We start from the raw sequence: 56,605 nt of genomic DNA on the forward strand, positions 1-56,605 counted from the left end.
TACCCATCCCGAACACGGACGTGAAGACCTCCAGCGCCGAGAATACTTGTCTCGAGAGGGACTGGGAAGGTAGGTCGTTGCCAGGCAAGAGAGAACAGAGTCAGGCGAAGATGCCTGGCTCTGTTTTGCTATATAGTTAATCCCTAGCTAACACCCACTCGTCCGGTACATATGCCGGTATGACTACGTGGGAGAGGCCAGGGCGAGTGTAGACCTAAGTCGAAGGGAGAAGTCCATAGTTTGAATCCACTTTTGGTGTTCGACTTTTCAATCGACGGTAATCCGCCACGACGCCTTGTATTTAGCAATCCCAGAAGCATTCATGCGGCAACCTGCGAGGGAGATGTACCTAGAATTTTGGGCGAAGTAGAAGCCGCAGCCAAGGAAGGGTACTACGCAGCAGGCTTTGTAACTTACGAGGCGGCTCCAGCGTTCGATCCCGCCTACCGAGTCCGCCCCCCTGCGAAGCCGGGGCTTCCGCTCGCATGGTTCGCTGTTTTCGATCACGCCGCAGATTCCACGGCCTTAGCGGAGCAGATGGGAGCAGGCGCTTATCAAGTCGGAACGTGGAGTTTGCAAACATCGCCCGAGAGATATGGTGAGGCCGTGTGCCGAATCCGCCAGGCCATCGCTGCCGGTGATACCTACCAGGTGAACTATACGGTTCGCCTCAGGGCTTCGTTTGCCGGTGATGACTTCGCATTCTATGAAACACTGCGATTGGCCCAACGGGCGCCATACTCGGCTTACATACGCAGTGATGATTGGTCCATCTTGTCCATCTCACCGGAACTCTTTTTTGCTCGTGACGGCTGTCGTATTACAACGCGGCCCATGAAGGGAACCATGAAGCGCGGACTTACGCTTAACGACGACGCCGAGCTTGCCAAGCGGCTGCGCAACTCGGAGAAAAACTGCGCCGAGAATGTGATGATCGTCGATTTGCTCCGGAATGACATCGGCCGCATTGCTTTGCCAGGTAGTGTCCGTGTACCAGCACTTTTTGAGGTCGAGACATATCCATCCGTGTTACAAATGACCTCGACCGTCGTCTCCGAGTTACGTGATGATGTCGATCTCGTGGGTATCTTTGAGGCTTTGTTTCCATGTGGCTCCATCACAGGTGCGCCTAAAATCAGCACCATGTCTCAGATTGCAGAGCTAGAGGCCGAGCCGCGCGGCGTGTACTGCGGAAGTATTGGCCTATTGCTGCCACAAGATCGCGCTGTGTTCAATGTAGCCATTCGGACTGTGGAACTCGATCGCGCGAGGGGCATAGCCACCTACGGGACAGGGGGTGGCATCACATGGGATTCACAAGCAAGGGATGAGTACGACGAACTCCACGCCAAGGCACAGGTGTTAAAGGATGCTGAGCAGGAGTTCGCTTTACTTGAAACCTTGCGCCTTGAGTCCGGAGAATATGCGCTATACACGTACCATCTTCAGCGCTTATCCGCGTCTGCAGAATACTTTCAAATCCCGTTCGATCGCGCCAAGGTGGAGCAGGCTCTTTCCGATTGCGCGCTGCGACACCCGACAGGGGCATGGCGAGTACGCATGATGTTGGAAAGGTCTGGAGAGGTAGAGGTTGAGATGGGCAGGGAGCCATTGGAGCCATGCGTCTGGAATCCGGCCGACGCGTTATCCAACGTCGTGAAGCCTGTCGTGTTGGCCCACATGCCCGTCTCATCAGACGAATGTTGGTTATATCACAAGACCACCCGCCGCGAGTGGTATGACGCCATTCGAGCGCATTTGGGCGACCGATTCGACGCCATCATGTTCAATGAGGCTGGGGAGGTTACAGAGTTCACGTTTGCAAACCTGGTCTACGAGTGGCAAGGAGGCCTTTATACGCCCCCAGTTTCATGCGGACTATTGCCAGGTACCTTGCGTGCATATTTGTTACAGCAAGGACGTGTTGTGGAACGCGTTCTGCATATCTCCGAAATCGCCATGGTCGACCGTCTTTGGTGGATCAACAGCGTACGGGGATGGGTGCCAGTCGAACTTATTGGGTCAAGTACGATTCCACAAATAGAGGCCATAGCTTCACGTGCTGATGGGTGATGCTTTCGCGATGAAGCAAACGATTGTACACGGTAAAGTCTCGATATTCGATCCGCCCGACTCGCATGAGCTCTCGGATGAGCGCAACATCTTCATATAGACGTCCGTCGGCAAACGAAAGGATTGGGAACCCGCCTACAACTTGTAATATCGAGGTGCGATACACCCGCGGTCCCAGAGGAAATCGATACGTTGCGAGTTGTTGCGTTGTGCGTACGGGTTCACCTTTTTGTACGTACGTCAACCGATAGCCTCCGCGCGCATCGATTCGCCAATTACGCATATTTCCGTATAGCAAATTGATGTCATCGTCCAACGTCAATAGCTGATGGCGAATCATCCGCACGGCGTGCGGATCGAGCCAGTCGTCCGCGTCCATTTCGAGAAGAAAGTCCGCCTTGATCTGTTCCATGGCGACATTCGCGGCGCGAGCTTTGCCGACGTTGTGCGGCAGTGTGACCAACGATACCCTAGGTACGCGTTTCGCAAAGTCATGCAGGAGATCTTGGGAGCCGTCGGTTGATCCGTCATCAATCAGCCAAATCTCGTGTAGGTCGTCGATTTGCGCCTCGATCGAGGCCAAACCCAAGGCGAGGTGTCGGTGCATGTTGTAGTTGACAAGCGCGATCGCGACAGTTGGACGGCTTGTATCATGTTCGTTCGGACGCTCTAGCAGTTGAGCACGATATGTCTGAAGAAGTTGATTGGAACGTGGAGATCGAACAATGTTTCGGTCAAGCGTGTACGGTTCCTCCTCGGGAGCTAGCTCAGACCATGCATGAAGCGCGGATACAGGATCGACGCGTAACAGGTGAGCCGCCCGTTTCCAGTGGTTTGCAAGGATGCACCCTCGCATCGCGAGTACGCGTCTATCTAGACCATGGCCGCTAGCAATCGTCAAGACAGCGTACTCCTTATATGCAAACTCTTGCACGTTTGCCGCTTCTATAAGTTGCTCACCGGCACATAGGAACATATACATGGCGTTGTCATGGTGGATGGCTTTGTACAAATCTTCGAGTGACCAGGTGCTCATACCCAGGCTCTGAGCCACTGGTCCTGCATCTCCCATTTCATCTGTCCTCACGAGTGAGATGTCTTCGCACCGCCAACCATGGCGCAACAAGGAGTGCATCGTAGAGCGCCACGCCGGGCAGGATGCGGACGTGAAAATGATGACTCGCCACATAAGCTCACCCCTATTGCCTATAGCGCCGGGGGCGGTGGCCACCCGGCGGCTATCTGTTACAAGATGCGGATGAAGTCAACGGCAGACAGTGCAACGTAGGTCGTCAGATTGTTGGTGCCATATCCATATCCACCAGTCCCCAGCTCGACCACAGCGAGAATTTCATTTCCAGCAAAGCTGACCACTGCTTCAATCAGGTTGTTGCCTATGGCAATTTCAATGGTTTGCCCGAACAGTTGATTCAGTGTATTTGCCAGTGTCGGTTGCAAGTTCATACAAATCCCCTCCTCACGTAACAAACTCCATTCAGGCTTGCTGTACCGATTGGATCCGGTCGAGTGGAATCAGTACCAGACTGCCGGACGGCTCGACCAACGTGGCATAATCTGACTGGATCGAGGACAGTGTGCCGGTCAATGTGTCGAATGGTGTCGTGATCGTCACTCGCTGGTCCAGCAGCTTTTGCAAGACGCCAGTTACGGTCGTCGGTCGCGACGAGGTGTTTGACAACGAGCTTGTCAGGCTGGCAAGCAAATTTTCAAGAGAGGTCAGTATGCTGTTGAGTGTGTTGGTCAGCGTCGACGTAGCAGTCGTTAAACCGTTTTGATTCAACGTTTGTGTAACGTTGGTCAACGCTTCCTCGACCGCCTGAATCAGAACCTGGGCGCGGTCAGCGGCCGTTTGGCCAGGCAACCGAAGTTGTGCCATGTCCATCATCCTTTCTGCGGGTTTGTACCAGTTGTATGGATGTGTACATGCATATTCCACGTATAAATAACTATTTGTATAAAAATTGGATAATGTGGATGGTCAGGTTCAAGTTCCAAGCCTGTGTTTCCTCGAACCAGATGTCTGCCTCGCACAAAATCTACGACCCACCATACAAATAATGGTACAAAGGGATTTCAGACGTCGATTTTTACCCACAGGGAGGGGGCATTACGCATGCGCGTCCTCATGGTTCTGGATGAGTGGAACCTTGGCGGTACGGAAACACATGTGTTATCCATAGCAAAGATGCTTTTGCGCAAACATGTAAATGTCTTGGTTGCTGCCGCAGATGGTCCGTTGCTGCCGCGTGTTCGGGCTCTTCAGATCCCGAACGTGTGTTTACCCAAGCCTGCATGGTCCACATTGACTGCACTAGCGGATAGCTATCGGCAAGAGACATTGGCCATCTTACGCGACGTGATGACCACGCAACAAATCGATCTCGTCCACGCACACCAACTGCCAACGGGCCTTGTGGCATTGGCCGCTGCACAAGAACATGGGGTGCCGTTTTTGTATACCGTGCACGGTACCTACGAAGATCCAGAGAAACTGCAAATTGTTCTGCGAGGCGCCTCTGGCGTGGTCGCGGTGAGCCCACCACTCGAAACACAGCTCCGAAATTGGGGATATAAATCTGTGGTAATCCCCAACGGGGTGGATCTGAGTGAATTTCATCCCGCTGACGACGTCTCCCTGCGGAACAGACTGGGCCTTTCTAACGAGGCGTTTGTCTGGTTGTATACAGGGCGCATGGCTTGGGAGAAGGCGAAAATCGCGAAGACATTCGTCCTTTCCGCTACAGGGGTGCACAAGGCATATCGGGACGTACATGCCCTGGTCGTGGGTAACGGCGCCCGACGAGCGGAATTAGAGCACTTTGTGGCCAAGTGGAACGGTCGGAGACGTATGCCATGGGTTCACGTGCTCGGCGGATCGGATAACATGAATTGTGTCTACAATGTTGCAAATGCTGTGGTAGGGACAGGTCGCGTCGCACTTGAAGCGATGGCTGCAGGTAAGCCGGTCGTTGCGGTGGGATCGCACGGCTTTGTTGGCCTCGTCGAGCCGAAGACGTTTGATCTGGCTTGGCATATGTATTTTGGCGATCACGATGCCGTTCTGCCTGTTACACGCTCCGTCCTTACCCGGACCATGAGCCAAGTGACTGCGATGCGAGAAGTCTTACCTGCCCTCGGTGATACTTGCCGACGATGGGTTGCAGAGCGGTTTGCCATTGAGAAGGTATGTGAACCGCTGCTCGCGTTGTATGAGCGGGTGGGAGGAGGACCCACCCGTTAAGCATTTACCAATGAGCGAGATCGTCAATCATCTCGGCATAGGAAGGCACATCGGGATGAAAATCAGCGCGTGTATTTCGTAGTGTTCGATTGATTCTGGGCTCTTCCACAGCTACGATCTCGCGGCCGGATTGATACCACGTCTTCTGAAACATACATAACAAGTCATATTTTGAAATTGGGTGCGGCCCCGTCAAATGGACAAGCCCTGAAATTGGGCGTGTCAAGGCCCAGTTGATGGTTTTCGCGAGTTGCAGTGTGGTCACGCCGTTCCAAAATGCGTTGCGAAAGCCAGATACCGTTCCTTGTTGTCGTAAGAACCAGGCGAGTAAGCCGGTTCCCTCGTTCTTTTGCTCGGGCCCAACGATGGAGGTACGGATGGTAAGGTGCGGCCCGTCCATAATCTCCCCTAACGCTTTGGTCCGTCCGTAAACGGTGTATGCGTTTGGCAAATCGCGTTCCGCATACATGCCCGTTGTGCCGTCAAACACGCAGTCGGTACTGATATGAATGAGCCGACAATCGTATTCGTTGCAAATCTCGACGAGTTCGTGTGGGAACAGCGCATTGATGCGAATGGCCGTCGCGACCTCACGGTTCGCGACAGCCGGCAGTATCCCGACCGCATTGATGACGACATCTGGGCGGATGACGGCAATGAGTGTTTGTACGCGTAGGGTATCTCGTACATCCAAGCGTATGATGTGGTTTGTCACAGGGCTTGCAAACTGCGGATAGGTATGCAAGACGGTTCCAAAGGTGTCGTGTACAGAGTACCTCTGGAAGTATTCATAGATCATATGCCCAGCCATGCCACCGGCGCCTAAAACAAGAATCTTCATGCTAAGAATCCCCCTCGTTGTAAAAGTGCGCGAATGTCATTTTGGGGTAGTAGTTGCATATTGGACTCATAGCTCGCAAGCGCAAGCGGATCGAGGCGGCCATATCTATCGACGAGATCGGGATTTGGATCCATCGGCAGCACGACGAAGTAGCGATCGTCCAATCTGTACGTGCGAGGCGCTTCTTGACGAGAGACAAGCACCTCGTGCAATTTCTCGCCAGGCCGAATGCCAATTTCCTTAATGGCAGGATGGTTTTGACCGTAATAGTCTGCGATCACGCTGGCGAGATCGATCATGCGACAGGATGGCATGCGCATGACAAATGTTTCTCCTCCCAATGACATCGTCGCGGCGTGGATGAGGAGGTCAATGGCGTCTTCGATGGTGAGAAAGAAACGAGTCATCTCGCGCGACGTTAGGGTGATGGGATGGCCATTTTGTAGCTGACGGATGAACAATGGCACCACGCTACCGTTGCTACCGAGGACGTTGCCACCGCGGATGCAGACAAACCGCGTGTGTTGGCTTTCCGCGTTGGCTTGCAGGATCAGTTTCTCGCCGAGCGCCTTCGTCATGCCATACAAGTTAATAGGCTCGACAGCTTTGTCCGTTGAGACGTCAATGACCTTCTTGACGCCGCATTCGATGCTAGCCTGAATGATGTTTTGCGTGCCGAGAATGTTGGTCTTCATCGCCTCGCGCGGGTGCCGTTCGCAGACAGGGACGTGTTTGAGTGCCGCTAAGTGAAACACGTAATCCGCACCCGAACAAACTTTGCGGACTGCATCGAGATCGCGAACGTCGCCAATGAAAAACTGGAGGCGGCCCGTGTCTGCAAATGCACGTTCCATCTCCACTTGCGAAAACTCGTTGCGAGAAAGGATACGGATTGTTTGCGGGCGATAGTGTAATAGGGTACGGGACAGTTGTTTTCCCCACGAACCGGTACCTCCAGTGATGACAACGGTTTGTCCTTCAAACATCGCTCAGTCCTCCAGTCAACCACTGAACCACTTTTCGAGAGACCCTGGAATCGCAATATCCTTCGGGGCAAGCCCAATCCCTGGACGAACTTGCCATTTGCTCCACACAGCTAGCGATGTGCTCCGGATCGTGGCCGGCGACGACGTTGCTGCCGCAAAGGACAGTTTCCGGGCGTTCCGTACTGCGGCGAATGGTCACGGCTGGTACGTGCAGGATGCAACATTCTTCTTGAACCGTGCCGCTGTCCGTTATCACGCACCACGCTTGTTTTTGTAACTGCACAAAGTCAAACAGCCCGAGCGGGTCGAGCACGATAAAGCGCGGATCTGCAAGCGGAATGTGAAAGTGCTGCAGACGGTCGCGAGTACGAGGGTGAAGGCTGATCACAAGCGGCAGATCGAAACGTTTCGCGACACGTTGTAACGCATTGACGATAGCCTGCAACCGGTCAACGCGATCGACATTCTCCGCCCTGTGCACGGTGACGACGATATAACGGCGCGGATGTAGCCGATATCGGTCCAGGACGTCGCTTTTGTCGATCTGTGAGGCATACGCCTGTAGCACTTCATAAATCGGATTGCCAGAGATCCAAATCCGTTGCGGCGCGATACCTTCGCGCAACAGGTTGTCACGGCTCATAGCTGTGTAAGGCAAGTTGAATGACGCGACCGCGTCGATGGCACGCCGGTTGATTTCCTCCGGAACGCTTCGGTCGTAGCAGCGGTTTCCGGCTTCCATGTGATAAACGGGGATGCCAACACGTTCAGCGACGATGGCGCACAATGCGGTGTTTGTATCCCCAAGGACGAGAACGGCGTCTGGTCGATGCGTCTGAAGGACCGCTTCAAACGCACTGAACATGCGTCCCAGCTGACTGCCGACCGTTCCCGTATGAGCACCGAGCCAGACGTCGGGACGTCGAAGGCCAAGCTGCTCAAAGAAAATGCCGGACAGTAACCGGTGATGATTTTGCCCGCTATACACGAGCACATGGTCGTGAAGCGTTTCATCAAGCCTCCGTATGATCAGGCTCAGTCGAATAATTTCCGGTCTTGTGCCACACAAGGTGAGAATTTTCATGGGCTTCCCCCTTCATAAAGAAACATATTCCCCACAAGGGATATGCTGGATTTTCGGGGATGCCAGGGCTTTCCACACCGTAAAACGTTTGTTGGACTCATCGTCTACGGACAGTGCGGACAACCGCCTTTGCGGTGCGTAACTGACTGGCGTACTTTGGAAGATGAAAAGTGGGGGGTGTATCTATGCATCATCGAATACCTGGTTTAGTCAGCGTTGTGATTCCTGTATATAACGCCTTGCCCTACCTTGAAGCGAGTTTGAACAGCATCCTTGGGCAAACCTACCGCCACATCGAAATCATTGTGGTAGATGATTGCTCGACAGACGATTGCCCGAGGTGGGTGGCAAAGTGGAAGGCTATGCACCGGCAGCACTTGTCCCCTGACGCATTTGTGTATTTACGGTTGCCACGCAACGTTACACAAGCGGGAAGTGCAACGTGTGGATTGTTTTTAGCACGTGGAGAATTTATCGCATGTCAGGCCGCTGACGACATTTCAGCTACCACCCGAATTGAACGGCAGGTCGCGTACATGCGAGCAAATCCAGACGTCGATATGGTGGGTACGAACTATGCGACATTCGCTGGGGAAAGTCTTGCCACGTCAACGCTAGCCTATTCAGGGTGGCTGCGCTTTGGACACGAGGAAATTCGCGACGCCTATGCACGGGGGTTGCACTGTGTTTGCGATGGAACGATTCTATTGCGGGGAACAACCTTTGACGCCATCGGAGGGTGGACAAGGGCGCTTGGTGCAGCGTCGGATTTTGATTTCATCGCGAGGTATGTCACGCGTGGCGCGATCGTAGACAACATGCCAGACGTGCTCTATTACTATCGATTGCATGACGGGCAGACGACACGACGCCTGGCCCGCGGAGAGGTCTGGTAAGCGAATCATGACAGCAGAGCAGGATTCGCCTAATCAGCCGCCGTGTGCTAGGATACTAGTTTATTGAATAGTCGGGGGGGACAATGGTGGTCGAAATGCAAATCGGACCAGTGGATGACGGGAAACCCGTTCATAAATGGTTGCGTTTGTTACTTCCTGGTATGCCGCTTTCAGGAATATATAAATGTATTCGCACAGGCCGCGTCAAGGTCAATGGCAAGCGCGCCAAACAGGAGACCGTCCTGGTGGAGGGCGATGTCGTTCATTTGTATATGGCAGAGGATGACTTTGCGAACTTAACTCGACCGAAGAGGCCCAAGTATGCCGGAGTGAGTCGAGATATCGAAGTCGTGCACGAGGATGCCGACATCCTTGTGGTGAATAAGCCTGTGGGCGTGCTCGTTCACCCCGCGGAGGGAGAATACGCCTCGACCTTGCAGGCCCGCGTCGAGGCGTATGTCTACGCCAACAGGCCTGTACGGGCAGGAGAGGCATTTCATCCTGCACCAGTACATAGGCTCGATCGCAATACGAGTGGTCTCATTGTGTTTGCCAAAACTTCGCGTGCAGCCAAGCGATGGTCGCAGGCATTTCAAAGTGGGGACGTCATCAAGGAGTACTGGGCTCTTGTCGAAGGTGAAGTGTCCCAACCAGGATACGTCGACGCCGCTTTGACGCGCGACGGCCAGGTCACCCGGATCGCGAACGACGGCGGAAAACGCAGTGCGACACATTACGAACCTCTTGGCGTCAGCCGAGGCACGTCATGGCTGCAAGTGCGACTCGAAACCGGCCGCACACACCAAATTCGGGCGCACTTGGCGCACATTGGGCATCCGCTCGTTGGCGATCTTAAGTACGGCGCGCGCCCGACTCGTGGCGAACCGTTCTTTTTGCACGCCGTGCATTTGCGATTGGCCAACCAGCTCGACCTGACTGCCCCCATTCCACAGCGTTTTAAGCGCAAGCTCGAAAGCTTGGGCTACGACCTGACGCGTTTGCACACACCTTGAGGCTACGATTAACCGCGGTGTTTGGAGATAGCATCGGGCACCGGAACGGGACGACGAGTAGTTGGATCGACGGTCACGATGACAAATTGCGCTTCACTGACCAAATACCCATTTGCGCCGGTGATGCGTTGTCGCATGCGGAAACTGGTGCGTCCAACGTCGCTTAGCCAAGTGGTGACCAGGAGTTGCTCATTTTGGTGCGCGGGCTGTCGATAATCGATCTCGGCTCGCGCTACCACAGTGATGAAACCCATGTTGGAGAGCGTTTCGTACGGCAACTGATGCTGCTCGTACCAATCTTCTCGTCCCCACTCGTAGTACTCCACATACTTAGCGTTATTGACATGTCCATTCACGTCGATCTCGGTGCATCGAACTGTGATTGTGATTTGTGTGATTCCCATCTGCATTGAACCCCATTTAGCCAGATTGTCAGCATACATTGTAACGGGCTGGGAGAGTGTAAGCATATCAGACGCCGACAAGGAGTGGTCAGATTGCTTCAACTCCATTCTATCATGCGTGCCCGCGCGGGAATATGGCGATCGCTCGTGGTGGGCATGGTGCTGGCAAGTGGTTGTTGGCCGGCTACGGCATGGGCGGCTGAGCGCAGCCATCCACAGTCATCGTTGTATCCTTTGTACAAGTTGTATGGGGCCGAGTACGACGTGGATTGGGCCGTACTTGCGGCTATCGATCGGTATGCTGAGCTAACCAAGACGAAAACTGCCAAACAGGAAGCGCCATACTATGGCTTTTCATTTTATCCAGCGGCTTGGGCCGGCATTGCCAATCCGAATGCAGACGATATGTTTGCACCCGAGATCCAACTGTTTGGCGGCTTGGGTCAGGATGCGAATGGCGACATGCTGGCGTTGCCGTTCGATCCAGCGGATCGGATTAAAGCTTTAGCCCATTGGTTGGATATGGAGTCGGGCGAAGACGAAGAGATTGCGATCTGGAACTTATTTCAGGATCCTGTGGCCATGGATCGGATCGATGGTTTTGCCCGGCTTTTTCGCACGTTCGGCCTGAGCCCGACAGGCTCCTGCTTTCCGATAGATAAGCGGTACAATTACACCGTCAAACACACATTCGGAGCAGGACGTAGCTATGGTGGCCGGCGCATTCACGAGGGTGTCGATATCTTTGCCAGCTATGGCACGCCTGTGCTCGCTTGCAGCTATGGTTACGTCGAGTTGATGGGATGGAATCGCTTCGGGGGGTGGCGAATCGGAATTCGCGATGCGAACAACATGTACTACTACTATGCGCATCTATCTTCCTTCCAGAAAGGTCTGCATCAAGGCGATCTGGTGCGACCAGGACAGGTGATTGGCTATGTCGGTAGCAGTGGTTATGGACCGCCTGGGACTTCAGGAAAATTCCCACCTCATCTACACTTCGGTATTTATAAGGACACTGGTCTGCACGAGTGGGCTTTTAGTCCCTCGGGGTACTTAAGCCAATGGGAACGGCAGAAACAGCACGTGACGCGCGAAACAGTCATAGAACGCAAAAGTTGAATCATTGCGTCGTTTCCGTTCGACAGCAGTCCCGAATTTTCGTTGAATGTGGTATTGTATTCGATGGACAGTCGAATGGAGAGCACGACTTGACAAATGGAACGGGTACAGCGTGAGCTCGCGCCAAATCGAGTCGCCCCTGTACCCGTTTTCTTTACGTCAATAAGCTCCTACCTTGGGGTGATAAAAACAGAGCCCAAGACTGCACGATTGTCGATGACCGTTAGGCCCGATCTCGCCCCCTGCGTCCGCGGCGAAAGTCGTACCTCCCAACGGTTCGTGGTATCTTTCCATACCATTGAAAGAGAACTTATGAGCCTGTCAGGCCGTCTTTTGAAACGTGTCTTGGGAGCAGCTACGTAAATATTTGCCTGTGTGACGCAAAAAAGGATTTTGTTAGGGTTCGTCAGGAATCCTAGGTTCGCCACGCTTGCGGACCAGGTATCAAACGATGCTCGAACGGGCGAAGTAGGCTCCGGTTCCAGTGGTGCTGGACGACAGTGGACAACCTATGTTGAGGTGGGAGTTGAAGTTCATGTTAGACCAGGTCTACCTGGCTGCGGAAGATGGTCAGTCTTCCCAACCGTTTGGTGCACGCATTGCCAAATGGTGTACATACCTGCTCGTTGCGTTTCCAATTGTCGATTACACGTTGCGGCTTTCATTCATTCATCCAATTGGGTCAATTTGGGACAAGGTGGTACTTCTGCTACTCGCTATCGTGGCATTCAATCGTGTATTGCGTGGGCATCGTCCACCGGCATTCGGTTGGTCCAAATATGCAGGATGGTATATCCTGTATTTAGTTGCCTTGTTTTTTGCGGGGCTTGGCAGTCCTGGTGTCGCCTTCGATGGTTTTCGGGCCGATGTCTACTATATGTTGTTTGGCTTGCTTATGCCGTTTGTGATCGACCCGCAAGACGCGAAGAAGTATTTATACGCAGCTGCAACCGTAGCAATATTGATTGGCATTCATGGCGTAGTCCAGTATGTGCTGGCTCCACCCATTCCTCCCGGCTGGGTGGATGTGGGGGAACATGTTCGCACGCGCGTTTTTTCCGTTCTCAAATCGCCGAACGAGCTCGGTGCGTACATGGAAATGATGACACCCATTATCTTCGGGCTTTGTCTAGGAGATCGGAGTCGGGCACGGCGCATTGTGTATGCGATAGGCGGAGTCTGCTGCTTGCTCACATTGTTGCTGACCTACACGCGTGGCGCTTGGATGGGACTTGGTATTGCGTTGGTGTTGGTGGCCGTCGCCTACGAGCGCCGATTGCTCATCGTGATCGTCGTACTGGGCGTGATTGGTTTCTTTTTGCCTCCCATTCATCATCGCATCATGGACTTGTTTTCGCCTGTCTATTACATCAAGTCTTCACAGGGCGGTCGCTTAATTCGCTGGCAAACGGCGTTTGATCAAATGTCAGGAAATCCTTTGTTCGGCGTCGGTCTCGGCCGCTATGGTGGTGCAGTTGCTTCCGATCACGGCTTTTCGATCTACTCGGATAACTACTACGCAAAGATTCTCGGTGAATCGGGGCTCGTGGGATTGGTGCTGTTCTTGGCGATGCACGTCCGTATCGTCGTCGAGGTGATCAACAAGACAGTGCGCAAGGCCACAGGGCGGGATCGGTATCTCGCGCTTGGCGGACTGATCGGTGTAACGGCGCTGTTAGTCCACGACGTCGTAGAAAACGTGTTTGAGTATGCGCCGAACTTCTTGAATTACTTCCTCATGCTGAGTTTGCTCCTCTTATGGGGCCGTACCCTAGAACGACAGGAGGAGAAGCATGAATAAGTCGAAATCGATTCCTGCGACGATCGGTCGTTGGATCTGGTTTGTCTTTTGGGCACTGTTTGTCAATGCCGTTTATGTATGGGTATTGCGTCCACTCGTGGATGACCTTGCAATGTACGGTGTACTCTTGGTCGCGGCTATCGGTGTCGTCTGGCTCTCCACAATCGACAGGTCGCTGCGTCGATCGTGGGTATCATACACGATGTTTGTTCTGATCCTAGCACAAGGGTTTGCGACGCTTTCGTTTGGAAGCACAGCGAAGTTGATCGCAGTCACCGTTGTCATGATCGTCGGTTTGTGGATCATTGCCGTTTGGTTCGGCAAGACACGCCCGTGGGCGTCGCTACTCGGCGGCATCGCGGTCGTTCTGTCGCAAATCGTGTTGCCGCTCAACGATTGGGCGTTTTTGCCGCACTTCCGGGTGCTTGATGATTCGCATGTGAATTTGCAGGCTCAAAATTCACCGGAAGCTCCCATGGCTATCGTTCCGACGAACGGTGGTGACGCAATTATCACCATCGACGGTTATGTCCCGTCTTCGACCGAATTGGAACAGATGGCTCTTGCGGCCACCGATTCGCCAGATGCGTTGTTCAACGTTTTGCAGACGGCGGATGGTGAGTACCAAATCATTGAGCTTAAGGACGTGAACGGGAAGCTGCAAAAGGTCAATCCGACGCCTGCTGAATTGGCGGAAGTGAATCCAATGGATCTTGTTCGGGCCTTTTTCCCATACGAAAAGGCCAATTGGTACGTGAGTCATGGTCGGATCTATGAATATTTGACCCCTTATCTAACGGATTCTGAAGCGGTGCAGGCTGCACTTGACCCGGCCGCGTATCCAGCGTCGTTCCAAGCCATCGCAAATCAAGCGGCAGCCGCGGAGACGGCGAATTGGAATGATTGCCTCGCGCAGTTGGGTGTTACACCGCATCGCACAGGCGTGTATGTGCAGAATGATCAATTGTTAGGCACGGATGCCGGACGTCCCATTTCGATCCCGGTCAAGGCAAGCAGTGTCGTGGGGATTGGACACTTTACAAGCAACCATTCGGACCAGGTGCTGCTTGTTGGTAACAATGCATTGCATATAGTCGATTTGCAAACTGGAAAGGTCGTCGCGACGTATCGTGGGACGATTGACAGCCCAGTGCCAAACGACATTAAAATTGGGCCGATCACGAGTGGTGGTCGGGATGCGATTTTTGTGAATGCTTCGCCGGCGTACATCTTGACGGTGCGGGCAAACGGGCAGTGGCAACGCGTGTACACCGCGACGAGCCCGACGTTCCGGTTCGAAACGGTGCTTTCAAATGGAAAAGGAGCACCCGAGATTGTCACGAACGATCCATCGATGATAAGGAATTCTCCCATTCGCTATTTCTCTGCGTATCGTTTTGTTCCGGATGGGAATGGGCACGGGCAACTTGTGCGCGACTGGCGAGTGTTCCGTACGAATGTTGTAAACGTGACGCCGCTTCGTTTGTCGTCGTCAGCTCCCGATGCGCTCGCACTGGATATTTACGGAACGGGTGACTACTTGGTCGTTGCGCGTACAAATTGGCCACTATTACCACTTTCGTGTGTTGTGCTGGCACTCATATTCATAGGCGGATGGTTGTACAGACCTTCGCGGCGCAAGGAGGGGGAACGCCGATGAGAGGCAAGTTGGCAACGCTGACAGGTACGGTTGTTTTCTGTGCTGCGCTTCTGGTCGGTTGTGCACCCGGGGTTCAAAAGGCATCCATCGCTTCCGGAACGGCGACAACCATCGTCAAACCTGACGTCTCTTTTGCACCACTTGTGGCGGCGCTGCACAAGAGTGAGCAAGCGCAAGAGTACAAGTTGCTGACGACGGTGACGATACAGAACGCGAACTTGAAGACCAGTTTTACGGAGTACGGAACTCTTCAAATGCCCAATATGGCCAATATTCAGGTGCATGAAAACAACTTTAATATTGGGTTGTATCAACAGGGGCAGGTCGCCTATCAACAAGATGGCACTGTTTGGTCGAAAACGGAACCTGTTGCAAATCTTGATGCTTATCAGGGATACGCTGATATTATCGATAAGGCCATGCAAGATCATCTTCAATTGGCGCAAATGGATAGGACGTACGTGGTGGATGAGTATTGTGATGTCTACCGCGTGATCGTGCCTAATGGCGTTGCCGGTCTACCAACGTTTCTGCAACAGACGGCAGGCACTTCGATCCCGTCCATTGCTAGTCATAGCAGCCCGGTTGAGTACATTTTCTATGTGGGTGAATCGAGTGGGTACATCAGGCAGGTCCAAACCCAGTCGGTCAACGTCGTGGACGCTGTTGGCTCCTTGTCGATTCAGACGTCCACCATTTTTTCGGATATTGACAATGCGCAATTAGCGCAAGTTCAAATACCTTCATCACTGGTTGGTCAATTGGAACATGGTGTTGAATAGTTGCCAAATTCGGTGATGTGGCGTACAATGCTTGCATGACCTATCGCTGAGTTCCGTTTTTGGGAAGCGGAGGACCCATGGTACGTGGGGTGAATCGAGATTCTTGGATCTCGTAGGGTTTCCTACACCCGAACCCGTCAGCTAACTCCGTAAGCGTTGTAGGAAGATCAAGCGTGCTCCAAAAGGAACTTGGCTGAGGATCAAATTCAGTCAAGGAGCTGGTCGAGATGGTCGTGAAGCCAGAATTGCCGCAGTATGTCCGCGATATGGAGATTCAACTTGCGCTAAAACATCTGGGGCGCAAGGAGGGTAGAGTCCATAACGTGCGCAGCGGCGATACGGAAAAGCAAACCCTACGTTGATGTTGGATGATGTCTGTAGCGCTGCGGGGCGACCCGTAGCGCTTTTTGTTGTGATGGGGGTTTGTTACGGTTTGAATTCTCGATGCCAGAGGCATATCTGGACGCGGATCATTCCTTGTATGCAGACTTTGCACAAAAATTTTCGGCGATAGGTTGGCTTTATTGCAAATGGTACGGTATAATAGCGCGGGTAATTACGGTGGTCCTCTGTCGAGTATGTGGACATGAACACTTGTGGGAAGGAGGTCTGGCCATGAACTTGCTACGTTCAGTGGTGGAAGACCAGATTCGCTCTGATATTCCGGAATTTCGCCCTGGTGACACTGTTCGCGTACACGTGAAGGTCCGAGAAGGTCAACGTGAACGCATTCAGGTGTTCGAAGGCGTCGTCATTCGTCGACGCGGCAGTGGGATCAGCGCCACGTATACTGTGCGTAAAATTTCGTACGGTGTTGGCGTGGAGCGTACATTCCCATTGCATTCGCCGAAGATCGAGAAGATTGAAGTGGTTCGCCAAGGCAAAGTGCGGCGCGCAAAGCTGCATTATTTGCGCGGATTGTCCGGGAAGGCGGCGCGCATCAAAGAAGTTCGGCGGTAAGCAACTGGGCGCGGAGGGATTGCCTCTGCGCCCTTTTTGTATCGGTTTGGGTTGGACATGCTAAAGGTGAAGCCTAACATATTACATATATAGGGAGGAAGATCCGTGCCTGTACAATGGTACCCCGGTCATATGGCGAAGGCTAGGCGAATCATGGAGGATCGAGTTCGCCAGGTGGATGTTGTCATAGAACTGGTGGATGCTCGTCTCCCGCTTTCCAGTCGCAATCCCGTATTGCAAGATCTGTCGGCCAAGAAGCCACGACTTGTGGTAATGACACGAGAGGATCTGGCTGATCCGCGGGCTACACACGCCTGGCTGGCTGCGTTCGTATCTGACGATATCCTGGCCGTTCCCGTCAATACGACCAACGGTAACGGTTTCTCGCAAGTTCGTGACGGTTTGCGTAAGCTCGCCGCAGCGAAGATTCAACGCGCTATGGAGAAGGGTCTGCAACGCGCCGTCGTCCGTGCTATGGTTGTTGGGATCCCGAACGTCGGGAAATCTTCGTTTATCAATCAATTTGCGAAGCGTTCCGTCGCAAAGACGGGAAATAAACCTGGCGTGACGCGCACGGAACAATGGGTTCGGATGGGCGATATTGAGTTGCTCGATACACCCGGTGTATTATGGCCGAAAATTGAAACGCCTGAACAAGGATTGCGTTTGGCGATCAGCGGGGCGGTTAAGGACCAAATCTACGATATGGAAGAGGGTCTTGCTTTCTTCCTGTGCTTCGCGAGTCGACATTACCCGGACCTTTTAATACAGCGATACGGCTTGTCGCATATTCCTGTTGTCGAGTGGACAGATTTGCCGACCGTGTGGCCGCAGATTGCGGATGTGGTAGAGGAGATTGGGCGCAAGCGCGGCATGTTAGGCCGTGGTGGGGTCGTTGACGAAGAACGGGTGGCAAAGATGGTTATCAAGGAAGTACAAGATGGTGTGCTTGGGCATATGACATTTGAGTGGCCTCAATCAATTGAAGATGATCGAACCACATTGCGATAGAGAAAATAATATCTCCTAAGTTTGTCTGGCGTTTGCATGTGACTGGCCGTAGACTGGGTATTGAGGAGGCGGTTGCATGCTGGGATCTCGGCACGGTTGGCACAGTCGTGCGCGTTTTGATTCGGCGATGGCCGGTTCGTTGACAATCGCCGGCGTAGACGAGGTTGGAAGAGGGTGTCTCGCGGGTCCAGTCGTGGCTGCGGCGGTCGTTCTTCCGCTCGAAGAAGTTGCGTCTTTAGATTTGATGGGTGTGACGGATTCCAAGAAACTCACGCCAAAACGGCGACAGGGGTTGGCGAAGCTCATTCGTCAACGTGCAGTGTCAATCGGGATCGGTGAAGTCAGTTCACGAGAAATCGATGAACTCAATATCCTGCGCGCAACTCAACTTGCTATGGGACGAGCCCTCGAAAAATTGGATGTTCCTGTCGAGCTGGCTCTTATTGACGGCCATGTGCCGGCATCCACACGTCTGGCGTGTCTACCCGTGATTGGAGGCGACATGCGTTCTCTATCTATTGCGGCAGCTTCTATTGTGGCAAAAGTGTATCGCGATGAATGGATGGCACGTTTACATCGCGAGTATCCTCAATACGGATTTGACAGCCATGTTGGTTACGCGACGAAATTGCACCTGAACGCGCTTCGTGAACATGGCATTACGCCGTATCATCGCTTGACGTTTGCACCCGTTCGAGCTTGCCTAGACGATAGGAGGATGGCGGAAAGTGGATAATCCCCCAATCTCGTCGGGAAGGCTGGATCGTGCGCCGGCACCGACGCAGGAAGTCCGTCCCGCGCCTAGGTTGCCTTTGGATCGTACAGATCAAAGAACCACCGAAGGGTCTGCACGCGCCTTACCGGAAGCCGCACTGGTTGCACTTGACGAGGGACTGTTCTCACTAGAGCAGCACATTCCTTATCGGTTGCTGCAAAACCCGATATGGTTGAAGGCAGAATGGGCGTGGAAGGCATTGCTTGTGCAGCAATTATTCACGTCTCATAGCGCCGTTTCGAATACACATCCTGAACAGCAACGGACGCTACCAAATGTCGGTGAGGAGAACGTCTTGGTAAAGGATGGCCCAATCATGTCTGGTGAGGCAGTTGCGGCCTCGCAAGGTGAGCAAGTGAATCATTTTGAGCGAGCGGTTCAGGCATTATGGGACATACTCTCTGACGCATCTGAGTCTAGTTCCACAACGAAAGTGGTTTCCTTGCAAATTCAAACTGATCCCCCTTTGTTGCCTTTCGCTTCTGTTGGGAATGAAGTTTTTGCACAGGCTCATAGTGCCGCTGATCGTCGTCGCATTGAACATTGGACATTGCAGGATAGACTTACAGCCGCTGTGATGGATAACGCATATGAACGTCGGGGGGCAGGATTGTTTTTTTTGCCCGACCAAGACAAACCTCCCTATCGAGCTGTCAAGTGGGAGGCTGAGCGGCGCACGCGAATCGGTCATGCAGGTAAGTTAGTTCATCGCATTCAAATTGGTCTCGAAGTTAACGGCTCGCCGGTTACCTGTCTTATTACGGCGCAACGGCCACAAATGTTTGTGCACTTTACAAGTGATAATCCTTCGATTCATCAATATCTCGCAGATGGGCGCCAAGCCCTTCAAAAGCCCTTGGCACAGCATGGCTGGGAACTTGCAGGATGGTCTGTCAGTACACATGAGGAGGTCTTCTGACGTGGTGCAAAAGCGTGCCGTGGCGCTGCGTTATGATCGGCAACGCGAAGGAGCGCCGAGAGTGGTTGCGAAGGGTGCCGGCGAAGTGGCTGAGGCCATCATCCACACGGCAACAGCCAATACGGTCCCGATTGTAGAAAATGAGGAACTTGTCGACACCCTTATCCGCCTTGAGGTTGATCACGTTATTCCTCCCGAGTTGTATCGGGCAGTTGCCGAGGTTCTGGCATATGTTTACCGATCTAAAAAACAGTAGTAACTCGCTCGCCATCGGCAAGTTTGGCGAAAAATTTGTGGAAAATTATCTGATCCGGTGTCTCGGCTGGGAAATAATGGACCGGAATGTCCGTTCACCATATGGCGAAATTGATATTGTGGCAAAAACCGGCACAACATTCGTGTTTGTCGAAGTCAAGACGCGTCGGTCAGATAGTTTTGGCGCGCCGCTCGAGGCCCTCTGCAACGCACAGTTGATCCGCCTTGTTCACCAGGCTGAAGGATATGCGGCGCGCCTTTCTCGCGATATTGCGCAACATGTCTGCCTAGACGCAGTAGGTCTCCGTATACATCGGAACGTCGTGGTCGATATCCAGCATGTGCGAATCTACCCGGATTAAGTCGATTTACACGGGGAGTGTGCGGAATATGTACCCTTTCGCTTTATAGTCCTTAATAATGGTCGGGATGGCTTCCACCGTGTACCGACTGGTACTGATGCCATCGTGAAATAAGATGATGGAACCTGGGTGAGCTTCCTGCTCAACGCGTTCGACGATACTGCGGGAGGATTCGGCTTTCCAATCTTCCGAATCGACTGTCCACAGCGCGATCGGATGGCCAAGGCGGTGGACATACGCGATTTCATCTGGCTTGATGGAACCGTAAGGTGGTCTGTAATACACTGGTTTTTTGCCACAGGCGCGAATGATGGCCGAGTCTGCCATTTCGATATCGCGTGTCATTGTCGTAATAGCTTGTTTTGCGGGATCTGCATGCGTAAAACCGTGGTTTCCCAATTCATGCCCTTCGCGTTGCATGCGACGGACAATGCCAGGGAACTGTTCACACCGGTGACCCAGGACAAAGAATGTAGCCGGTGTCTTTGATTCGCGAAGGACATCAAGTAACTTGGGCGTGTACCGCTCGCTTGGGCCATCGTCAAACGTCAGATACAGTACTTTTTCGTTTGTTGGTGGTGGCGTTTGCGCATCTGTTGTCGCCGGGATGCAAAACCAGCTCCCGATCGAGGTCAACGTGAAGCATGTCAAAAGCCATTTGTTTCGTTTAAACCGCAAACGTGTCTCCCTCCCGCGAAGTCACTCACCTTAATATTCCATACCCTTAGTCCTTCTATCCGTAATCCACAATATCTAACGTCTTGCTGAAGAACGAAGCGCAAATGCTTCCTCGACGTCTTCCACCCGAATCTCATCTCGTCGAGCCAGCGCGGCGATGGTCCTCGCTAACTTTGCGGTTTGTACGACAACGCGCTCTGTGACACTGAGTTTGTCGCACAGGTGTGTCAACATGGAGACAGCTCGGGTCTGAAATTGCCTTATGGGGTCTAACTCGTCGACAGGTTCAAGTATTGCACGTGCTTGGCTTACCGCTTGTCGCAATTCAAATGCTACAGGATCGCGGCTGCCTAATGGATGATTCGTACCGTCTGGAACACGGTTCATATAGTGAATCAAGTCGATGCGATCCAAAAGAGGCCCCGGACAGCGACTCCAATATCGACGGACATCATGTTCGAGGCATCGACATTCTCCGTAGCCTCGCCATCCACAGGGACATGGATTGGCGGTTCCGACAAGTAAGAAGCGTGCTGGCAGACTGGCTGTGCGTCCGTTTCGTGAAATATGGATCACCCCACTCGTGAGCGGTTCACGAAGAGCATTTAAAGTGGCTTTTGAGAATTCGAAACACTCGTCAAGGAGGAGCACGCCGTTATCGGCAAGTGTGACTTCTCCTGGACGAGGGGGCGATCCACTTCCAGTCAGTCCGGCTGGCGTTAGCGTATGATGTGGTTCCCGCAGGGGTGGTCGCAAACTGAATTGGGCATTCGGATTCACCAACTCATGGTACGCGTATGAGCGCAACGCATCCGCTTCAGACAGATTTGGTAAGAGATCGATGAGACGATGGCTCAGCGTCGTTTTACCGACGCCAGGCGGTCCGATGAACAAAAGTGGATGTCTGCCTGCAGCGCTAATGGCAAGTAGCCGTTTTTCAAATGCTCGATTGGGCAGCGAATCGAGCATATCGAAGGGAAGTGTCGCATCTTGTGTAGAGGTTTTGTCGTCCATTGAACTTCTCGATGGTATAGCACACGCTGGACGATGGTTTGCAAGCTGAGCGACAACTTGTGTCAGGGTAGAGGAGGCTACGATGTTCATGAGACTGGCAAGCGGTCCCGGGATGGGTGGGCCTGGTGCTATGTACAACTCTTGTATGCCTGCTTCGGCCAGGCGCAAAGCGAGTCCAACGGTCGCCTCGGCCGGGACGAGCGAGCCATCAAGTCCTAGTTCGGCAAGAAAAGCCGTTTGTTTTCTTTCTACCAGCATACCTTCAGCGCGAAGGATGGCGATTGCGATGGCGAGATCGAGCCCCGAGCCCTGTTTGCGGAGCGAGGCTGGTTGTAAGTTCACCGTGATACGGCCTTTGGGAAATGGTAAAGAGCAGTTGTGAAAGGCCGCGCGAATTCGCAAGCGGGCCTCGTTTACGGCAGAATCGGGTAGCCCTACGATGGAGAAGCGAGGAAACCCTGGGCCAACATCGGCCTCGACATGCACGAGTTCAGATTGAATGCCATTGTGAACGGCGCTGACGGCACGTCCTAGCATCGCCATCACCTCTAAATGATTGTGTGCGATCACGCAAGTCTGAGTATGGACTAGATATAGCAATTTGCGGGGATGTCAGCCATAATGTAGGGAAGAATCTCGTTCGCATCGTCTCACTAGGAGACGAGTTTCAGGAGGGAGCCGACATGGAAAGCCCACGAAAACGAATGGACAAATCCAACTCCCATGGCAAGCGGGGGCAGGTGATTGACTTACGAGCCTATCAGCGTCGCCGAGATAGAAAGTACCGTGGTGCACCGTACGAAGGGCTGACTGGGCTGTGGCTTTTGCGTTACACCTGTTACGCGTTGGCCGTCGTGGCTGTGGCTTTTGCGATCGTGGGACTGTGTCCTGTCGGATGGAGGGCCGGGGCTCTCGTCGTCAGCCTGTTCACGAATACGATTGGTCTTGCCTTGGGACTGACGCTCTATGTATTGAAGGAGCGGGCGGCGATGAAAGTGCTTGGTGTACTCGTCGGAACATTTGCGTTCGCTTATCTATGCTGTCTCCTACACCCGTGGCTATAAAATGAAGTATCGTTTTGTCAAGGTTCGATTGTATGCGTTTACATGACCTAAACCGGACGAGACGTTGTCAAACGCTCCTAGAAGTTCTATTCTGATAGAGAAAACAAGACGAACGCTCAGACGACGTTCGTCCGGTTTTTATGGTACCGTTTCGGTACGGGTGGACAAAGGAGGACTGGCATCGTGAACATCCACGAGTATCAGGCGAAGGCCGTGCTGGCCGAGTTTGGCGTGAAGGTTCCGCAAGGCAAGGTTGCCTTTACCGTTGAGGAAGCGGTTGCTGCGGCGAAGGAGCTCGGCGGCAAGGCTGTTGTAAAGGCCCAGATTCACGCGGGCGGCCGCGGTAAAGCGGGCGGCGTCAAAGTGTCGAAGTCGCTCGAAGAAGTTGAGGCCAACGCACGGGAGTTGCTTGGGAAAACTTTGGTTACTCACCAAACTGGCCCGGAGGGCAAAGTTGTCAAGCGCCTTTTAATTGAACAGCTGACGGACATCCGAAAGGAGTACTACATAGGGCTAGTTCTGGATCGCGCGCAAGGGCGGATCGTGATGATGGCGTCCCAAGAAGGCGGGGTCGAGATCGAAGAGGTTGCAGCACAGCACCCTGAGAAGATTTTCCGCGAAACGATTGATCCGGCGACGGGATTAAATCCATTCCAAGCCAACAATCTGGCGTATAAGCTCGAGTTGCCGCCAACGGCTGTCCGCAAGGCGGTTCAATTTATGATGGGCCTTTATAACGCTTTTGTTGCCAAGGATTGTTCCGTGGCGGAGATCAATCCGCTCGTCTTGACCGGCGAAGGTGACATTCTTGCGCTGGACGCCAAATTGAACTTTGATGATAACGCGTTGTATCGCCATCCTGATATCGTGGCTCTGCGCGATGAGGACGAGGAAGATCCAAAGGAAATTGAAGCTTCCAAGTACGGCCTCAGCTACATCGCGCTCGATGGAAACATCGGTTGCATGGTCAATGGAGCCGGCCTTGCGATGGCGACGATGGACACTATCAAATACTATGGCGGGGCTCCGGCTAACTTCCTGGACGTCGGTGGTGGCGCGAGCGAAGAAAAGGTGACGGCCGCATTTAAGATCATCCTTTCCGATCCGAAAGTACAAGGAATTCTCGTCAACATTTTCGGTGGCATCATGAAGTGCGACGTCATTGCGAATGGTGTGGTTGCGGCAGCCAAGCAGGTCGGATTGGACAAACCGTTGGTCGTGCGATTGGAAGGTACGAACGTTGAACAGGGCAAGGCGATTCTCAACGAATCAGGTCTTTCCATCGTGGCGGCCGATTCGCTGGCCGATGCGGCGCAGAAGATCGTCGCGCTTGTGTAAGGAGGGAATTCCATCATGAGCATCTTGGTAAATAAAGATACGCGTGTTATTACTCAGGGCATTACCGGCTCGGCAGGCTTGTTTCACACGCAACAGGCTTTGGCCTACGGCACGAATGTCGTCGGCGGTACGACACCTGGTAAGGGCGGTACCACGGTAGAGGGGCTGCCGGTCTTTAATACAGTCGAGGAAGCAGTTCGTGAAACTGGTGCAAACGCGTCCGTCATCTATGTACCACCCGCGTTTGCGGCCGATGCAATCATGGAAGCGGTCGCCGCTGAACTTGACCTCGTCATCTGCATCACCGAAGGTATCCCAGTGTTGGATATGGTGAAGGTCAAGCGGTTCATGGAAGGAAAGCACACGCGGCTCATCGGGCCAAACTGTCCTGGTGTGATTACACCTGGTGAATGCAAAATCGGTATTATGCCAGGGTACATTCATACGCCAGGGAAGGTTGGCGTGGTCTCGCGTTCTGGTACCTTGACCTACGAAGCTGTATACCAATTGACGGTTCGCGGTATTGGCCAGTCTACTGCTGTTGGTATCGGTGGCGATCCGGTGAATGGGACCAATTTCGTCGACGTGTTAAAAATGTTTAATGATGATCCGAACACTGAAGCGGTCATCATGATTGGCGAGATTGGTGGTACAGCAGAAGAAGAGGCGGCGGAATGGATCCGGCAGAACATGAAAAAGCCCGTAGTTGGCTTTATCGCAGGTGCGACGGCGCCTCCTGGCCGGCGCATGGGGCATGCTGGTGCCATTGTCTCGGGCGGATCGGGTACGGCTGAATCCAAGATCGAGAAAATGAAAGAGTGCGGTATTCGCGTTGCACCGACGCCGTCGGAAATGGGCTCCACACTCTATACGTTGTTAGAGGAACGCGGGTTGTTGGAAGTCTGCAAAACCCATTAACGAAGTGCGACAAAAAGCCATCCGAGCGATATGCCTCGGGTGGCTTTTTTACGATCTGCAATCGACGCTTTCCATGTCGAATTCGACAATAAAGCTACGTCGATGACGGGAAGGTGTGGGTACTTGTGACGGAACGGGAACTGCGACTCTTCTGGGCGCTCTGCCCAGGATTGGCACCAGCCACATGGCGACGAATGCTACACGTGTTTGGCTCGGCTATATCATTTTCAAACGCGGATGAATCGGACTGGACCGAGTCTGTACGGTTGCATGCGCAAACCGTGCACCGCATGGTAGCATGGCGGGAATCGTCCCCCAACATCAGTATGTTGGAGAGTCGTCTCAGTGAACAGAACATTTCGTGTATCGTGCGCGGCGATGCAATTTATCCACAAAACCTTGAAGCTTTGTTTGATCCGCCCGAGGTGTTGTTTGCGCGGGGCAATGTTGATTTGCTCAGTTCTCTTGTGTCCGTCGCTGTGGTTGGGACGCGGCGCGCCACAGCTTATGGAGTGACCGCCACCAAGTGGATCGCAACGACGGTGGCGGAAGCCCGAGGCATAGTCGTTTCCGGTATGGCGTTGGGGATCGATGCCATTGGACATGAAGCAGCCCTTGCGGCAGGTGGAGCGACTGTCGCCGTTCTCGGTTCCGGCGTGGACGTGTGCTATCCACCATCTCATGCGAGACTTTATGCCGAGATTGGTGAGCGGGGACTACTTCTGAGCGAATATGCTCCAGGCTCCTTGGTACGTAAGCACCATTTTCCGGAGCGCAACCGCATCATTGCGGGTATATCCAATAGCACTGTCGTAGTACAAGCCGGCGAGCGTAGCGGCGCACTTGGCACGGCGGCCGTCGCACTTGATATTGGCCGCGATGTCTACGTCGTGCCGGGGCCCATCACCTCCCGCGCCAGTCGCGGATCGAACCAATTGTTATTCGACGGAGCCATCCCGCTGGTCGATCCGGCAATATTGCTTCAGGACCAATTTGGCATTGGAGACGCTACGACAACCGTGCGCAAACAAGTGCCAAAACATATAGCCCAAGTGTACGATAGGCTGGCTGAGGACGGTCCGCTTCGGGCGGGAGAATTGGCACTCTTATTGTCAATGCCCCCTGGGCACATCTATGCCACATTATTGGAACTTGAGGTGGAGCACCTGGTTGAAAAGCTGCCCGACGGTAGGTACCAGGTGATATTGTAAAATAGGATTCATTATGTATCCGTGTAAAAGAATCCCTTGTCTAAGCTGAAGACTTGCATATCACCCTAGCTTCATGGGGGTGATCGCAGTGTTCGGTCTCGATACGGCGCGTACTTGGATTCAGAGAAGCATACGATTGTGCAGCGTGTGTTTGACTTGTATGAGCGTTGCAATTGTACCTGCGCATTGCGTATACGGTGCGGAATTCGGCGACCGAGATCGAGTTTCGGTCACTCCACATGTGCTTACGATTGGCGACACTGATCCGCGTGTGTATTGGTTACATGAGCGGTTGGCCGAACTAGGGTATTTGCCCTTTACCTTTCATGATTTGGTCCCGACGGACAGATTGTATCGTGCAGGCTGGGGCTCGCCAAATATCGGGAGATTTACGTGGAAGTACGCAAACGTACCGGATACCTTACGGGAGCTATGGGACCCGTGTCGCTATAACGAGTTGACCCGAGGTGCAGTCATGACTTTTGAAATGGACCATGGCCTGCGGCCGGATGGATTTGCGGGCCCAGCCGTGTTTCGGGCTATTGCGCTCTCTTCGACGTGTGTCATCGGCACGTTCCGCCCGTATCGGTATGTATATGTCAAGCAGTCGATCCCGCAGACAGTTCGCGTATGGGAAAACGGATCCTGGATCTTCTCGGCCCCGTGTAGTACCGGCGTCGATGCAGCACCTACGCACGCAGGCACGCATGTGATTTACCTACGCAATCGGGAGCAAAGCATGGACGGTGTTGGACCAAGCGGGAAACCGTATCATGTCGACCATGTACCGTATGTAAGCTTTTTCTATCAGGGTGAAGCGCTGCATGGCCTTCCCAGATCTCGGTACGGTATCCCGCAAAGTGCGGGATGTGTGGAATTGGCCATTCACGACGCGAAACGGTTATGGGAGTTAACGGATTATGGCACGTTGGTAACGGTTGGTGATCCGCAAGAACAACACTAACATCCATCAAGTCACCATATATATCATGTGATGTAATACTTTTTATCTTACATACGCTATGTCCTTGCTGTTATACTCTTCGTCGTCAAATACTAAGCCGAGTCTCCAGATTGATTATCTGGGGTACGGGGGACTTCTTGGTTGTATGACCTTGGGGTGAATCGCCATCTGCGACGGGTGTCTCGTCACCCGAACCCGACAACTAACCCCGGAGGCAGAACGAGAGGATTTGGGCAGATTGCGTAAAAAACATTGGTTACTCGCAGCAGCGACGATGTGTCTGACCAGTGGATTCGGTGTTTCGACCGCGATGGCCGCGACCGTCAAGGTCGCACCAGGGCAATCGCTGTGGTCAATTGCTCATCGTGCTGGTATTTCTGTGCAAAGTATTGAAGCAGCGAATCCTGGTATGGATCCGATGAATCTACAGGTGGGTGCTACCGTGCAAGTTCCGAGCCCCACAGCGTACGTGGTCAAGCCAGGGGATACTTTGTTTACGGTTGGTCGACGTTATGGAGTCACTCTTAGTGCCATGCTGGCTGCGAATCCACAAGTCAATCCGCAAAATTTGCAAATCGGTTCGACGATCCGCGTTCCGATCACATCCGCTCAGACTACTCCTACGACAAATGGCACCAGACAAGCAAATCAGGCAGTCAATGCCCATGTTGCCGCACCCACATCCGATACTACAAGCAACTTATATTGGCTTGAACACGTGATTAACGCTGAAGCAGGCGGGGAATCTCTGCAAGCGCAAATTGCGGTAGGCGATGTCATTATGCATCGTATCGCAGCGGGTGGGTACGGGAACACGGTTCAGCAGGTCGTGTTCCAAGTGAGCAACGGCCACTACCAGTTTACGAGCGTTGCAAACGGATATATTTACACAGCACCAAACAGCTCCAGCATTACAGCAGCAGAGGACGTTCTACAAAAAGGACAAGACCTGGTTCCCGGTGCGCTGGTCTTTTACAATCCGGCCGAAACGCCAGCGGGCAGTTGGGTACGTCAGCAACCGGTGATTCGTCAGATTGGGAATTTGGTTTTTGCAAAGTGATACGTACATTTATTAGGGTGGAACACACTGATGTTTCCACCCTATTGAAGTTTTTGACCTGCTTTTGAAAGATCGACGTCGTTTGGCGACGCGATTGCTTGTCGAGCCATCTGTAGTATGCCCGCTAAACTGTGGGCACCTGCGATGAATCGTGCTGGATGACAAAACGTAGCGTCTGTGGTCCCACATGCCTCGGCGAGCTCCGCTCCTTCTTTTCCTGCCCAAGAGGCAGGAAGGGGCTTTCTCGCCTCGAAGCTGCGAGGGCTTTTCGGTACGACCTGTAGGCGATACTGTCCGGTTTTGTCTGGAAACACAACGTACAATACATTTGCCTGTGTGTCCAATTCCATTAAAGTCTCTGTCCATGGGCAGAACCTCGGAAGGACCATAAGAGCTGGCTCCGTTCGAGCTTGAAATGCTGTTTTGACAATCTCTACCGCATCGATTCGGCTAATTTCGTGACGTATGTAATTGTCGAGAATGACAGTCGCAAAGCGGACAGCACGTTCGAATGCCTCGTTTTCATCATCGGCCGCATTCCATGGCGGGTTGAAGGATCCTACTAATTCTGAAATGCCCTTAATACGGGTGTCTCTGTCGAGGTCTATGCCGTTGTCAATGGCGTCAATCGCTTGAATAAGTTTTTCATCAATATGTGTGTGCACGATGTTGCGGTTTCCCTCATCTTCGACACCGAAGCGCGAAATCAACGCAGCACCAAAGTCCCTCCAGATTAGCCCAGCGGATGCAAAGGGTAAACCATTTGCACGGTATACTTTGTCAACTGTGTGATGGTCATACGGTGAGCCGTTTACGTCGACAACAATATCACAGGTAGCGAGCGCTTGAGGTGAACGCGAGCGTACGACCTCCGCATCCGGATACAGTTGACGCAGAATTGCGACGGCGAACACTTCGTCCGCGTGAAATTTCCCGTGATGGGTGCCAATTTTCATTGCTGTTGACCACCTTTCGCTCATGCATCCAACACGGATGACACCGCGCATATGACTTCACGTTAACATCAATCGCTCGGCTGTACAACTGTTGTCCTGGTGTGTTCCGGACTCACCGCTCGCATTATAAATAATAGAAGAAATTCGACACGATTCACGATGGAAAACCGGTTGCAAATCGCGCAATATAAAAGTGGCCTTGTTTGCAAAGATTTTTGTTCCGGTGATAATATGGGTTGAACTAAGGAACGGCACTGCCAAGGCGTACGACGAACAGGAGGATATGCTGTGGCGGATTATTTGGTTATCGTCGAGTCGCCGGCCAAGGCAAAGACGATTGGTAAATATTTAGGAAGTCGATATACGGTTAAAGCCTCCATGGGACACGTACGGGATTTGCCTAAGTCGCAGTTGGGCGTCGATGTGGATCATGGATTTGAACCCAAATATATTACAATTCGCGGTAAAGGTGATGTGATCAAGACACTCCGCAACGCGAGTAAGAAGGTCAAAAAGGTGTTTCTCGCAGCCGACCCTGACCGTGAAGGGGAAGCCATCGCGTGGCATCTACAACACATCCTCGACTTGAATCCTGACGAAGACTGCCGCGTCGTGTTTCATGAAATCACAAAGGACGCCGTGCAGCAGGCTTTTAAACATCCTCGCAAAATTAACATGGACCTGGTAAACGCCCAGCAGACGCGACGGATCTTGGATCGCCTTGTCGGTTATCAGTTAAGTCCTTTACTGTGGCGTAAAGTCAAAAAAGGTTTGTCTGCAGGCCGTGTACAGTCGGTTGCCGTGCGCTTGATTGTCGATCGTGAAAATGAAATTCGGAAGTTTCAGCCGGAGGAATATTGGACCGTTGATGCCATCGCGAATGTGGGATCCAAAAAATTGATTTCGCGGTTCTATGGCTATGATCAAGAAAAGACGAGCCTACCCAATGAAGATGCTGTAAAAGAACTGTTGCGGCGCATGGACAATCAGGCATTGACTGTTCGTCGCGTCAAAAAGTCCGAACGTCGTCGCAATCCGGCCGCGCCGTTTACCACGAGCAGTTTGCAGCAGGAGGCCGCGCGGAAGTTGGGGTTTCGAGCGTATAAGACCATGTCGGTCGCACAACAGTTGTACGAGGGTCTTGATATCCCCGGTGAGGGAACCGTGGGTCTTATCACGTATATGCGTACTGACTCGACGCGTATTGCAGCGTCCGCACAAGAAGAGGCGAGAGCGTTTATTCAGGCGGAATATGGAGTGGATTATGTACCAGATAAACCGCGCCAATATGCCAAAAATGAAGATGCTCAAGATGCGCATGAGGGTATCCGTCCGACGTCTGTACATCGCCATCCGGACAAATTAAAGGATCACCTTTCGCGAGACCAGTATCGGCTTTATAAGTTAATTTGGGAACGTTTTATTGCGAGCCAGATGGCGTCTGCCATTTTGGATACGACAACCGTGGACTCTGAAATCAACGGTGCGTGGTTTCGCGCTACCGGATCGGTCGTCCGTTTCCCTGGTTTCATGGCCGTCTATATTGAAGGCAATGATGATGCAGACAGCGATGAAAATGGCAAACTGTTGCCTCCTGTCGAGGAAGGTGATGTGCTGACTGTCGCAGAGGTGCGCCCGGAGCAGCATTTCACCCAGCCACCGCCGCGGTACTCGGAGTCAAGCCTTGTCAAGGCGATGGAGGAACTTGGGATTGGTAGACCGAGCACATATGCTCCGACAATTGATACGATCCTGAAGCGCGGTTACGTCGTATTGGAGCAAAAGCGTTTCCTCCCAACCGAGTTAGGCGAGATTGTCGTGAATTTGCTGAAGGAAAACTTCAACCAATTAATTGACGTCGATTTTACAGCTAACATGGAACAAGAGCTTGACGCGGTCGAAGATGGTGAAGCGAACTGGGTTGCGTTGATTGATCACTTTTATCACGACTTCCAAAAGAATCTGGAGGAGGCGGAATCCTCGCTCGAACATGTCGAGATCAAGGATGAAGTTTCTGATGTGCCTTGCGATAAATGCGGGCGGATGATGGTATACAAAACCGGGCGGTATGGCAAGTTTCTTGCTTGCCCAGGCTTTCCCGAGTGCCGTAACACAAAACCAATTGTCAAGGAAGCAGGTGTCAATTGTCCTAAGTGTGGGAAGCCCTTACTCGAACGACGTGGTAAGACGAGAAAGGTATTTTACGGATGTAGTGGATATCCTGATTGTGACTACGTGTTGTGGCAGCGTCCAACTGGCCAATCCTGCCCGACATGTGGTCATCCGATGGTAGAAAGGCAGTCTAAGGGCAAGATCACGGTCGTTTGCAGTAACGAAAAAGCGCATCCGCACGCCCCAGCTTTTGCTGAAAGTGGTTCGCGGAAATCTTCTTAAAGACTCAGTTCGTAAGGAAGTGCTCACAATGAAGAAGGTTACTGTGATTGGTGCTGGTCTGGCTGGAACTGAAGCTGCTTGGCAGGCTGCGCAACGCGGTGTGCAGGTCGTTTTGTACGAAATGCGTCCGGTGCGTCAGACGCCGGCGCATCACACAGAACAGTTTGCGGAGTTGGTGTGTACCAACTCATTTCGTGCGGCTAGCATCACAAACGCTGTCGGCTTATTAAAGGAAGAGATGCGTCGTTTAGATTCGGTCATTATGAAGGCTGCCGATGAACATCAAGTTCCGGCAGGCGGTGCGCTGGCCGTGGATCGCGAGCGTTTTTCCGCACGCGTTACGGAACTTGTAGAAGGGCATCCAAATATTGAAGTGCGTCGTGAGGAAGTTCTGGAAATTCCTTCGGAGGGAATCTGCGTTGTCGCCACTGGCCCTCTCACGTCACCCGCATTGTCAGAGAGCATTCGGCGGTTCATTGGTCACGATTACCTTTACTTCTTTGACGCAGCGGCCCCCATCGTGACGAAGGAGTCTGTCGACATGGACAAGGTATTTCTACAATCCCGCTATGATAAAGGGGAAGCCGCCTATTTAAATTGTCCCATGGACGAAGACCAATTCAATCGCTTTTACGAAGAGTTGATTCATGCGGAACGCGCTGAATTGAAAGATTTCGAAGAGGAAAAGTACTTTGAGGGCTGCATGCCGATTGAGGCGATGGCCGCCCGCGGCCGCCAGACGCTGTTGTTCGGTCCGATGAAGCCGGTTGGTCTTCGTGATCCGCGAACAGGAAAACGACCTTACGCCGTTGTCCAATTGCGCCAAGACAATGGAGCCGCGACTCTATTTAATATTGTCGGGTTCCAGACGCACTTGAAGTGGGGCGAGCAGAAACGAGTGTTTGCGCTCATTCCGGGTCTCGAAAATGCAGAGATCGTGCGTTATGGTGTTATGCATAGGAATACGTACATCAATAGTCCGCGGACGTTACTACCTACATATCAAACGAAGGCTCGACAGGAGCTATTGTTTGCCGGACAAATCACGGGCGTTGAGGGTTATGTCGAATCGGCAGCGTCGGGTTTGGTTGCTGGGATCAATGCGGCGCGTATAGCAGCGAACCTAGAGCCTGTGACGATGCCCCATACAACGTCCATTGGCAGTCTCGCTCACTACATCACACATACGTCCGGAGACAACTTCCAACCTATGAATGCCACGTTCGGACTGTTTCCGCCGTTATCAGAACCAATTAAGGATAAACGGCAACGTAATGAAGCGTATGCGCATCGCGCGCTGGCGGATTTGTCTGAGTGTATTGCAAGTACACGGGTGGGTTGAATGATGGCGTTGGAAGACTGGATTGTGCGTTTTATAGACGAATCCAGGGCAAGATGGAGCCCGAACACCTTGCAGGCATACGAGCGAGACCTCAAGCAATTGGGCGAGTGGCTCGCAAGGCGGGGCATAACGGACGTGGCGGTTCTTTCCACCCGAGAGATTCGTACGTTCATTGCCGATGAACTGGCGGGAGGCAAATCGAAGGCAAGCGTCTCTCGCCAATTGTCCTGCTATCGCTCTTTTTTTGCGTTTCTTGAGCGAGAAGGCGCAATCGAGCGCGATATTCTTCAGTTGCTGACGTTGCCCAAGCGTGACAAGCCTGTACCTAAGTACTTATATCAAGAAGAAGTTTCACAACTTCTTGATCATATTGACGGATGTGATTTCGCTTCCTTGCGCGATCGCGCTCTTCTCGAGTGTATCTACGCATCCGGGGTTCGCGTGAGTGAATGTGTAAGCATTGATATCGGGGATTTTTCACTGAGCGACGGCTATGCGTATATCATGGGTAAGGGTGGAAAGGAACGCTATGTGTTGCTAGGTAGCAAGGCCATCGCGGCTCTCCAACGATATTTGGATGCGCGAGGTGCGATCGCCACATGTTCGGCGTTATTTGTGAACCAACGTGGTACGCGTCTATCAGATCGCAGTGTCCGGCGTATATTGGATCAAAGGCTTCGCGAAGTGCCTGGGTTGCGACATATCCATGTGCACGGTTTACGTCACTCATTTGCTACGCATTTGCTCGATGGTGGTGCCGACTTGCGGAGCGTTCAGGAACTGCTTGGGCACGCCAGCTTGTCTAGCACACAGATTTACACTCACACGAGCCGCGAACGTTTGACAAAAGTGTATCTCGAGACGCATCCGCGAGCCGAATTAAAATAGAACGATAGGAGCGAACGGGATGGACATGTCGATGCATGCGACGACCATTTTCGCCATACTTAAAGATGGTAAAGGTGCAATGGCTGGCGATGGCCAGGTGACATTAGGTAACAGCATGATCATGAAGCAAGGGGCGCGCAAGGTGCGACGCCTTTACAAGGACCAAGTGGTGGCTGGATTCGCCGGTTCGGTCGCCGATGCGTTTACTCTGTTTGAGAAATTCGAAAAGCGCCTGGAGGAGTTTCAAGGAAATCTACAACGATCGGCTGTTGAATTGGCGAAGGAATGGCGCTCAGATAAAATTTTGCAAAAGCTTGAGGCGATGCTTATCGTGATGAATCGGACGGATCTCTTGATTGTTTCCGGTGGAGGTGAGGTCATCCAACCGGACGATGGCATTTGTGCGATTGGCTCAGGTGGAGCATTTGCGCTTTCGGCGGGACGGGCACTTGCTCGTAATACCGATTTGCCACCTGCGGATATTGCCCGCAAGTCTTTGGAGATCGCATCTGAAATCTGCGTTTTTACGAACGATCACATCGTGTTGGAAGTCGTCGAGTGACGAGGAGGTATTCGAATGGTGATGGAGCGTGAATTGACGCCACGCCAGATTGTGGAGCATCTTGACCGATACATCGTCGGCCAACGTGCAGCCAAACGAGCTGTGGCTGTTGCTCTTCGCAACCGGTCACGTCGAGCGAAATTAAGCCCGGAGTTGCAAGCTGAAGTAACGCCTAAAAACATTTTGATGATTGGACCTACTGGTGTAGGCAAAACCGAAATTGCACGACGTCTAAGTAAGTTGGTGGGTGCGCCGTTCATTAAGGTGGAGGCAACCAAATTCACGGAAGTTGGTTATGTAGGCCGCGATGTCGAGGCTATGGTTCGCGATTTAGTGGAGACGGCTGTGCGTATGGTGAAGACAGAACACGCGGAAAAGGTAAAGGACGATGCGGAAGCACGTGCGAACGATCGCATCGTCGAGGCGCTTGTACCGGATCCGGGAGCGCGATCGCGAGTAAAAAATCCGTTTGAGATGTTGTTTGGAGGCGCACCGAATGCAAACCATACCGCGGAACCGAGTTCCGATGGCGTGCGTGAAGAGCGGCGGCGCACGAAGCATAAACTGCTTCTTGGTGAGTTAGAGGATAAGTATGTCGAAATTGATGTGGAAGAACAATCCACGCCGGCGTTAGGCTTTATGCCGGGAGTTGGTCCTGAGAGCATAGGTAATTTGCAAGAAATGCTGGGAAATCTTTTGCCAAAGTCGACGCGCAAGCGCAAGATGACCGTTCGTGAGGCTCGCAAAGTGCTCACGCAGGAGGAAGCTCAAAAGCTCATCGACATGGACGCCGTGACGGCGGAGGCGATTTATCGAGCAGAAAACCATGGCATTATCTTCATTGATGAAATGGATAAAATTGCAGGGCGGGAACAGCGCGGCCCTGATGTGTCGCGCGAAGGTGTTCAGAGGGATATTCTCCCGATTGTAGAGGGGTCCACCGTTTCGACCAAGTACGGTGCGGTGAAAACCGATTACATGTTGTTTATAGGCGCAGGTGCCTTCCATGTCGCTAAGCCTTCAGATTTGATTCCTGAGCTGCAAGGTCGTTTCCCGATTCGAGTAGAACTGGAGCCGCTGACGAAGGAAGACTTTATGCGCATTCTGCAAGAACCCGAACATTCTTTGCTCAAGCAATACACGGCCTTATTGGAGACTGAGGGCATTCGGGTTGAGTTTACCGAGGACGCCATTGAAAGAATTGCCGAAATGGCACAGCAGGTGAATCAGGAAACTGAAAATATTGGGGCGCGGCGATTGCACACGTTAGTTGAAAAAGTTCTTGAGGATCTCTCATTCGAAGCGCCAGATGTCAATCTTCCGTCGATTCAAATTACACGGCAGTATGTCGATGAAAAGCTGGGAGGGATTGTTGTCAACCGCGATTTGAGCCAATTTATTTTGTAAACTGTGGCGCTCGTCAGTGCTACATCGAGAATCCGGGTGGAACCGAATTGCGGTTTCACCCCTTTTTTTTGTATGGAGTGTGAACGTCATTTAATACTTTTTTTGTTTATCGATCAACATAGCAGGATTCGACTCCGGTGTGCCGAATTTGTAGTTTCGTATCGAATCTAGTCACAATTTGTATCGGGGCGAGTCGAATGAACGTCTTTCAACTTCTGCAAAGTTCCATTAATGCCGCTACACTGCGCCAATCTGTGTATGCAAATAACATCGCAAACGCTGAAACGCCGGGTTATAAGCGTCAAGATGTTGCCTTTGAGTCTTACCTGCAAAACGCTCTGAGCGGGTCCGGGCAGGCTCTGATGGGCCAGTATCACATCCCTGTTGGCACGGACGAGAACTCTGTAAATCTCAACGCGTTGCCCAATGTTACTCCGGTTGTTTATACTGACAATTCGACAACTGTCGACAACAATGGCAATAACGTCGATATTACACAAGAGATGACGCTGCTCGCGGAAAACCAAGTCCGGTACGACACGTTGGTTCAAGATGTGTCAGATCGCATTACACGGTTGCGGACTGCCATTACGGGGAGTTGAGTTGAATGCTTGATAATTCCAGCATGAATATCAGTGCCAGCGGTCTGGCAGCCAATCAACTCTGGATGAACGTGATTGCCAACAATATTGCAAATGCGAATACGACGCGCACGCCGCAAGGAGGGCCTTATCGCTCGGAAATCGTGAACTTCCAAGCGGTACAACAGCCGGCGAGCTTTCAAACCACGCTCGGGCAAGCCATGACGTATGGAGGTGGCGGTGTTGAAGTCTCCTCTATTACACAAGACACAAGTCCCTTTCAACTGGTCTACGACCCATCAAGCCCGGATGCTGTGAATGGATATGTGAAAATGCCCAACGTCGATATCGCAACGCAAATGGTCGATCTCGTTCAAGCTTCGCGAGCCTATGAGGCCAACGCGACGGCATTTGATGCCGCAAAACAAATGGCGGTAAGCGCACTGAGTATTGGTAAATAAATTGGAATGGATGGTTGATCATGATTCCGGCAAGTGTGTCGAATGTGTCAAGCGCATTGGCTACGCCTGGCTCTTTGGGTGGAAGCCAGCCTGGCGGGGCAGGGAGTACCTCAGGCACGAGTTTTGGAGCCTTTCTGGCTCATGCAATGGATCAGGTGAACTCGTTAAGTCAGTCAGCTGACCAAATGGCTGTGTCCTACGCTGCGGGCGGACCCGTTTCGACGGCGCAATTGATGATTGCCGAATCGCAAGCAACGTTGGCGGTTGACATGATGTCGCAGGTGGCTACGCGCGTGCAGCAAGTGTACTCGACGATGATGAACATGCAAATTTAATCGTTGTGATTGCGATGATTGAAATAGGGTGAGATGCATTGAATGAAACCCTGCGGGGGATGTGGACGAATTTGAAAGGGAGATGGGCGGGACTTTCTCCCTTTGCCCGACGCAACGCCATTATTGCTTTCGTGGCTGCGTTGGCGGCACTTGCGACAATCGTTTTCGTCGCTTCGCGTCCACATTATGTGACCATTATGGAGGGCCTCGATGATAAATCGCTCGGCCAGGTGCAGCAAGAACTTGATACACTGAAAATCCCTAACCAAATTCAAGGTACTGCGGTTTTAGTTCCGGCACGTGAGGCGGATGAAGCTCGCATACAGCTGTCAATGGCTGGGTTGCCGCAATCTGGTTATGTTGGATACTCAAGCGTGAGCACATCGTTTGGGCTGACACAAGACCAATTTAATATTCAGGTGCTCGATGCTCTGCAACAGAGTCTGAATGCGACCATTGCGAGTATTAACGGCGTGGAATCCGCTCAGGTGCATATCGTCATGCCTCAACAGCAGTTGTTTGTGACGCAGCCCACGTCGGATGCGAAAGCATCGGTGTTTGTCACGCTGGGCACCGGTGTGCAATTGTCACCGGCGCAAGTTGCTGGTATCCAGGAACTTGTGGCGCACTCTGTACAAGGGTTGAGTGTTGGCAATGTCACGGTGGTGGATCAGTACGGCGATACCCTGTCAAGTGATACGCCATCGACTGGATCCACAGTCACGGGATCGGCTTCGTCAGAGTTAGCGATGCGGGAAAAACTCGAAAATGACCTTCAGCAAAAACTGATTTCGGGTCTCCAACAGATTGTTGGCGCACAAAACGCGGTCGTTGTGGTGCACGCGAATGTCACGTTTAACCAAACGGAGACGACCTCCCATGTCTTGTATAATGCTCCCGGTTCGACGAATGGGTTTGTCACGAGTACTCAGGTTGACAAGTCGCAGACCACCAATGGAACCGGAACAGGTGGTGCTGTAGGGCAAGCGGGCAGCAATCCGAACCTCAACTCCACCTATGCAGCCGGAGGTAGTGGGGGGTCAAATTCGACGTCGTCTGACACAACAACCAATTACGCATTTAGCTATCAAAACCAGCAGACTACGTCCGATCCGATGCAAGTTCAAGGCTACTCGGTCGGCGTCTTGCTGAACAGCAACGATAAAAGCATTACCCCGGCTGTGCAGGCTCAGATCAAGAATTTTGTCGCGGGAGTTCTGGGAGGAACGCAAACTCAGGGGAAAAACCAGGTCAGCGTGTCTGCTGTTCCGTTCACGTCGATGCAACAACCGACAACCATGGTAGCACCGAGTTCGCATCGATTCATTTATGCGCTTGGCGCGTTGCTCTTACTTGCTCTCGGGGGAGGCATCGTCTGGTATCGTCGTCGACGAATGCAGGCGAAGGAGTTGCAGATACCCACAGTTGTATCGGACGTGTTCGAACACGAGTTGGAAGAACTCCCATTGACAGAAGAAGAAGTACTTCGTTCACAACTGGTGAACCTTGCAAAGCAAAGGCCGGACGATTTTACAAGTTTACTGCGTTCTTGGTTATCGGAGTGACCAAACTGTGATGGTAGCAAGGAGGCGATGAGATGCAACGCCGATCGTCTTTGTCCGGCAAGCAAAAGGCAGCTGTGCTTCTCATCGCGTTAGGCCAAGATGTCGCAGCTGAGATTTTTAAACGCCTATCTCAAGATGAAGTTGAGCAGCTGACGTTCGAAATTGCCAACGTCAACAAAGTCGGCATGGAACAACGGGAATCCATTCTGGAGGAGTTCCGGGATCTGGCGATGGCGAAGGAATATATCCAGACGGGGGGTATCGACTACGCGCGGGAGGTCTTGGAGCGCGCTCTCGGTCCCCAATCGGCGCAGGATGTGCTTGCCCGTTTGACATCTGCTCTGCAGGTGCGTCCTTTTCACTTTGCCCGCAAGGCGGATCCAAATCAGGTTTTGGGATTCTTACAGGATGAACATCCACAGACGGTAGCTTTGGTGCTGTCTTATCTCGAGCCGAGTCAAGCTGCGATGATCATCTCAGAATTGCCGACGGAGCTACAAGCGGACGTCGCAAGGCGAATCGCTACCATGAAAGGTACGTCGCCTGATGTCATTGCAGAAGTGGAGGAAATTCTTGAATCGAAACTCTCGACCATGACGGCGGTGGACAATTCTCATACAGGCGGAATTGAGGCTGTTGTCAACATTTTGAACGGCGTCGATCGCAGTACGGAGAAAAGCATTCTTGAACAGCTCGCAACGCGCGATCCAGATTTGGTCGACGAGATCAAAAAGCGGATGTTTGTGTTCGAGGATATCATTTTCCTCGATTCCAAAGCCATTCAGCGAGTCATCCGCGAGGTCGATGCGCGCGATCTGCAGCTTGCCTTAAGGGTTGCCCGTGAAGATGTGAAAGACGTTCTGTTCAACAATATGTCCAAACGCATGGCGGAGCAGTTCCAAGAAGATATGGAGTATATGGGACCTGTTCGCCTGCGCGACGTCGAAGATGCTCAGCAACGCATTGTTGGTGTCATTCGTCATTTGGAGGATATCGGAGAAATTGTCGTCTCGCGTGGCGGGGGGGACGATATCATTGTCTAACGTCGTAAAGCGCGCGCAGATTGTTCCACATGTCGATCGGATTGAAATCCCTGAAATCCCCGTTCGACGTACGGCGAGTGATGAAGTCGAGATGTCTGTGCAAACCTCCGACTTGGAGGAGGAAGCAGTGCAGCGACTTCGCCAGATCGCGATCGAGCAAGGAGAGCGGGAACGCGCCCTGATGTTGCAACGAGCGGTTGTCGAGGCGCAGGAAATAGTCGCGCGCGCACGCGAAGAGGCGTGTTCCAGCGCGGAACAAGTCCGGCAACAGGCGTATGACGAAGGAATGCAGCAAGGCCTTGCGGCAGCGGCGTCGGAATTTGCTTCGTGGAAACAAGCCGAGTACGACAAGCTTGAGGCGTTGGCGAAGGACATGCAGGACGATTGGAAGCGGCGCATGATGACGCAAAAGCATGCGCTTAGCCAATTTGCCATTGCGGTCGTCAAGGCCTTGCTCGGCCGCGAACTGCTGCTTGCCCCTGCGGCTATCGACGAACTCGTGGACGATATGCTGCAACAGGTCATTCAAGCGACCTCTGTCTGTGTACGCGTGCATCCTGACGATTATCAGGCGGCCTGTGACGCTGAACCCAAATGGTCACTGCGCGGCATGGGCAAATGGGCTGTGCAGGTGATCCCAGATCCGTCAATGAATCCGGGTGATTGCGATATCTGGGCGGATTCGGTGCACCTCGACGGGCGAATGCAAGTACGACTTGAAGAATTGACGGACTGGCTCGCGAGACTGGCGGAGGAAGGAGATGCCGGCGATGTGGACTCTGCTTGAGGCCGTAACGGAGCAACTCAGTGCTCGCCGGTTGTTGCGGTTGGAGGGCAGCGTGACGAAGTTGGTCGGTATGGCGATTGAGGCCACGGGACCACGGACATCGCTAGGCGATTTGTGTATCGTGCATGGGGGGGAGCGTCCTTGTCTGGCGGAAGTCGCGGGCTTCCGCGACGATAAATTGCTCTTGGTGCCGTTATCCGAAATCGCGAGCATTGCTCCCGGGGCGTCTGTTACCTATTTGCAACGCCAACTCGCAGTCGCTTGCGGACAAGGTCTACTGGGGCGCGTGTTGAATGGACTTGGAGAGCCCGATGACGGCCAAGGTGCCATTACTGGGCATGTGACCTATCGTCCGGTTTGGGGTCGGCCGGTGCACCCACTTCGTCGTCGGCGGATTGAGCATGTCCTTGCGACAGGAGTTCGAGCCATCGACGCGCTGCTGACACTTGGCGAAGGACAACGCGTTGGCGTGTTTGCCGGCAGCGGTGTCGGCAAGAGCACGCTTTTGTCGATGATTGCGCGCGGAAGCGAAGCGGATGTGAATGTGATCGCGTTGGTGGGTGAACGCGGGCGTGAAGTCCGGGAGTTCATTGAGCGGGATTTAGGCGAAGAGGGCTTGGCTCGAAGCGTCGTCATCGTCGCGACGTCGGATCAACCGGCGTACATCCGGATGAAGGCGGCTTTTGTTGCGACAGCAATTGCCGAACATTTTCGCGACACAGGCAAACGTGTAGCGTTCATGATGGATTCGGTCACGCGCTTTGCCATGGCGCAGCGAGAAGTGGGGCTGGCTGCCGGCGAACCGCCGTCCTCGCGCGGATACACGCCTTCTGTTTTCGCGTTGCTTCCACAGCTTCTCGAGCGAACAGGCCCTGGCGAAATGGGGGCGATTACCGCTTTTTATACGGTACTTGTCGAGGGTGACGATATGAACGATCCGATTGCCGATGCGGTCCGTGGCATTTTGGACGGACATGTTGTGCTCTCGCGCAGGCTGGCTAACGCAGGTCACTATCCGGCAATTGACATTCTGGCCAGTATCTCGCGTTTATTTTCGACCGTGGCAAGTTCGGATCATCAACGGCAAGCTCGTCGGGTTCGCAATTGGTTAAGTCGGTATCAAGAGGTCGAGGACTTGCTTCGCATTGGTGCCTATCGTAGCGGGACAGACGCTGAGGTCGATATCGCGATCGAAAAAATGGCCGCGATTCGGGCACTGCTCGAACAAGAAGCGGATGAACACTCCCCCTTTGCCGAAACGATGACGCGCCTTGCTGCTCTCACAGGGGGTGCACCATGAGCGACTTTCGCCGATTTGCACACCGTTATCGAAAATTGATGGAGGGGCTGGAGCGGGAAGCTCTGCGGGAGTATCTGCAAGCCGCGGATGCCGAAGCGCGCGCGCAGCATGCGTGGCATGGGCTTGCGGAGTCGATAGAGGATGTGAGGCGACAACAGTGTGCATCGATGATGGACGATTGCAGGAAGTGGGCATTGTATGATGCTCACGGACGGTGGCTACAGACACGACTTATTGCTGTCGAGCGAGAATGGCGACAAGCAGCCAACGAACTGGATCAGCGCCGCGAAAGCCTCCACCTCCGCCATGTGGCGACGCAAACGTGGGTCCATTTGTCCGACGCAGCGGATTTGGAGTATCGCATCGAGAGCGCAAAGCGGGAGCAGGGAGATATGGACGAGCTTGCATTGCAACGTTACCGAAAGGCGGTCGAAGATAGATGGCAATAAAGCAGAAGACTGCTTCGACTGCGGATCGCGTCCCGGAGCAGAAGGACGAGAGAAATGGGCATAAACTTGGCTGGATTCTACTTGTTATCATGATTCCTCTGCTTGTTGCGCTTGCTGTCTTAGTCGGTGCGCTCCAGGTACTCGGTGTGCCTGTTTGGAAGAAGGTGTCGTCTGTGTTTGGAGGGCACTCCACGTCGGCGGCTGGCAACGAGAGTGCCACTGCACCACTGCATCGGACAATTGTCGCTGAGCGTGCGCAGATTATGTCCTTGCAAAATCAGGTGGCACAACTAACGCAAGAATGGCAAAAGGCGAAGTCTCAGAATTCTGCGCTTGCGGCGCAGGTGAAATCTTTGAAAGCACAACTGGCGACGCAGGTATCTAACGTGCAACAGGGCAATGATGAGGCGAAGGTCTTAGCGCAGATGGATGCTTCCGCTGCAGCACTTGTGCTTGAGAAAATGCCGATCGCGAAGGCTGCATGGGCTGTCGCTGAGATGACGCCGGATGTCTCGGGGCCTATCTTGCAAGCACTACCGACCGCCACAGCAAGCTCGATTCTGCAGCAAGCTGCCGTCGACGAGCGTCAGCAATCGTCCTCAGGGACATCCAGTTCCGGTGCGAACGCTGTTGGGAACGGAATCAGCGGCTTAGGAGGGGCCAATAGCAATAGTTCAGTGCCGTGATTCTGGAGTTGAACGTTTCGTTGAAAGGGGGTGAGAATATGGGGATTCGATCGGTAAGTGTCCAGGGAACCGACGCATCCATGGATTCTGCACACGGTGCAAAGAAGTCGAGTGCGAGTGAGCAAGAGTCCGATCTGTTCGCCGCGATGTTGGGAAGTTTACAGGGGCAATTCAATGGTGTTGGCGTCCAGCCTTCCGGGGCGGCTCGGGTATCTGCTTCAAAGCCAGCTCCGCCAGCAACAGGCGGCGTGTCGATGGCTGTTGCGATGGAAAAAGAAACCGGCGCCACAAAGGGCAATTCGTCCATACACGAAGGCGTGATAAGGGCCGCTACGGGCGCAGGAAACACGGTGAAAGCAGGAAGTGCGTTACGTACCAATTTACCTACCGGGCACAAAGCAACGGATGCGAGTGAGACAGGAACCGCAAATGCTTCGATGAGGGAGGCCAATGCTGTACCCAAGAAAGCTCTTGCTGCCAACGCTGTACCCAAGAAAGCTCTTGCTGCCAACGTTGCTACAAGTCAACGCGAACCGATTGACTGGAGAACCGGAATCACCGCGACGAGCGACGGCGATAGCCTAAGACAGGTGCAAGTCTCTGCTCAGGCGCACGCGAAATCGGGGAGAGAAGCACAAACGTCTAACCGTGGAACGAAGGTTGAGGCAGAGATATCGGGTGCTGTCGACGGGGTAACAACAAGCCTGACCCGTGCACTTTCGCAGAGCACCGAGTCGCTTCCAGAAAAGGCCGTGGTTACAAGGGATGTACTAGCTGGTATGACAATCTCGCCTGACAAAGCGCAAAGTTTGGTCGCCCATCCGATGATTCAAGCAAGTGCACACAAATCGCATTCCACACATGATGTGACAGGTGTGCTCGCAGCGACGTCCAACATCGGACAAGTGTCCGCCGGGTTGCCTACAACGTTCGCCATGAATCAAGCCGTTGATACGCAGTCGCCGACGTCTTCTGGAGCGGGAGCTATCATCGATGCTCGCGCACCCGAGGCCGTTTCAACCCTAGGTACGATGGTGGCATCTCAAGCCGAACAGGGAAATGCGGTGCTGCACGTTCAGGTTCAGCCGCACGGCTTAGGGGAACTACAGATTATCGTCGCACAATCGGCAAACGGTATGGACGTGCAAGTGGTAGCTTCGCAACAGGCTGCATTTGCCTGGTTGCAGGGTCAATGGAATGGTCTGCAACAGAGCATGCAGGCGGCCGGGCTGGCTGTAAATAGCCTGTCACTGTCCATGGCCTCGGACGGCCAGCAAGGTAGAGATGATCGGTCGAGGGGCGACTCCCGGATGCGATCGGGTGGTGTTCAACTCGTCCCGGCGATTTCGGGAAAACAAATGGTCTCGTCAGCAACGACTGACTTGGATGTCCGTTTACTGAATTTATATGCGTGACATGGGGGTGGATCCATGACCACTGTTGTCAATCCGACGTCGCCCAATACGAGTATGGTGGGTACGACAACTGCACCTAGTAGCAACAGTACAAGTACAAACACCGTCAATCCGGATGGTCAACTCAATGAGAATTCGTTTCTCCAACTATTGGTGACGCAATTACAAAACCAGGACCCACTCGCTCCTCAGGACAACACGCAGATGATCGCACAGCTTGCACAGTTCAGTGCCTTAGAGCAAATGACGAACATTGCACAGACCGATTCGCAAGTGCTGTCAGCCATTCAGACCTTGGCGAGCGAGACGAATCTGATGTTGGCACATCAACTGCTTGGCACGCAGGTGACGATAACCGACAGCTCCGGGCAAAAGGTGCAGGGAACCGTTTCGGCGGTCTCGTTGTCTCAAGGAAGTCCGCAGGTCGTTGTCAATGGAACCTCCTATCCCATCACGCAGGTGGTGCAGATGTCGTGACGGCTGTTTCCGGCTGGAACGGCGATTGGCATAGTAGACTTTCCACCGATGCAACGGGATCTTCGCCGTCCAAAGGGATGTCTTATACCAGACAATCTACGGCTTCGTCGACATCGTTTCGCGATGTGTTGTTTCAAGCCGCAGCTGAGTCTTCTTGGAAGGTCAGTCAACACGCACAACAGCGATTGTCCGAGCGCGGTATTACCATTTCGAAACATGATTTTGCCCTGATGGAGAAAGCGGCCCAACAGGCTGAAGCCCGCGGTGCAAAAAACGCCTACCTTGTCGCTGGGGGCGCCGGGCTTGTGGTCAACTTGCCATCGCGAACCGTGGTGACAGCACTCGATCACCGCGAGCAACCGATCGTTACACAGATTGACAGCGTCGTATTTTTGGACAAGTTGGACCGCGAACGCGGGGACTTGCTTGCCGGTGAACGACCGATCCGGTGAGGCGGCGCGAATTGAAGGAGGAATAGTCATGCTACGCTCTATGAATTCGGCGATTTCGGGTATGCAAGCATTTCAGACCGATTTGGATGTCGTCGGTAACAACATCGCCAATGTCGACACGGTAGGCTATAAGTCCAACAGCGCGGAATTTAGTGACGTGTTGAGTCAAACCATGGCTGGTGGAAATGCAGGTTCGACGACTGCTGGAGGGGTGAACCCTGAGCAGGTGGGCCTGGGTGTGAAGGTTGCCGCGACACAGATGGACATGTCACAAGGCGCGGATTCGACCACGGGCGTTGCAACCAATGTGGCGATTCAGGGCAATGGGTTTTTCGTGGTAACCGATGGAACCCATGATTACTTGACCAGAGCCGGGGACTTTTCAATCGATAGTGCAGGAAATTTGGTTTTGCCAGACGGCACAATCGCCTTAGGATATGCCACGGCACCAAGTTCGTCCAGCACGACAGCTCCAACCACAAAGATGAACGTGCTTACACTAGCTGGAAGTGGAAGCCAAGTTTCGAACGTTACCATTGGCAGCGACGGCTCCATCACAGCAAGTGTAACCGATAGCTCGGGTAGTACGACGACGAAAACGCTCGGTTATCTCGCTTTAGCACAGGTGCCTAACCCAGCCGGTTTGGTGAAAACAGGCGATAACCTGTATGACGCGCAGAGTGCACCAGCAGGGAGTGCCACCTATTGGACGCCTGGCCAAGGGTCGTACGGCACGCTTGCAGCTGGTGAGTTGGAACAGTCGAATGTCGATCTGTCACAACAGTTTGCAGAGATGATTGTCGCTCAAAACGCGTATGTGGCGAACACGCACATGATTGGCACTGACAACGCAATTTTGCAGGCATTGGTTAACATGAAAAATTCGTAATGTAGCACTTGACCCGCGATTTTGAGATGGCGCGCGGCTACACTGCGCGCCAAGGAGAATGGGCCGATGATTAGGGTGACACGTCTCAAGGGCTCTGAATTGTGGTTGAATCCTTTGCTCGTTGAGACCATCGAGGCGACCCCAGACACTGTGATCACGATGGCAAATGGACACAAATACGTGGTCGTGGAGGATCCGGGGGTCATCACGTCAAAGTTAATCGACATATACCGACAAATCGGCCTGACGCGGGCGGTCGTGCAGCAGGAGGATCGCCCATGAAACAGGCGCTGCGTACTATGGTGTGGATTGTAATTGGCATTGTCGTGCTGGCAGGCATTGCCGTCGGTGTGTTGCTTTACCTTAAAAAGCACCATCATACGAGCGGTACACCTGTCAGTATGTCTGCCAAACAGATGGCGGCACTGCAAGTGACCTTACCACAGATGACAACCAATTTAGATGCGTCCGGAATCATTCAATTTACCCTGACGTTGCAGGCGGCCGACAAGGCTACCGCTAAGGAATTGAATTTAATGGAACCGCAAATTTCGGATCAGGTAAATGAAATTATGCGTCAGTTCAGTTCCGATGAGTTGCGGAGCGATGCGGGGCTCAATCAGTTGAAGAGCACGATTGTTCGCGACGTGAACAAGTTGCTTCCATCTGGCAAGGTAACCGCAGCTTATTTATCACAAATTCTCGTTCAATAGTGAAAGGGGGTGTAATCGTGTCGGAGGTCTTGTCGCAGTCCGAGATCGACGCCCTGTTGTCCGCCATTAAGAGCGGCGAAATCGACACGGCAGCCATGCGCAACGAGCAAGAGACGATACGCGTTCGGTCATACGATTTTCGCCGAGCCATGCGGTTCTCTAAAGATCATTTGCGCGTGCTTCGAAGAATGCATGAACACTTCTGTCGACTGTTGACCACACATCTATCGGGACAGTTGCGGTCTGTTCCCCAGATTCAAGTCGAATCGGTCGACCAAGTGCCATATGAAGAATTTATTCGGTCGATCCCGGTACTAACAGTGTTGCAGTTATTCGAAATGTCTCCTCTTGAAGGCAGAATTGTCTTGGAGATGAATCCGCAAGTTGTTTTTGCCATGCTTGATAAATATATGGGTGGCGACAGCGCAGGGCCTTACCGAGAGCGAGAGCTAACGGATATAGAGGTCACGTTGCTACGCCGCTTGTTCGAACCGATGTCGTCTATTCTGGCTGAGGCTTGGAGCGGCGTGGCGTCACTCGAGCCAGCATTTCTTTCGTTTGAGAGCAATCCGCAATTTTTGCAGTTGACGACACCGAATGAGACGGTCTTGGTGGTGACGATGAGCGTGCGCGTGGGCGATACCTCTGGTCTCATCAATCTATGCATTCCTCACGCTACCGTCGAACCGGTGATTCCCATGCTAAGCAATCGATATTACATGGATCCGGGCAGGCATGCACAAGGATTGCGGGGAGCAGACGAACGTATCGAGGCTCGAGTTCTTGGCGTTCCGGTCGACGTGCGTGTCCAAGTTGGCGATACGACGTTAAAGATGAGTGAGATTCTCGATCTGGCCGTAGGCGACACGATTGTACTTCAACAGTCGATCCGTGATCCGGCTCTTGTCTATGTCGATGGCACTCCGGCATTTTGGGCGAGTATAGGCAAAAAGAATCGCATGTATGCTGTGAAAATCGTACGCGAATGGGGGGCGGACATCGATCGTGAATGATCAGATGAAGTTATCACAGGACGAGATCGATGCGCTTCTGAATGCGAATCGGGTCACCACGGACACCGCTGGTTCGGAGCAGGGTGACCGCCTTGAGCTCAATTCGGAAGAAGCAGATATCTTGGGGGAAATCGGAAATATAAGCTTTGGGTCAGCGGCGACGTCCCTTTCGACGTTGTTGCAACATCGTGTGGACATTACGACGCCTCGCGTTTCTCTGATCCGCCATGACGATGTCGAAGCGCGTTTCCCTACGCCATATGTTCTGGTGCAAGTGGATTTTACCGAAGGCTTACGAGGATCGAACGCCCTTGCTATTGAGATTGACGATGCGAAACGAATCGCCGATTTAATGCTTGGTGGGGATGGAACCAATACATCTGGCGAATTAAATGAGTTGCACCTGAGTGCCGTGGGCGAAGCCATGAATCAGATGATGGGCGGCGCCGCGACGTCGATGAGCCAGATGTTCGGTCGATACATTAATATTTCCCCACCCACTGTCCGCGTCGTCGATTTGACATCGAGCGAAGCTCAACAGGCGTTTGGCGAAGGTGGAGATTTGGTTAACGTCGAATTTCAGTTGCGCGTTGACGATTTAATCGACTCCCACATCATGCAGCTCATGCCTATAGAGTTTGCGCACGAGATCGTCCGTACGATGGGATTAGGTGGCGAGGAGGCAGCTTCCAGCGCTTCGACGCCGGCTGGTGATGTCTCAGTCTCAACGTCGGCCGCAGTGGCTGTAGAAGAGGTTAAAGGCATAAAGGAGGCGGCGCCTGCTCAAAGCGGTCTGGCATCGACCGCGAGTCGCATGAGTGAATTTGCTCCTCCCTCTATGGCAGAAGTGGCCGCTGCTCGGGAACCGTTGCCACAGGTGGACGTACGTCGTCCCCATTTCGTCGATTTTGGCGCAGTCGCCGAGGAGCGTAACACATCGCCTCGCAATTTGTCGCTTCTCTACGACGTGCCGTTGAATGTCACGGTGGAGTTGGGGCGTGCAAAGAAGATGATACGCGAGATTTTAGAATTGGCTCCAGGCTCCATTCTTGAATTGGACAAGTTGGCCGGTGAGCCGGTCGATATCTACGTGAATAATAAAAAGATTGCTATTGGGGAAGTTGTCGTGATCGATGAAAATTTTGGTGTGCGGGTCACGGACATCGTCCAGGCTGAGCAACGTATCACGCAGGCATAACCCTATATTTTGGATTGCGGAGGTAAGGGAAGATGGCAAAGATTTTGGTTGTTGATGACGCGGCGTTTATGCGGATGATGATTAAAGATATTCTTACAAAGAATGGATTTGAAGTGGTTGGCGAGGCGGCTGACGGGGCGCAGGCCGTGGACAAGTATCAGGAGTTGAAGCCGGATCTCGTGACAATGGATATCACGATGCCGGAGGTCGACGGCATCGAGGCCTTAAAGCGTATCCGGGCCATCGATCCAAACGCGCGCGTGATCGTGTGTTCAGCTATGGGACAACAGGCCATGGTGATCGACGCTATTCAGGCTGGGGCTAAGGATTTTATTGTGAAGCCGTTTCAGGCCGATCGCGTCGTGGAAGCCGTACAGAAGGCGTTGCGATAACGCATGCGTTTGATACGGAGAACGGGCATCTGCGGGGCGGGCTTGTTGGCCTTGTTATGGGCGATGCCCGCACCGCAGGTTTTGGCGGCGAGCAATTCGGCAGTCCCCGCGTCTGGAGCTGGCGCTTATGTGAAGTTGATTGTGGCATTCATCGTGGTTTTGCTGTTGCTCGTGTTGTTGTTTCGTTTCCTTGGCCGGCGGGTCGGGGTCGTGCAGCGTGGATCCATTGACGTACTGGCTGCCCGACAACTCGCACCGAATCGGTCTGTGCAGGTGGTTGAGGTTGGTCAGAAACGGTATTTGCTTGGCGTCGGTGAGAACGTTCAACTGCTTGCGGACGTGACAGACTCATACACAGCAGCTTCTGAGGTTGGCGCTCCGGGATCGTTTGGCGGCACACTACAAGAGGTTCTGGCAGAACTGCGCCGGGATTCGCGAAGGAATGACGAACCGTGAGAGTTCAGGAGAAGAATAAGCGTTTCGCCACGTCCTTCGTGATAGCTGCCGCGATAGCGGGAGTCCTGATTGTCGCCTGTTTAGGGTTTATCGTTGCTCCCAATGTGCACGCGGCTGTACAGACAACATTCGGGAATTCAAGCAATCCTATTCCCGGCGTCAGCTTAAACCTAGGGGATAATAGCCCTCCGTCAGTTGCCAACACCGTAAAAATCATTTTGTTGTTGACGGTGTTGACCTTGGCTCCCGCTGGGCTTATTCTCATGACTTGTTTTACGCGCGTGATCGTGGTGCTATCGTTCATCCGCAATGCACTATCCTTACAGACGTCGCCACCAAATCAGGTGTTGGTAGGTCTTGCGTTGTTCATTACGTTGTTCGTGATGCAACCAACGTTACAGCAGGCGAATCAGCAGGCTTTGCAGCCCTACCTAAAGGGAACGATCTCGCAGACTGTGGCCATCGAGCGAGCAGAGGATCCGTTCAAGGTGTTCATGGCCAAACAAACGCGGACCACCGATTTGGATCTGTTCCTATCCTATCGTCATGAAAAGTTGACGCCGGCAATGGAAAAAAACCCAGAGCAGATTCCGTTGACTGCACTGGTGCCAGCTTACACGATCAGCGAGTTGAAGACAGCTTTTCAAATTGGTTTTATGATTTATCTTCCGTTTCTAGTCATTGATTTGGTTGTTGCGACGACCCTGATGTCGATGGGCATGATGATGTTGCCACCCGTCGTGATCTCGTTGCCGTTCAAAATATTGTTGTTTGTGATGGTGGATGGCTGGTATTTGGTTGTGAAATCGTTGCTGGCCGGATACGCGACGTAGAGGAGGTATGCAGGTGACGGATACCTATGTCATCGGACTGGGTGCGCAGGTTATGTGGCTGGTCGTCAAACTGACAGCGCCCGTTTTGCTGCTAGGCCTCGCTGTCGGGCTCTTGGTCAGCATATTTCAGGCGACCACACAAATTCAGGAGCAAACTCTTGCGTTTGTGCCCAAGATTGCTGCAGTGATCGTGGCGCTGTTGGTGTTTGGCCCTTGGATGTTACAGAACTTGCTCGATTTTGCGAACTCCATTTTAGGCAACCTTATGAGCTACGTGATGTGACGAAATGAGCGCAATTCTTCAGCATTTTGACTTGTTCGTTCTCATTTCGTTGCGCACTGTGGCGTTCATTGTTGCATCTCCGCTGACGTCTATCCGAGCGTGGCCGACATGGGCAAAAATTGCTTTGGCATTCAGTTTGTCTTATGTGGCCGTGCCCAGTGTATCGGGTAGCGTACCGGATGTGATGCAGAATCCTGGGATGTTCGTTGTCGATGGAATACTAGAGGCGTTTGTCGGGCTGCTACTCGGGTTCTTAGCGACCTGGATTTTCTCGGCAATTTCCATTGCGGGTCAGCTGATTGACATTCAAATTGGCTTTTCAATGGCTACTCTTCTGGCACCTGGGAGTGGTGTGCAGTCTGGACTCATCGGCAATTTCTACAACTTGCTTTTTACACTTTATTTCGTTGGCCTAGGTGGACTCGACGGTCTGATGCTCACCATACTGCAGTCGTTTCACGCAATTCCGGTCGATCACGCTCATTTGCCCGCGAATTGGCCGGCAATATTGCTGCAGCTCATGGGGATGGTGATGGCCCTTGGCGTAGAGATTGCCTTACCTGTACTGGCTGCACTTTTTTTAAGCGACGTGACCTTCGCGTTTCTGTCCCGAGCGGTTCCCCAAATGAATGTGTTCGTCGTTGGGCTGCCAGTTAAGTTGTTCGCTGGGTTGGCGATGTTCGCCATCGTCATGCCAGGAACAGTCTATCTATTTAATCAGGTTTTTATGTTCTTGTTTCGTGAGATGCAATCGTTCATGCAGGTTTTGGGGGGATGACGGTGCGCGTAATGCAATTGCAGAGGTTTGCCGAAGAGCGCACCGAACGCGCCACGCCCAGGCGGCGCGAAGAGGCGCGAAAAGAGGGGCGTGTTGCAAAAAGCCCGGAATTGACGTCCGCGATCGCGCTTGCGGCGCTTTTGGTTGCTTTGCGCGTCGTTGGACCGATGGTCTGGGGACAGTGGGAGAACATTTTTCAACTCGATTTTTCGACATCGCCTCCCAAGACGTGGACAACCGGTACAGTCGAGCAACTTTTGGTCGAGCAGATGATGAGTGCGTTGAAGGCCTTGGCTCCCATCGTCGGTACGGCCCTTGTCATAGGGCTAGCTGTTGCAGTCATGCAGGTGCGTCCGATGCTCACCGTAAAGCAACTTGTCCCGGATTTTTCACGCATTCTCCCTACTGCCGGCTTGAAGCGGTTGTTCAGTGCTTCTTCGCTCGTCGAACTCGGAAAGTCGCTCTCTAAACTTGTGATCGTCGGAGCATTAAGCTATTCCTCCATCTCCCGGATGGCAGGGGAGATCCGAGGATACGGCGACACGGACGTGACCACCATTCCAGCTGTCGTCGGTTCTCTTGTCTTTCAGCTGGGAATTCGTATCGCGGTTGCGATGGTTCTCCTCGCTGCACTCGACTTTGCGTATCAGCGCTACGCGTTTGAGAAAAGTTTGCGGATGACCAAACAGGAAGTTAAAGATGAATGGAAAGATACAGAAGGCAATCCTCAAATCAAATCGACAATACGTAAACGAGCGAGGCAAATCGCGATGCGTCGCATGATGCAGGCGGTTCCCAAAGCGGATGTCGTCGTCACCAACCCTACGCACTTTGCGATCGCGCTCAGGTATGACGGTGCAACGATGACCGCTCCCGAAGTGGTCGCCAAGGGAGCAGACGCGTTGGCGCAGCGGATTAAGGTAGTAGCGTCAGAATCGGGCGTACCCATGGTTGAGAATAAGCCACTTGCGCAGTCGTTGTATCGCATGGTCGATATTGGCGAACAGGTGCCTGCCGAGTTGTATCAGGCAGTTGCGGAAGTGCTGGCGTACGTGTATAGAATGCGTGCTACCGGGCGGAGGTGATGACGATGGCGAAATGGGTGAAACGCACCGATCTGATTGTGATGGTCTTTGTACTCTTCATGATTGTCATGATTGTTATTCCTGTTCCGAAACCGCTGCTCGATGTTCTGATTATCTTAAACATCTTCCTTTCCATGACGATTCTACTTGTTGCAATGAGCGCCAAGGAACCGCTGGAGTTTTCCGTGTTTCCGTCGATGTTATTAATCACAACGCTTTATAGATTGTCGCTCAATATTTCCACGACAAGGCTGATTCTCGGCCAAGGCGATGCTGGTAGCGTCATCAACACTTTTGGCAACTTTGTCATCGGTCAGAATCCAATTGTCGGCTTTATCGTGTTTCTCATCATCATCATCGTGCAGTTTATCGTCATTACCCGCGGCGCGGAGCGCGTAGCGGAAGTGGCGGCACGTTTCACGTTGGATGCGATGCCCGGTAAACAGATTGCTATCGATGCAGATTTGAACGCAGGTTTGATCAACGAGCAAGAGGCAAGGCAGCGGCGTCAGAACATCGAGCGTGAGGCCGACTTTTATGGCGCAATGGACGGTGCGTCCAAGTTTGTCAAAGGTGATGCGATCGCGTCCATTCTTATTGTCGCGATTAACATTGTCGCTGGATTTATCATTGCTGTGGCGATGAAGCACGAGCCGTTTACAAGTGCTTTACACACCTACACCATGTTGTCGGTCGGTGACGGGTTGGTCAGTCAAATACCTGCGTTGCTTTTATCGACCGCGACTGGGTTGATGGTCTCTCGCGCAGTCTCTGATGGCAATATGGGCGATGACGTGGTGCGCCAGGTTTTTGGGTATTCGCGAGCACTGTACATTGTTTCGGGTGCGATTTTGTTGCTCGGGATTGTTACGCCCATCGGGATTTTGCCGGTCTTGCCGATCTCAGGTGGCGCGACGCTTATGGCCAGGCGTTTGCAGGCAAATCGGCGACGCGTCGAAACGAAGGAGAAAGAGGCCAAAGCGCGCGCAGAGCGTGCGGAAACGAAGAAGCCGGAAAACGTATATCAGCTGCTCACGGTGGAGCCTGTTGAATTTGAGTTTGGATATGGCATTATCCCGCTCGTCGATGCCAAACAGGGTGGCGATTTGATGGAACGTGTCGTCATGATTCGACGACAGTTGGCCATCGAATTGGGAATGGTTTTGCCGATGATTCGCATGCGCGACAACGTTCAACTGAAACCGACACAGTACGTCATCAAATTAAAAGGTGTTCAGGTCGCAGAGGGCGAAATTTTAATTGGACACTGGTTGGCGTTAAGTCCTGGCTTGGACAACCCTAACGTACAGGGAATTCCGACGAAGGATCCGACCTTCGGGCTGCCTGCGCTGTGGGTCAACGGCCAGATGAAAATCCAAGCCGAAGCCAGCGGTTATACCGTAGTCGACGCGCCGTCGGTGATCGCCACTCATCTGACTGAGGTCTTGCGCAAGCACGCACATGAGTTGCTCGGCCGGCAAGAGACCAAGGCGTTGCTGGATCATCTTAAAACAAACCACGCTGCAGTGGTCGAAGACGTGTATCCGAGTACGTTATCACTTGGGCAGATACAAAACGTCTTAAGCAATCTTCTCGAAGAAGGAGTATCTATTCGAGATCTCGTTACAATTCTTGAGACCTTGGCCGATGCCGGTCGGCAGACGCAGGATATCGATGTCCTGACCGAGCGCGTACGCCAAGCGCTTGGGCGCCAAATCTGTCATCAGTTCGCTGCGCCCAATGAACCACTGACTGTTCTGACGCTTGCCGCAGAGGTTGAGGGTGAAATTCAACAGGCGCTTGTCGATCACGGCGGAGGAACATTCATCGGCATGGAACCGTCTCGTTCGCAGATGGTGTTCCGCAAAATTCAGGAAGAGATGACGCGCCTGCAAAGCATGGGGAAATCCCCTATCTTGGTCGTCCATCCGCGTTTGCGTTTGCCGTTCCGTCGTTGGATCAGTCGCTACATTCCGGATTTGCCTGTGTTGTCTTTTAGCGAGCTCGACCCGAGCGTTCAGATACAAAGTGGGGGCGTGGTGAATCTGACATGATTGTCCGACGGTATGTGGTCAAGGATATGCCAGAAGCCGTTGTCTCGATTCGCAAAGAATTAGGTAAAGACGCGGTCATTTTGAGCACGAAGAAAATTCGTGTGCGCAAGTGGTTAGGATTGCGCTGGCAAACTCGGATTGAGGTTACCGCCGCCGCGGGATCTGACATTCCGCTCGCGCAGCAGGTCGTTATGGAAAGGCGCAACACCACAGGCACGGACCCGGTCCCGCGGGTGCAGGATGAAAATACACAAGGTCTGGCGCAAGACGCTATGGCCTTTACCGCGAGTATGCGACAGGCCGCGGCGGCGTACCAAAGCAGTGAAAGTAAACGTGAATATCAGAATGTGGAACGATCCATGGACTTATCTGTGGTGCTTCAAGAACTTGCTGCGTTAAAAACTTTACTTGCCGAACGCCGTGAACCAGCACTCACAGCATCTGACACTGAGGGGCGAACACTTGAAGTATCCTTGCAAGCCTATTTAGAAGAAGAAGGGATCCAACGGCAGCACGGCAAGCGTTGGGCACAAACAATGCTCAAAGCTTATCCTCATGTCTCGTCATTGGCGGAAGCATTGCCTTTACTTGCGCGTGTCATTATATCGGACCTTGCGGAGCTGTCGCAGCCTGCCCCGATTCGCAAAGAGAGCAGGGTAGTCGCCTTTATAGGTCCCACTGGCGTAGGTAAGACGACAACCATCGCGAAAATTGCCGCTTTGCATGTACTCGCAGGGCAACGTCGGGTGGGACTTTTAACGACAGATACGTTTCGTATCGCTGCCGTTCAACAACTGCAAACCTATGCCGAAATCCTCAATGTTCCATTGGCTGTTGCCGATGGCGATGACGAGTTGTCGGCGGCATTGGCGGAATTGGAAGCGTGTGACTTAATTCTGGTCGATACCGCTGGCCGCAACTTTCGCAAGCAAGAAGTGATTGAATCAACGCGTCGACTGTTGCGGTCAATAGAGCCCGACGAAGTGGTTCTTGTACTCGCGCTGACGAGTAAGGCATCGGATTGCCGACGTGTCGCCGAACTGTGTAAGCCGCTCGGTGTGGATAAGCTGGTGTTTACAAAGCTCGATGAGACGCAGTCGGTTGGCGTCATCCCAGACCTCGTTGCAACCTTTGAGACTCCGGTTGCCTGTGTGACAACGGGTCAAAACGTGCCGGATGACATCGATATCATCTCTATCGAACAGCTGTTGAGCCGTTGGCAGGGAGGTGAGGGAGATGGCTGATCAAGCCTCCAGGTTGCGTAAACAAATGGAACTCTGGCGGCCATCATCCGAATCTACCGCCATGCCAGCGATGAAAGACTTGTCTCGCCCCGCCGTTCAGCCAGCGCGCGTGAT

At 52.9% G+C, this 56,605-nt stretch carries 62 protein-coding genes, 1 rRNA gene and 2 riboswitches (1 of these 65 cut by a window edge); of the genes, 53 read left to right on the forward strand and 10 right to left on the reverse strand.

All coding sequences use genetic code 11. The features are described from left to right. Together rrf and pabB are read left to right on the forward strand one after the other, a co-directional pair. Window positions 1-86: ribosomal RNA gene (rrf, locus tag QMF38_RS14930) — 5S ribosomal RNA — on the forward strand; the annotation flags it as partial. A gap of 271 nt (window positions 87-357) precedes the next feature. After that, window positions 358-2,073 (forward strand): aminodeoxychorismate synthase component I, encoded by a 1,716-nt coding sequence (gene pabB, locus QMF38_RS02785; protein ID WP_192811473.1) that lies wholly within the window; start codon window positions 358-360, stop codon window positions 2,071-2,073. Here the strand turns inward: pabB and QMF38_RS02790 are convergent. From QMF38_RS02790 to QMF38_RS02800, 3 genes are all read right to left on the reverse strand, one after another. After that, window positions 2,015-3,145 carry a glycosyltransferase family 2 protein gene (locus QMF38_RS02790; RefSeq protein WP_281758610.1) on the reverse strand — a complete coding sequence of 377 codons (1,131 nt, stop codon included), beginning with the start codon at window positions 3,143-3,145 and terminating at the stop codon, window positions 2,015-2,017. The genes pabB and QMF38_RS02790 overlap by 59 nt on opposite strands. A 173-nt stretch (window positions 3,146-3,318) precedes the next feature. Next, entirely contained in the window at window positions 3,319-3,537 is a 219-nt protein-coding gene (locus QMF38_RS02795; protein WP_006447094.1) for a hypothetical protein, read from the reverse strand. 31 nt (window positions 3,538-3,568) lie between these two features. Then, the gene (locus QMF38_RS02800) at window positions 3,569-3,970 is read right to left on the reverse strand and encodes a DUF2642 domain-containing protein (RefSeq protein ID WP_040289529.1); all 402 of its coding nucleotides are present in this window, start codon (window positions 3,968-3,970) and stop codon (window positions 3,569-3,571) included. A gap of 237 nt (window positions 3,971-4,207) precedes the next feature. Here QMF38_RS02800 and QMF38_RS02805 point away from each other — a divergent pair, with 237 nt between their 5' ends. After that, window positions 4,208-5,335, forward strand: a complete 1,128-nt coding sequence (locus tag QMF38_RS02805; protein WP_040289528.1) for a glycosyltransferase — start codon at window positions 4,208-4,210, stop codon at window positions 5,333-5,335. A 4-nt stretch (window positions 5,336-5,339) separates the two neighbouring features. On the opposite strand, the gene QMF38_RS02810 is transcribed toward QMF38_RS02805, so the two are convergent. From QMF38_RS02810 to wecB, 3 genes are read right to left on the reverse strand one after another with little or no spacing between them, the layout of a single operon-like run. Beyond that, window positions 5,340-6,176 carry a dTDP-4-dehydrorhamnose reductase family protein gene (locus QMF38_RS02810; RefSeq protein ID WP_006447090.1) on the reverse strand — a complete coding sequence of 279 codons (837 nt, stop codon included), beginning with the start codon at window positions 6,174-6,176 and terminating at the stop codon, window positions 5,340-5,342. Next, window positions 6,173-7,162, reverse strand: coding sequence for a polysaccharide biosynthesis protein (locus tag QMF38_RS02815; RefSeq protein ID WP_006447089.1), 990 nt, complete (start codon window positions 7,160-7,162; stop codon window positions 6,173-6,175). Before QMF38_RS02815 ends, QMF38_RS02810 begins: the two co-directional genes overlap by 4 nt. Further along, the gene (gene wecB / locus QMF38_RS02820; RefSeq protein WP_006447088.1) at window positions 7,155-8,246 is read right to left on the reverse strand and encodes a non-hydrolyzing UDP-N-acetylglucosamine 2-epimerase; all 1,092 of its coding nucleotides are present in this window, start codon (window positions 8,244-8,246) and stop codon (window positions 7,155-7,157) included. The genes QMF38_RS02815 and wecB overlap by 8 nt, the downstream gene beginning before the upstream one ends. A 185-nt stretch (window positions 8,247-8,431) precedes the next feature. Here wecB and QMF38_RS02825 point away from each other — a divergent pair, with 185 nt between their 5' ends. Both QMF38_RS02825 and QMF38_RS02830 read left to right on the forward strand, forming a co-directional pair. Then, on the forward strand, window positions 8,432-9,142 hold the full coding sequence (locus QMF38_RS02825) for a glycosyltransferase family 2 protein (protein ID WP_040289527.1): 711 nt from the start codon (window positions 8,432-8,434) through the stop codon (window positions 9,140-9,142). Window positions 9,143-9,225: 83 nt separating this feature from the next. Next, window positions 9,226-10,155: an RluA family pseudouridine synthase gene (locus QMF38_RS02830; protein ID WP_281758611.1), complete on the forward strand. Its 930-nt coding sequence runs from the start codon at window positions 9,226-9,228 to the stop codon at window positions 10,153-10,155. Window positions 10,156-10,163: 8 nt separating this feature from the next. On the opposite strand, the gene QMF38_RS02835 is transcribed toward QMF38_RS02830, so the two are convergent. Next, on the reverse strand, window positions 10,164-10,559 hold the full coding sequence (locus QMF38_RS02835) for an acyl-CoA thioesterase (RefSeq protein WP_281758612.1): 396 nt from the start codon (window positions 10,557-10,559) through the stop codon (window positions 10,164-10,166). 84 nt (window positions 10,560-10,643) lie between these two features. On the opposite strand from QMF38_RS02835, the gene QMF38_RS02840 reads away from it, so the two are divergent. The 11 genes from QMF38_RS02840 to QMF38_RS02890 all read left to right on the forward strand — a co-directional run bounded on the left by QMF38_RS02840 (window position 10,644) and on the right by QMF38_RS02890 (window position 20,206). After that, window positions 10,644-11,681, forward strand: coding sequence for a M23 family metallopeptidase (locus QMF38_RS02840; protein ID WP_281758613.1), 1,038 nt, complete (start codon window positions 10,644-10,646; stop codon window positions 11,679-11,681). Window positions 11,682-12,216: 535 nt separating this feature from the next. After that, a complete protein-coding gene (locus tag QMF38_RS02845; RefSeq protein ID WP_281758614.1) occupies window positions 12,217-13,482 on the forward strand; it encodes an O-antigen ligase family protein in 1,266 nt (421 codons plus the stop codon). After that, window positions 13,475-15,142 (forward strand): hypothetical protein, encoded by a 1,668-nt coding sequence (locus tag QMF38_RS02850; RefSeq protein ID WP_281758615.1) that lies wholly within the window; start codon window positions 13,475-13,477, stop codon window positions 15,140-15,142. Before QMF38_RS02845 ends, QMF38_RS02850 begins: the two co-directional genes overlap by 8 nt. Beyond that, window positions 15,139-15,924 carry a hypothetical protein gene (locus tag QMF38_RS02855; protein ID WP_281758616.1) on the forward strand — a complete coding sequence of 262 codons (786 nt, stop codon included), beginning with the start codon at window positions 15,139-15,141 and terminating at the stop codon, window positions 15,922-15,924. The genes QMF38_RS02850 and QMF38_RS02855 overlap by 4 nt, the downstream gene beginning before the upstream one ends. Before the next feature lie 34 nt (window positions 15,925-15,958). After that, a riboswitch (cyclic di-AMP (ydaO/yuaA leader) is annotated at window positions 15,959-16,095 on the forward strand. Window positions 16,096-16,151: 56 nt separating this feature from the next. Next, window positions 16,152-16,286, forward strand: coding sequence for a hypothetical protein (locus QMF38_RS02860; RefSeq protein ID WP_281758617.1), 135 nt, complete (start codon window positions 16,152-16,154; stop codon window positions 16,284-16,286). 253 nt (window positions 16,287-16,539) lie between these two features. After that, a complete protein-coding gene (gene rplS / locus QMF38_RS02865; RefSeq protein WP_040289522.1) occupies window positions 16,540-16,884 on the forward strand; it encodes a 50S ribosomal protein L19 in 345 nt (114 codons plus the stop codon). Between the two features lie 105 nt (window positions 16,885-16,989). Then, window positions 16,990-17,895, forward strand: a complete 906-nt coding sequence (ylqF, locus tag QMF38_RS02870) for a ribosome biogenesis GTPase YlqF (protein ID WP_281758618.1) — start codon at window positions 16,990-16,992, stop codon at window positions 17,893-17,895. Window positions 17,896-17,971: 76 nt separating this feature from the next. Further along, window positions 17,972-18,631 carry a ribonuclease HII gene (locus tag QMF38_RS02875; RefSeq protein ID WP_281758619.1) on the forward strand — a complete coding sequence of 220 codons (660 nt, stop codon included), beginning with the start codon at window positions 17,972-17,974 and terminating at the stop codon, window positions 18,629-18,631. After that, entirely contained in the window at window positions 18,624-19,589 is a 966-nt protein-coding gene (locus tag QMF38_RS02880) for a hypothetical protein (protein ID WP_281758620.1), read from the forward strand. Before QMF38_RS02875 ends, QMF38_RS02880 begins: the two co-directional genes overlap by 8 nt. 1 nt (window position 19,590) lies before the next feature. Beyond that, a complete protein-coding gene (locus QMF38_RS02885; RefSeq protein WP_232302365.1) occupies window positions 19,591-19,845 on the forward strand; it encodes an EscU/YscU/HrcU family type III secretion system export apparatus switch protein in 255 nt (84 codons plus the stop codon). Next, on the forward strand, window positions 19,820-20,206 hold the full coding sequence (locus QMF38_RS02890; RefSeq protein WP_281758621.1) for a YraN family protein: 387 nt from the start codon (window positions 19,820-19,822) through the stop codon (window positions 20,204-20,206). Before QMF38_RS02885 ends, QMF38_RS02890 begins: the two co-directional genes overlap by 26 nt. A 6-nt stretch (window positions 20,207-20,212) precedes the next feature. Here QMF38_RS02890 and QMF38_RS02895 read toward each other — a convergent pair whose 3' ends face one another. Together QMF38_RS02895 and QMF38_RS02900 are read right to left on the reverse strand one after the other, a co-directional pair. Next, window positions 20,213-20,884 (reverse strand): polysaccharide deacetylase family protein, encoded by a 672-nt coding sequence (locus tag QMF38_RS02895; protein ID WP_281758622.1) that lies wholly within the window; start codon window positions 20,882-20,884, stop codon window positions 20,213-20,215. Window positions 20,885-20,959: 75 nt separating this feature from the next. Next, window positions 20,960-22,435: a YifB family Mg chelatase-like AAA ATPase gene (locus QMF38_RS02900; RefSeq protein WP_281758623.1), complete on the reverse strand. Its 1,476-nt coding sequence runs from the start codon at window positions 22,433-22,435 to the stop codon at window positions 20,960-20,962. A gap of 146 nt (window positions 22,436-22,581) precedes the next feature. Between QMF38_RS02900 and QMF38_RS02905 the strand changes: the two genes are divergently transcribed. The 6 genes from QMF38_RS02905 (at window position 22,582) to QMF38_RS02930 (ending at window position 28,453) form a co-directional block, all read left to right on the forward strand. Next, entirely contained in the window at window positions 22,582-22,962 is a 381-nt protein-coding gene (locus tag QMF38_RS02905) for a hypothetical protein (protein ID WP_281758624.1), read from the forward strand. Between the two features lie 183 nt (window positions 22,963-23,145). Next, on the forward strand, window positions 23,146-24,300 hold the full coding sequence (gene sucC, locus QMF38_RS02910; protein WP_006447073.1) for an ADP-forming succinate--CoA ligase subunit beta: 1,155 nt from the start codon (window positions 23,146-23,148) through the stop codon (window positions 24,298-24,300). 15 nt (window positions 24,301-24,315) lie between these two features. Continuing rightward, window positions 24,316-25,218: a succinate--CoA ligase subunit alpha gene (sucD, locus tag QMF38_RS02915; protein ID WP_058095487.1), complete on the forward strand. Its 903-nt coding sequence runs from the start codon at window positions 24,316-24,318 to the stop codon at window positions 25,216-25,218. Window positions 25,219-25,343: 125 nt separating this feature from the next. Further along, window positions 25,344-26,429: a DNA-processing protein DprA gene (gene dprA / locus QMF38_RS02920; RefSeq protein ID WP_281758625.1), complete on the forward strand. Its 1,086-nt coding sequence runs from the start codon at window positions 25,344-25,346 to the stop codon at window positions 26,427-26,429. 160 nt (window positions 26,430-26,589) lie between these two features. Then, window positions 26,590-27,393 carry a L,D-transpeptidase gene (locus QMF38_RS02925; RefSeq protein WP_281758626.1) on the forward strand — a complete coding sequence of 268 codons (804 nt, stop codon included), beginning with the start codon at window positions 26,590-26,592 and terminating at the stop codon, window positions 27,391-27,393. Between the two features lie 85 nt (window positions 27,394-27,478). Further along, window positions 27,479-27,624, forward strand: a riboswitch (cyclic di-AMP (ydaO/yuaA leader). Between the two features lie 7 nt (window positions 27,625-27,631). Then, window positions 27,632-28,453 (forward strand): LysM peptidoglycan-binding domain-containing protein, encoded by an 822-nt coding sequence (locus tag QMF38_RS02930; protein ID WP_058095484.1) that lies wholly within the window; start codon window positions 27,632-27,634, stop codon window positions 28,451-28,453. 41 nt (window positions 28,454-28,494) lie between these two features. On the opposite strand, the gene QMF38_RS02935 is transcribed toward QMF38_RS02930, so the two are convergent. Next, window positions 28,495-29,409: an MYG1 family protein gene (locus QMF38_RS02935; RefSeq protein WP_281758627.1), complete on the reverse strand. Its 915-nt coding sequence runs from the start codon at window positions 29,407-29,409 to the stop codon at window positions 28,495-28,497. Between the two features lie 288 nt (window positions 29,410-29,697). On the opposite strand from QMF38_RS02935, the gene topA reads away from it, so the two are divergent. From topA to QMF38_RS03090, 31 genes are all read left to right on the forward strand, one after another. Continuing rightward, on the forward strand, window positions 29,698-31,803 hold the full coding sequence (gene topA / locus QMF38_RS02940) for a type I DNA topoisomerase (protein ID WP_281758628.1): 2,106 nt from the start codon (window positions 29,698-29,700) through the stop codon (window positions 31,801-31,803). Between the two features lie 28 nt (window positions 31,804-31,831). Next, complete coding sequence (gene trmFO, locus QMF38_RS02945) at window positions 31,832-33,145, forward strand: FADH(2)-oxidizing methylenetetrahydrofolate--tRNA-(uracil(54)-C(5))-methyltransferase TrmFO (protein ID WP_281758629.1); 1,314 nt, start codon at window positions 31,832-31,834, stop codon at window positions 33,143-33,145. 3 nt (window positions 33,146-33,148) lie between these two features. After that, window positions 33,149-34,033: a tyrosine recombinase XerC gene (locus QMF38_RS02950; protein WP_232302362.1), complete on the forward strand. Its 885-nt coding sequence runs from the start codon at window positions 33,149-33,151 to the stop codon at window positions 34,031-34,033. A 19-nt stretch (window positions 34,034-34,052) separates the two neighbouring features. Beyond that, window positions 34,053-34,595 (forward strand): ATP-dependent protease subunit HslV, encoded by a 543-nt coding sequence (gene hslV, locus QMF38_RS02955; protein WP_281758630.1) that lies wholly within the window; start codon window positions 34,053-34,055, stop codon window positions 34,593-34,595. A gap of 15 nt (window positions 34,596-34,610) precedes the next feature. Then, window positions 34,611-36,002, forward strand: a complete 1,392-nt coding sequence (gene hslU / locus QMF38_RS02960; protein WP_281758631.1) for an ATP-dependent protease ATPase subunit HslU — start codon at window positions 34,611-34,613, stop codon at window positions 36,000-36,002. Window positions 36,003-36,199: 197 nt separating this feature from the next. After that, entirely contained in the window at window positions 36,200-36,604 is a 405-nt protein-coding gene (gene flgB / locus QMF38_RS02965) for a flagellar basal body rod protein FlgB (protein WP_058095478.1), read from the forward strand. 5 nt (window positions 36,605-36,609) lie between these two features. Then, window positions 36,610-37,044, forward strand: coding sequence for a flagellar basal body rod protein FlgC (gene flgC / locus QMF38_RS02970; RefSeq protein ID WP_040289511.1), 435 nt, complete (start codon window positions 36,610-36,612; stop codon window positions 37,042-37,044). Window positions 37,045-37,064: 20 nt separating this feature from the next. Beyond that, window positions 37,065-37,379: a flagellar hook-basal body complex protein FliE gene (locus QMF38_RS02975; protein ID WP_281758632.1), complete on the forward strand. Its 315-nt coding sequence runs from the start codon at window positions 37,065-37,067 to the stop codon at window positions 37,377-37,379. A gap of 71 nt (window positions 37,380-37,450) precedes the next feature. Continuing rightward, window positions 37,451-38,944, forward strand: a complete 1,494-nt coding sequence (gene fliF, locus QMF38_RS02980) for a flagellar basal-body MS-ring/collar protein FliF (RefSeq protein WP_281758633.1) — start codon at window positions 37,451-37,453, stop codon at window positions 38,942-38,944. Between the two features lie 32 nt (window positions 38,945-38,976). Continuing rightward, window positions 38,977-39,987: a flagellar motor switch protein FliG gene (fliG, locus tag QMF38_RS02985; protein WP_040289508.1), complete on the forward strand. Its 1,011-nt coding sequence runs from the start codon at window positions 38,977-38,979 to the stop codon at window positions 39,985-39,987. Next, window positions 39,980-40,774: a FliH/SctL family protein gene (locus tag QMF38_RS02990; protein ID WP_281758634.1), complete on the forward strand. Its 795-nt coding sequence runs from the start codon at window positions 39,980-39,982 to the stop codon at window positions 40,772-40,774. The genes fliG and QMF38_RS02990 overlap by 8 nt, the downstream gene beginning before the upstream one ends. Further along, window positions 40,758-42,074 (forward strand): FliI/YscN family ATPase, encoded by a 1,317-nt coding sequence (locus tag QMF38_RS02995; RefSeq protein ID WP_452038978.1) that lies wholly within the window; start codon window positions 40,758-40,760, stop codon window positions 42,072-42,074. Before QMF38_RS02990 ends, QMF38_RS02995 begins: the two co-directional genes overlap by 17 nt. Then, a complete protein-coding gene (locus tag QMF38_RS03000) occupies window positions 42,071-42,523 on the forward strand; it encodes a flagellar FliJ family protein (RefSeq protein ID WP_281758636.1) in 453 nt (150 codons plus the stop codon). The genes QMF38_RS02995 and QMF38_RS03000 overlap by 4 nt, the downstream gene beginning before the upstream one ends. Continuing rightward, the gene (locus QMF38_RS03005; RefSeq protein WP_281758637.1) at window positions 42,514-43,209 is read left to right on the forward strand and encodes a MotE family protein; all 696 of its coding nucleotides are present in this window, start codon (window positions 42,514-42,516) and stop codon (window positions 43,207-43,209) included. Before QMF38_RS03000 ends, QMF38_RS03005 begins: the two co-directional genes overlap by 10 nt. 38 nt (window positions 43,210-43,247) lie before the next feature. After that, the gene (gene fliK / locus QMF38_RS03010; RefSeq protein ID WP_281758638.1) at window positions 43,248-44,624 is read left to right on the forward strand and encodes a flagellar hook-length control protein FliK; all 1,377 of its coding nucleotides are present in this window, start codon (window positions 43,248-43,250) and stop codon (window positions 44,622-44,624) included. Between the two features lie 15 nt (window positions 44,625-44,639). Further along, window positions 44,640-45,101, forward strand: a complete 462-nt coding sequence (locus QMF38_RS03015) for a flagellar hook capping FlgD N-terminal domain-containing protein (protein WP_281758639.1) — start codon at window positions 44,640-44,642, stop codon at window positions 45,099-45,101. Beyond that, on the forward strand, window positions 45,098-45,553 hold the full coding sequence (locus tag QMF38_RS03020) for a hypothetical protein (RefSeq protein ID WP_281758640.1): 456 nt from the start codon (window positions 45,098-45,100) through the stop codon (window positions 45,551-45,553). Before QMF38_RS03015 ends, QMF38_RS03020 begins: the two co-directional genes overlap by 4 nt. Window positions 45,554-45,581: 28 nt before the next feature. After that, on the forward strand, window positions 45,582-46,442 hold the full coding sequence (locus tag QMF38_RS03025) for a flagellar hook-basal body complex protein (protein ID WP_281758641.1): 861 nt from the start codon (window positions 45,582-45,584) through the stop codon (window positions 46,440-46,442). A gap of 66 nt (window positions 46,443-46,508) precedes the next feature. Continuing rightward, window positions 46,509-46,724 carry a flagellar FlbD family protein gene (locus QMF38_RS03030; RefSeq protein WP_040289502.1) on the forward strand — a complete coding sequence of 72 codons (216 nt, stop codon included), beginning with the start codon at window positions 46,509-46,511 and terminating at the stop codon, window positions 46,722-46,724. Beyond that, window positions 46,721-47,155, forward strand: coding sequence for a flagellar basal body-associated FliL family protein (locus QMF38_RS03035; protein WP_058095468.1), 435 nt, complete (start codon window positions 46,721-46,723; stop codon window positions 47,153-47,155). The genes QMF38_RS03030 and QMF38_RS03035 overlap by 4 nt, the downstream gene beginning before the upstream one ends. A 17-nt stretch (window positions 47,156-47,172) precedes the next feature. Further along, the gene (fliM, locus tag QMF38_RS03040) at window positions 47,173-48,168 is read left to right on the forward strand and encodes a flagellar motor switch protein FliM (protein ID WP_281758642.1); all 996 of its coding nucleotides are present in this window, start codon (window positions 47,173-47,175) and stop codon (window positions 48,166-48,168) included. Beyond that, entirely contained in the window at window positions 48,158-49,366 is a 1,209-nt protein-coding gene (gene fliY, locus QMF38_RS03045) for a flagellar motor switch phosphatase FliY (protein WP_281758812.1), read from the forward strand. The genes fliM and fliY overlap by 11 nt, the downstream gene beginning before the upstream one ends. 32 nt (window positions 49,367-49,398) lie before the next feature. Then, window positions 49,399-49,758: a response regulator gene (locus tag QMF38_RS03050; protein ID WP_058095466.1), complete on the forward strand. Its 360-nt coding sequence runs from the start codon at window positions 49,399-49,401 to the stop codon at window positions 49,756-49,758. Window positions 49,759-49,803: 45 nt separating this feature from the next. After that, window positions 49,804-50,214: a FliO/MopB family protein gene (locus tag QMF38_RS03055; protein ID WP_281758643.1), complete on the forward strand. Its 411-nt coding sequence runs from the start codon at window positions 49,804-49,806 to the stop codon at window positions 50,212-50,214. 89 nt (window positions 50,215-50,303) lie between these two features. After that, the gene (gene fliP / locus QMF38_RS03060) at window positions 50,304-51,047 is read left to right on the forward strand and encodes a flagellar type III secretion system pore protein FliP (protein ID WP_390853994.1); all 744 of its coding nucleotides are present in this window, start codon (window positions 50,304-50,306) and stop codon (window positions 51,045-51,047) included. Between the two features lie 13 nt (window positions 51,048-51,060). Further along, a complete protein-coding gene (fliQ, locus tag QMF38_RS03065) occupies window positions 51,061-51,330 on the forward strand; it encodes a flagellar biosynthesis protein FliQ (protein WP_040289496.1) in 270 nt (89 codons plus the stop codon). A gap of 4 nt (window positions 51,331-51,334) precedes the next feature. Next, window positions 51,335-52,108, forward strand: a complete 774-nt coding sequence (gene fliR / locus QMF38_RS03070; protein WP_281758644.1) for a flagellar biosynthetic protein FliR — start codon at window positions 51,335-51,337, stop codon at window positions 52,106-52,108. Next, window positions 52,105-53,193, forward strand: coding sequence for a flagellar biosynthesis protein FlhB (gene flhB / locus QMF38_RS03075; RefSeq protein ID WP_281758645.1), 1,089 nt, complete (start codon window positions 52,105-52,107; stop codon window positions 53,191-53,193). Before fliR ends, flhB begins: the two co-directional genes overlap by 4 nt. A gap of 5 nt (window positions 53,194-53,198) precedes the next feature. After that, complete coding sequence (gene flhA, locus QMF38_RS03080; protein WP_281758646.1) at window positions 53,199-55,247, forward strand: flagellar biosynthesis protein FlhA; 2,049 nt, start codon at window positions 53,199-53,201, stop codon at window positions 55,245-55,247. After that, the gene (gene flhF, locus QMF38_RS03085) at window positions 55,244-56,491 is read left to right on the forward strand and encodes a flagellar biosynthesis protein FlhF (RefSeq protein ID WP_281758647.1); all 1,248 of its coding nucleotides are present in this window, start codon (window positions 55,244-55,246) and stop codon (window positions 56,489-56,491) included. Before flhA ends, flhF begins: the two co-directional genes overlap by 4 nt. Continuing rightward, window positions 56,484-56,605 carry the start of a MinD/ParA family protein gene (locus QMF38_RS03090; RefSeq protein WP_281758648.1) on the forward strand. 823 nt of this gene lie beyond the right edge of the window, so 122 of the gene's 945 nt are visible here — the first part of the coding sequence; its start codon is at window positions 56,484-56,486; its stop codon lies off the right edge, out of view. The genes flhF and QMF38_RS03090 overlap by 8 nt, the downstream gene beginning before the upstream one ends.

The sequence above is a fragment of the Alicyclobacillus hesperidum subsp. aegles genome, assembly GCF_027923525.1.
In the GTDB taxonomy this organism is placed as follows: Bacteria; Bacillota; Bacilli; order Alicyclobacillales; family Alicyclobacillaceae; genus Alicyclobacillus; species Alicyclobacillus aegles.

What these genes read in the sequence shown, in the direction of transcription:
- flhA (WP_281758646.1), top strand. Translation starts at nt 53,199, where the DNA reads ATGGCGAAATGGGTGAAACGCACCGATCTGATTGTGATGGTCTTTGTA.
- QMF38_RS02905 (WP_281758624.1), top strand. Translation starts at nt 22,582, where the DNA reads ATGGAAAGCCCACGAAAACGAATGGACAAATCCAACTCCCATGGCAAG.
- QMF38_RS02830 (WP_281758611.1), top strand. Translation starts at nt 9,226, where the DNA reads ATGGTGGTCGAAATGCAAATCGGACCAGTGGATGACGGGAAACCCGTT.
- flgC (WP_040289511.1), top strand. Translation starts at nt 36,610, where the DNA reads ATGCTTGATAATTCCAGCATGAATATCAGTGCCAGCGGTCTGGCAGCC.
- QMF38_RS03030 (WP_040289502.1), top strand. Translation starts at nt 46,509, where the DNA reads ATGATTAGGGTGACACGTCTCAAGGGCTCTGAATTGTGGTTGAATCCT.
- QMF38_RS02855 (WP_281758616.1), top strand. Translation starts at nt 15,139, where the DNA reads ATGAGAGGCAAGTTGGCAACGCTGACAGGTACGGTTGTTTTCTGTGCT.
- fliK (WP_281758638.1), top strand. Translation starts at nt 43,248, where the DNA reads ATGGGGATTCGATCGGTAAGTGTCCAGGGAACCGACGCATCCATGGAT.
- flgB (WP_058095478.1), top strand. Translation starts at nt 36,200, where the DNA reads ATGAACGTCTTTCAACTTCTGCAAAGTTCCATTAATGCCGCTACACTG.
- QMF38_RS03000 (WP_281758636.1), top strand. Translation starts at nt 42,071, where the DNA reads ATGAGCGACTTTCGCCGATTTGCACACCGTTATCGAAAATTGATGGAG.
- hslU (WP_281758631.1), top strand. Translation starts at nt 34,611, where the DNA reads ATGGTGATGGAGCGTGAATTGACGCCACGCCAGATTGTGGAGCATCTT.
- QMF38_RS02815 (WP_006447089.1), bottom strand. Translation starts at nt 7,162, where the DNA reads ATGTTTGAAGGACAAACCGTTGTCATCACTGGAGGTACCGGTTCGTGG.
- trmFO (WP_281758629.1), top strand. Translation starts at nt 31,832, where the DNA reads ATGAAGAAGGTTACTGTGATTGGTGCTGGTCTGGCTGGAACTGAAGCT.
- QMF38_RS02850 (WP_281758615.1), top strand. Translation starts at nt 13,475, where the DNA reads ATGAATAAGTCGAAATCGATTCCTGCGACGATCGGTCGTTGGATCTGG.
- sucD (WP_058095487.1), top strand. Translation starts at nt 24,316, where the DNA reads ATGAGCATCTTGGTAAATAAAGATACGCGTGTTATTACTCAGGGCATT.
- QMF38_RS02825 (WP_040289527.1), top strand. Translation starts at nt 8,432, where the DNA reads ATGCATCATCGAATACCTGGTTTAGTCAGCGTTGTGATTCCTGTATAT.
- flhF (WP_281758647.1), top strand. Translation starts at nt 55,244, where the DNA reads ATGATTGTCCGACGGTATGTGGTCAAGGATATGCCAGAAGCCGTTGTC.
- QMF38_RS02995 (WP_452038978.1), top strand. Translation starts at nt 40,758, where the DNA reads ATGTGGACTCTGCTTGAGGCCGTAACGGAGCAACTCAGTGCTCGCCGG.
- QMF38_RS03050 (WP_058095466.1), top strand. Translation starts at nt 49,399, where the DNA reads ATGGCAAAGATTTTGGTTGTTGATGACGCGGCGTTTATGCGGATGATG.
- QMF38_RS02925 (WP_281758626.1), top strand. Translation starts at nt 26,590, where the DNA reads ATGAGCGTTGCAATTGTACCTGCGCATTGCGTATACGGTGCGGAATTC.
- fliR (WP_281758644.1), top strand. Translation starts at nt 51,335, where the DNA reads ATGAGCGCAATTCTTCAGCATTTTGACTTGTTCGTTCTCATTTCGTTG.
- QMF38_RS02805 (WP_040289528.1), top strand. Translation starts at nt 4,208, where the DNA reads ATGCGCGTCCTCATGGTTCTGGATGAGTGGAACCTTGGCGGTACGGAA.
- wecB (WP_006447088.1), bottom strand. Translation starts at nt 8,246, where the DNA reads ATGAAAATTCTCACCTTGTGTGGCACAAGACCGGAAATTATTCGACTG.
- fliG (WP_040289508.1), top strand. Translation starts at nt 38,977, where the DNA reads ATGCAACGCCGATCGTCTTTGTCCGGCAAGCAAAAGGCAGCTGTGCTT.
- QMF38_RS02890 (WP_281758621.1), top strand. Translation starts at nt 19,820, where the DNA reads ATGTTTACCGATCTAAAAAACAGTAGTAACTCGCTCGCCATCGGCAAG.
- QMF38_RS03005 (WP_281758637.1), top strand. Translation starts at nt 42,514, where the DNA reads ATGGCAATAAAGCAGAAGACTGCTTCGACTGCGGATCGCGTCCCGGAG.
- QMF38_RS02950 (WP_232302362.1), top strand. Translation starts at nt 33,149, where the DNA reads ATGGCGTTGGAAGACTGGATTGTGCGTTTTATAGACGAATCCAGGGCA.
- QMF38_RS03015 (WP_281758639.1), top strand. Translation starts at nt 44,640, where the DNA reads ATGACCACTGTTGTCAATCCGACGTCGCCCAATACGAGTATGGTGGGT.
- hslV (WP_281758630.1), top strand. Translation starts at nt 34,053, where the DNA reads ATGGACATGTCGATGCATGCGACGACCATTTTCGCCATACTTAAAGAT.
- flhB (WP_281758645.1), top strand. Translation starts at nt 52,105, where the DNA reads ATGACGGTGCGCGTAATGCAATTGCAGAGGTTTGCCGAAGAGCGCACC.
- QMF38_RS03035 (WP_058095468.1), top strand. Translation starts at nt 46,721, where the DNA reads ATGAAACAGGCGCTGCGTACTATGGTGTGGATTGTAATTGGCATTGTC.
- QMF38_RS02790 (WP_281758610.1), bottom strand. Translation starts at nt 3,145, where the DNA reads ATGGGAGATGCAGGACCAGTGGCTCAGAGCCTGGGTATGAGCACCTGG.
- QMF38_RS02860 (WP_281758617.1), top strand. Translation starts at nt 16,152, where the DNA reads ATGGTCGTGAAGCCAGAATTGCCGCAGTATGTCCGCGATATGGAGATT.
- QMF38_RS02975 (WP_281758632.1), top strand. Translation starts at nt 37,065, where the DNA reads ATGATTCCGGCAAGTGTGTCGAATGTGTCAAGCGCATTGGCTACGCCT.
- QMF38_RS02935 (WP_281758627.1), bottom strand. Translation starts at nt 29,409, where the DNA reads ATGAAAATTGGCACCCATCACGGGAAATTTCACGCGGACGAAGTGTTC.
- QMF38_RS02795 (WP_006447094.1), bottom strand. Translation starts at nt 3,537, where the DNA reads ATGAACTTGCAACCGACACTGGCAAATACACTGAATCAACTGTTCGGG.
- QMF38_RS02800 (WP_040289529.1), bottom strand. Translation starts at nt 3,970, where the DNA reads ATGGCACAACTTCGGTTGCCTGGCCAAACGGCCGCTGACCGCGCCCAG.
- QMF38_RS02835 (WP_281758612.1), bottom strand. Translation starts at nt 10,559, where the DNA reads ATGGGAATCACACAAATCACAATCACAGTTCGATGCACCGAGATCGAC.
- QMF38_RS02875 (WP_281758619.1), top strand. Translation starts at nt 17,972, where the DNA reads ATGCTGGGATCTCGGCACGGTTGGCACAGTCGTGCGCGTTTTGATTCG.
- rplS (WP_040289522.1), top strand. Translation starts at nt 16,540, where the DNA reads ATGAACTTGCTACGTTCAGTGGTGGAAGACCAGATTCGCTCTGATATT.
- QMF38_RS02900 (WP_281758623.1), bottom strand. Translation starts at nt 22,435, where the DNA reads ATGCTAGGACGTGCCGTCAGCGCCGTTCACAATGGCATTCAATCTGAA.
- QMF38_RS03025 (WP_281758641.1), top strand. Translation starts at nt 45,582, where the DNA reads ATGCTACGCTCTATGAATTCGGCGATTTCGGGTATGCAAGCATTTCAG.
- QMF38_RS02845 (WP_281758614.1), top strand. Translation starts at nt 12,217, where the DNA reads ATGTTAGACCAGGTCTACCTGGCTGCGGAAGATGGTCAGTCTTCCCAA.
- QMF38_RS02810 (WP_006447090.1), bottom strand. Translation starts at nt 6,176, where the DNA reads ATGAAGATTCTTGTTTTAGGCGCCGGTGGCATGGCTGGGCATATGATC.